Source organism: Parafrankia colletiae (assembly GCF_001854655.1).
Taxonomy (GTDB): Bacteria; Actinomycetota; Actinomycetes; order Frankiales; family Frankiaceae; genus Parafrankia; species Parafrankia colletiae.
Window position 1 is genome coordinate 1 of sequence record NZ_MBLM01000110.1, and the last position, 57,671, is coordinate 57,671.

A 57,671-nucleotide genomic window follows, 5' to 3' on the forward strand; every position below is an offset into this window, starting at 1 on the left:
GGAACCAGGAAGATCCCCCAAGCGGAGCTGCGGGCCGTCGCCGGACAGGCAGCCGCGACCTTTCTCCGCGCCTTCGGCACCGAGCCCTAGCCAGCGCCGCCTCCGCGAAGGTCTGCCCCGAGTTGTGAGTGGCGCGGTTGGCGGCCTGATGATCCGGGCTGTGGCGGAACGGGTACGGGTCCGGTAGATCGATCCGGACGAGGGGCAGAACCTGTTGCGGATCGTGCGCCGTTCCAGCGGGTCGGTGGTGACCTGGCGCCGGGCGCAGATGGTCCTGTTCTCGGCGCAGGGCATGACCCCAGCGAAGATCGCCGAGGTGACGTTCACGTCCGAGGACCGGGTCCGCGATGTGATCCACAACTTCAACGGCGACGGGTTCGCCTCGCTGTACCCGAAGTACGCGGGTGGCCGGCCGGTGAAGTTCAGCCTGCCGGAACGCCGGGAGATCAAGAAGATCGCGAAGTCGCGGCCGTCGGAGCATCAGCTCCCGTTCTCGACCTGGAGCCTGTCGAAGCTGGCGGAGTTCCTGGTCGCGGAGGGGGTGGTCGACGACATCAGCCACGAGGGCCTGCGCACGCTGCTCCGCGAGGAAGGCGTCACCTTTCAACGCCTGAAGACCTGGAAGGCCAGCACGGATCCGGAGTACGAACCGAAGAAGGCCCGCGTCGAACATCTCTACGCGATCGCCGACGGGCAGGTCAGCGCCGAGGCGGGCGAGCCGACGGTGGTGTTCTGCCTGGACGAGTTCGGCCCGCTCAACCTCCAACCCCGCCCCGGACGGATGTGGGCCGGTGTCAGTGGCAAGCACGCTGACCCGAAACGCGGTCCGCGGCGCCGGATGCGGGCCGCCTACCGCCGCACCCAGGGGGTGCGGCACCTGCTCGCCGCCTATGACCTGGCCCGGGACCGGCTCTACGGGCATGTGAAACCGGTGAAGGGCCGGACCCAGTTCCTGGCGTTCTGCCGCTACCTGCGTTCGCTCTACCCACCCGACGTACGGATCGCGATCATCTGCGACAACTTCTCCCCGCACCTGTCCACCAAGACTGATAGCCGGGTCGGGGACTGGGCGGCCGGGGCCAACGTCGAGATCGCCTACACCCCGACCTACTCCACTGGCTGAACAGGATCGAGGCCCAGTTCACCGCCCTGCGCTACTTCGCCCTCGACGGGACCGACCACCGCAACAACCGCGCCCAGGCCAGCATGATCCGCCGGTACATCATCTGGCGGAACAACCACGCCCAAGATCAGCAACTCAAGCGGGTCGTTGACCGGGCCAACGTTGCCTGACGCGGCACTAGCAATCAGCCCACCCGGCGGACGAGGCCTCCGAGGACTACACCACCCCGGCAGAAATTATAACAGAAAGACGCTGCCCGATTACACTCCCCCTCGGGAGCCGTCCCCCACGAGCTCCTGGCCGCGCTCACTGAGGAACTCGCCGCAGCCGACGGATAGATCTCGTCGGCGACTCCCGTCACAGCCGGCCCTGAGCCTCCGACCTCTACGCCGCAATCCATCCGAAACCATCGCCACCCCTACGCAGTTCAACTTCTCACCCTCTCAAGCAAATGCAATCACACTGCAGACACGACAGAGCATGTGATCACCACCTGCCACTATCCTCTCCCACTCGGTGGCGGGAATATCTCAAATCGGCCCGGGGATGGTCGGCTGGACACTCGGACAACTTGGGCAAGCGCTTTCCCGATGCGCTAGAGTCGTGGGTCACGAGCAGTCGTCCGGGCCAGGCAGCGGTCATGACCGCTGCTACCGACGTGTGGGAGAAATACGTGCAGGATGACGATGCAGCACGGCAGCCCTCCGATACCACGACCCCGGATCATGGAGCGCGAAACCCGATAAGCCGACGAATGATTCTTGCAGGGGCTGGAATCGGCTCGGCTGCCACGGCCGCTGGATTCCTCATCCCACACGCAGGCGGGGATTCCGCCTCCGAAGAGGTCACGGCGACGGTCACCTCGGCGGGCGCGGGCGTATCCGGCCTGCCGGATTCTCTCCGACGGGTTGTCGAGGCCTGGAAGTCGTCCCCGTCGTCCCATCCGCTCCTCGGCGACTGGCGTCGGGTGGGATACCGGCGCGGCACGCGGGAGCCGCGACTGCCCAATCATGTGGTCACGGCGAGGGCTCTCGGTGTCCGCCCCGGCGAACCTCAGGATGTGAGCGCAGCTCTGCAGAAGGCGCTCGATGACCTGGGAGCCAGGGGTGGAGGCGTCCTGAAGCTCGACCCCGGGCGATACGTCCTCGACAACCCGCTGTTCATCCACGGCTCGAGCGTCGTGCTGGCAGGAGCGGGCAAGAAAAAGACAACCCTCTTCTTCAACCGGCCGCTACGTGACAGCATTCGTGCCACCTTCGGCTGGTCGTGGACGGGCGGGCAGATCTATTTCATCCCGAAGGAACGCCTCGTCAGCGCTGGTGCTCCCGGCCAGCCGGCCGGCGGTGGAGAGACGTGGCTGCCCGGACCGCAGCTCGCCACCGTCGCGCCCGCGGTCCGCGGAACCCACGTACTCGAGGTGGACAAGACCACTGACATCACCCCCGGGGCAATGGTGCTCCTCCAGGTCGAGGACCCGCCAGGCAACCGACTTCTCCGCGAGATCGCGGGCGACATCCCCGGCGCGGCCAGCTACGACTGGCCGCGCCGCGCGCCCGTGCTGAACGAAACCACCTGGACCTGGCCGGTCGTCGTCACGGACGTGCTCTCACCGCGAACGCTGCGGATCGARCAGCCGCTACGCATCTCGATCCACCCGGAAACACCGGCCAGGATCACCGCGATCGGACCGACCGTGCACGACAGCGGTGTTGAGGGTCTGACCATCGAGAACAAGCTCCTGCCACAGACGACGCACAACCAGAACCCCGGCTCGAACGGCGTCTGTTTCCAGGCAGTGTATGACTGCTGGGCCCGGGACATCCATGTTCTGAATGCTGACGTTGCGTACGGCATGACCGGGGCAAAATCGTGCACCTTGTCCGGTTTCTCCGCTGGAGGCCGATCGCTGCACCATTTCACGATCTCCCGCGCGGGGTCGCACGACAATCTCATGCAGGACTTCGAGCTGGAGGATTTCACGGTACCTGCCGCAGCCGGATCGTACCTTCACGGCCTAAGCTGCGAGGCGCTGTCCAGCGGCAACGTCTGGCGCCGAGGAACAATGCACACCGGAACGTTCGACTCGCACCGGGCGATGTCGTTCGAGAACCTCCGAACCGATATCCTGATCACCAACAAGGACGCGGTGCCGGGCGGCGCCTTCAACGCCGGCCCCTACTTCGGTGCTCGCATGGTGCACTGGGGAGTCAGCGTCACCAACAACGAGAATCTCTGCATGGACATCACCGACCAGGCCCCACGGGCGCTCACTGCCGGGATTACCGGCCTGACGCAGCCCGGGTCACGGCTCAACGGCGCCGGCATCGACTTCGAGGGCGACCTTCAGTCGGAGCGCCTGGAGTTCGGCACCGACCTCGGTGCCGGCCGCGACCTGCTCGACATCCAGCGAAAGGCACTCCCGTACTAGGTTGACTTCGACGCGTCTCGGTCGCCGGGGTGAGAGGTGAGAGGGAGACTGTGCTGGAGTCCCTGAACGTCCAGGCCACTCATCCATACGAAGATCGCGGCTACGAGTGGGTGATCGCCTCCGCCCTGTTCGCCGTCGACCCCGGCGCCCGCGGCAACGACCGCATCGTCGACCTGAACCGGGCGCCACGGGACACCGACGGCAGGGTCCGGTTCGAAGCCGACGTCTRCCTCCTGCGGCCGGCTGCCGGTGGCAACGGACGCGCCCTGCTCGTCGTACCCAACCGGGGAATGCTGCCCGGCGTCCCGCTGAGCGAGTCGATGACCGCTCCGACCGGGACGAAGGTCGCCCCACCCAGCGGCGACGGTTTCCTGCTCGACCGCGGCTGGACGATCGCCTGGTGCGGCTGGCAGTGGGACATCCCCCGCGACCAGGGGTGCTTCGGCCTCGAAGCGCCCGTCGCGGACGTCGAGCCGGGATGGATGCGGCTGGAGTTCCGGCCCGACGTGCCTGCGCCCGATCGCGCACTGAACGACTCGACACTGCTGCTGACCTGTCGGGACTACCCAACCGCGGATGTTCACGACCCCGACGCCACGCTCACCGTGCGTACCTCGCCACTGGGCCCGAAGCAGACCGTCCCCCGCTCCCACTGGCAGTTCACCAGTCCGACACGGTTCACCGTCGACGGCGGTTTCCAACCGTTCCACTACTACGAACTGGTGTACCGCTCGGCGACCGCGCCCGTCGTCGGTGCCGGCCTGCTCGCGGTGCGCGATGTCGGCTCGCACCTGAAGGAGCGGTACGACCATGTGTTCGCCGCCGGCTCCTCTCAGTGCGGTCGCCTACTTCGCCACTTCCTGTTCGAGGGCCTGAACGTCGACGAGGGCGGTAGGCAGGTGTTCGACGGCATGTTCGCCGAGGTCGCCAGTGCCCGGCGCGGCGAGTTCAACCAGCGTTACGGGCGGCCTGGCCTGCTCCACCCCCTGACCCCCGCCTACGGTGCTCCTCACGACACCGCGTCGCTGCTCACCCGCCAGCGGGCTCTCGGCGGGACACCGAAGATTATTTTCACCAACAGTTCGTGGGAGTACTGGCGTGGGGACGGTGCCCTCATCCACCAGGATGCGCACACCGGTGAGGATCTCCCCGAGGATCCTGACGCTCGCGTCCACCTGATATCGGGCACCGACCATCTGGGCGCGGCCCGGGGCTACAAGGAACTGATGCCGGCAGCCAACCCGGTGCACTCGTTGGACGCCTCTCTCATCCGGCGGGCGCTCTTCGTCCAGTTGGAGCAATGGGTGTGCGAGGGAGTCGAACCCTCGTCCAGCCGCGTCCCCCGCCAGGCAGACGGCACCGCCACGACGCGCGAGAAGGTGYTCGCCGGGTTCTCCGACGCCGCCGTGCCGGATGTCGAGCACCTGCCGTGGACTCCGGAGATCGATCCCGACAGCACCACGTGGCCGCTCGAACTCGGCCGGCCGCTGGTGGCACTGGTCTCGACGGTGGATGCCAGCGGCAACGAGGTGGCCGGCATCCGGCTGCCCGCGGTGGCCACGGCGGTGGCCGCCTACACCGGGTGGAATCCCCGTCTCCACGTGGACGGACTACCCGACGTGCTGTACGAGCTGATAGGTAGCCGCCTGCCCGCCCGGACACCGACAACGCCGCCCGACGACCAGTCGCTCCGCGCCGCCGCCGAGGCACTGGTCGCCGGCCGGTTCCTCCTGCTCGAAGACCTCGAACTCGCCGTCGCGCAGGCGCAGGATCAGCTGGGAGGCGGGGCCTGAGCAGAGCCTGACGCCCTCCGCAGGCTGGGTCCGATCCTGGAGACGACAAGCCCCCGAACAGGTTGCCGAGCGCAGGCCTTCTCTGTCTGCGATCTCCTTCGGTCAGGAAAGCCGGTTGCCACGTGCGATTTCGCCGAGCCAGCGGGCGGACGGCTTCACGGTGCGGGCGAAGGTGGTCCGGTCGACGGCGATCAACCCGAACGTCATAGCGTAACCAGACGTCCACTCGAAGTTGTCGAGCAAGGACCAGTGCAGATAGCCGCGCACATCGACGCCGTCTGCGACGCACTCGGCCAGCCCCTCGAGGGCGGCGGCGGTGTAGGCGACGCGCGCCTCGTCGTCGGCAGTGGCGACACCGTTCTCGGTGACGATGATGGGCACCCGGGCGTGCTCAGCCGCCAGCCGCACCGTGTGCCCGAGGGCCTGCGGGTAGACCTCCCAGCCGGTCTGCATCGTCGGGGCGCCGTCCGGTACCGGCAGGATGCCGTCGGGTCCGATGCGTTCCCGGGTGTAGGTCTGGACGCCGGCGAAGTCGTCGTCGCGGGAGACGTCGAGCCAGTCGAGCTCGGCGGCCTGGCGCACCGCTGCCCAGCGCTGTTCGCCGCCGTCGGCGGGCTGGAGGTCGATGAGGGCCAGGGTCCAGCCGACCGCGGGGTCACCGGGCCCGGACTTGATCGCCTCGACGGCCTTGCGGTGCGCTGCCGCCATCACCTCGATGTTCGCAGCGGGCCAGCTCCCACCCGATCCTGACTGGCCCTCCGACCGAGCCGGCTGACCGTCGGTGTCGTCGGACAGCCCGAGCCCGTCTTCGCGCGCGGCGGCGGGTGCCAGTCGGAGGTGGACCAACATGGAGATCACGTTCGGCTCGTTGAAGGTGCAGACCCAGGGCACCAGGTCCCCGATGTGCTCGGTGACGCGGGCGGCATAGCGGGCGAACCGGTCGACGGCGGCGGGACTGTTCCAGCCACCGGCCGCGGCGAACCAGCGGGGCGTCGTGAAGTGGCTGTAGGTCACGACCGGCGTCACGCCGTTGTCCAGACAGGTGCCGACCACTCGCCGGTAGTGGTCGAGCGCGGCCCGGGAGAAGAAGCCCTCCTCGGGTTCGATCCGCGCCCATTCGACCCCGAACCGGTAGGCGTTCAGCCCGAGCCCGGCGAGCAGGCCGATGTCCTCGGGATAGCGGTGGTAGTGGTCGCAGGCGTCACCGGACGGCTCGGCGAACCGCGATCCGGGCGCCCACTCACCGACCCACAGGTCGGCGTTGATGTTGCCGCCCTCGACCTGGTGGGCGGCGGTCGCGGCACCCCACAGAAAACCGTCAGGAAACTGGCTCATGAGCGGTGAACCTCTCGATGTCATGGGGAAGTCGGGGATGACGGCTGTGGGTCCGAGGTGGCCTGGCTGGTCAGAACGCGCAGGCCCCCGGGCGTGATCGGTCGTGTCAGCCGGGAGTGACGAAGAAACCCTTCTTGGCCGGATTCCACGTGAAGATGCGCGGTGGGATGTTGCCGCTCGGCGTCTCGCGGCTGTATGTCGCGGCGTCGGTCAGGAGCGGGACCTGGAAGGTGCCCAGGGAGAAGGCGGCGTCCTGGAAGGACTTGTAGGTGAGGTCCTTGCCCGCCTTCTCAGCGATGGCCTGGAACAGGGTCAGGTAGCGGCAGCCGACCGACTCGGACACGCCCCACGCCGGTTCGCCGGAAGGCACGAGCGCCGGATCGATGATCTTTCCTGCGGTCTCGGGTATCGCGGCCTCGATGGTGGGCAGGCACGTGTTGACGGTCGGGTCGGTGTAGTTCATGGCCTGCCCGAGCGTCAGCGCGCCCTCGAGCACGCTCAGATCGCCCTTGCTGACGGTCCTGACGTAGGCAGAGGCGGTGTTGTTGCTCGCGAACAGCAGTCGGGGGCGGTAGTCGGTCTTCTGGAGTTCGGCGGGGAAGTTGGACTGGGAGCCGCCGACGAGGAGGACGGTGTCGACGCCCGCGGACTGGAACTTCTGGATGAAGACGTTCAGCTGCGACGACACCGCGGCCGGGTCGGTGATGTCGGCGTCGAGGACTCCCGTCTCGGTGACGGGGATGTTCTTGGCGCGCAGGGCGGGCAGCACCGTCCTGTCCAGAGTCGGCTGGTCGTCGCGGTAGGCGACCACCGCGAGCTTCTTGCCGGTCAGCTCGCCCGCGTCGATGTACAGCTGCAGGCCCTCACCGAGCTCGTCGCCGCCACGCAGGTCGGAGAACCAGGGTGCCTGGGCCTTGGCGTAGCGGGCGGCGGTGAGGTCGCCGCCGACGACCAGTGTCTTGTGGGTCTGCACGTAGCAGTTCGCGTCTTCGGCGTTGAGGCTGCCGATGACGGCGAAGACCTTCTCGTCCTCGGTCACCTTCACGCAGGTCTCCGTCGCTCCTGCTGGGGACAGCACGTCGACCGCGCCGAACACCGGGACAATGGTTCGGCCGCCGATTCCGCCGTCCTTGTTGACCTTGTCCACCAGTGCTTGGAAGACGGCCTGGTAGTCGCCGTGGTCAACGCTGACGAACTGCTTGACCTTGGACAGGTCCGGGTAGACGAAGCCGATCTTGATGCTGTCGGCGGTCACTCCCCGGGAGGTGGCCGGCGCCGGCGGGGCCGGGAAGGTCGCGGCGGTCGGGGCTCCGGCCGGTGTGTCGTCGTTGTCCTTCGACTCGACGCTGCAGGCGGTGGCGGCGAGCGCAACGGCTCCCGCGACGAGTAATGCGCGGTATTTGCCAGTCCTACGAGGGTGGCGGGGTGAGGTCATCTGACAGAGCTCCCGAAGGTGGCACGGCGAATGGGCGGCGGTAGGTACGTGGGTGGGGAGGGCGGCGTCTGTGCGGTGCACCGCACAGGTGCACCGCGTTACGTGGTTGCGGCTGTGCCGGTGGCGACAGGGGCTGGAGTGTCCTCCGCCACGCTGGGCGCGTTGCCGCTGCGGCTGATGGCGCGTTCGTCGGTGCCGAGGTAGCTGGCGATGACCCTGGGGTCGTTGCGAACCATGCCGGGGGTGCCTTCGGCGATGACGCGGCCGGTTTCGAGGCAGTAGACCCGATCGCTGATACCCATGATCAGAGGCATGTCGTGCTCGATGACGAGCATGGCGGCGTCGAGCTCGCGGCGGATCTCCTGGATGAGGGGGCCGAATGCCTCGGTTTCGCGCTGGGCGACTCCTGCGGTCGGCTCGTCGAGACAGAGCAGCCGTGCGTCGAGGGCGAGCAGCCCGGCGAGCTCGACGATGCGGCGGGTGCCGGTGGACAGGTCGGCGATGAACGCGTCGGCATAGCGGCCGAGGCCGAGGAAACCGATCAGGTCGTCGGCAGCGGACCGCTGGACGCGTTCACGGGCGAAGGTGTGCGGCAGGTGCAGAGCGGTGGACAGCAGGCCGGTGCGGCCACGTGCCTCCAGGGCGATCTGCACCGTCTGGCGGACGGTGAGTTCGGGGAACAGGGTGGCGGTCTGGAAGGTACGTCCGAGTCCGGCCCTGGCCCGGGCGGTGGGCCCGGCGGACGTGACGTCCTGGCCGAGGAGTTCGACGGTGCCGGTGGCGGAGACGAAGCCGCCGACTGCGTGCATGAGGGTGGACTTCCCGGCGCCGTTGGTGCCGATCAGGCCGACGATCTCGCCTGGCGCGACGTGCAGGGACACCCCGTCGACGGCGGTGAGACCACCGAACTGGACCCGCACCTCGCTGGTGGCGAGGACCGGTCGCCCGGCGGGGAGCGGCTCGCGTGGGATGGTGCGGGTGAGCGCCTTCGTGGCGGTGGCCTTCGGTACGGCGGCGGGTGCGGGGCCGAGCCGCCTGTCGGCGAGGTGCAGGAGGGCATCGCGTGCGCTGTAGCCGATCTGGACCAGGCCGCCGGGGAAGTAGAGCAGCAGGACGAGCAGGCCGAGGCTCGAGGTGAGCAGCGGGACGATCTCGTTGTCGGGGAAGATCGACGGCAGGCCGATGACCCAGAGCGAGCCGAGTACCGGGCCGTACACCGAGCCGAGACCGCCGATGACGACGATGGACACGACCAGGAGCGAGTCGGTGCTCAGGAAGTACCGGTCGGCGTAGGGGACGTTCTGGACAGCGCCGGCGAGCAGGCCTCCCCCGAGGCCGGCGATCCCGCCGGCCAGCGCGAACGCGCGCAGTTTCACCCGGGTCGTACCGACGGTGTAGGCGGCGGCGGTCGTCGGGTTGTCCCGTACCGCGATGGTGGTGCGGCCGACCCCGGAGCGGCGCAGCCGGGCGACGACGGCCAGCACCACGGCCAGCACGATCAGGACGAGGTAGTAGTAGGCGCGCTGGCTGGTGACGTCGACGCCGAAGGCGGCGTCGCGGGGGAACGAGGCGGTGTGGGCGCCGGGATCCTGGAACAGGTCGCGGCGGTAGAGGTACTGCTCGGCGGCGATCCCGAACGCGAAGGTGCTGACTGCGAGCAGGAGCCCGCGTACCCGTAGCGCCCCCGCGCCGACCAGGGCCGCGAGTGCGGCGGTGGCGAGGCTCGCGATCAGGATGGCTACGGGGAACGGCAGCGCGTTCAGCGTGATGGTGCTGCCCGCGGCCGAGACCTGCAGGCCGCGGTTGAGTGCCGCGGCGGTGAGCGCGCCGAGGCCGGCGAAGGCCATCTGGCCGAGTGAGAGTTGCCCGGCCCAGCCGGTGAGCACGGTGACCGAGGCGGCGCAGATCGCGTAACTGAGAATGACTGTGTAGAGCAGCTGCCGCGACGGCTGGGCAATCACCAGCGGCAGGATGGTGGCGAGCACGCCGAGTACCAGCAGCGGGGCGCGTTCGAGGTGGCGGACCCACCACAGGTCACGCAGTCGTTCGGGGATCGGTGCGGCCTTGGGAGCGAACGAGAACGACGAGGTCTCCGTGTCGCGGCCGCGGCTGACCAGGAACACCGCGGCCAGGACCAGCAGGAGGATGACGAGGTCGGTCAGCCCGGGCTGGTCGAGCCAGTTGAACTGGATGAACGACTGTCCCAGCCCCAGCAGCACCCCGGCGAGCAGTGCGATCCGCAGCGACACCATCCGGGCGATCACCGCTGCGGCCAGCGCCCGCACCAGTGTGGTGGGGCCGAGGGTGGCGATCTGTGTGAGTGACTCGTTCTGCGCCGAGATCAGAATCAGGCAGAGCGTTCCGATCAGTCCGGCCAGCGCCCACATCGCGGTGGAGACGATCTTCGGGCTGATGCCCTGCAGCCGCGCCARCTCGGGATTGCTCGCTGCCGCCCGCACCGTGCGGCCGAGCACCGTGCGGCTCAGGAACAGGCCGAGCAGAACCGCGATGAGGGGGACCACGACGAGGACGCTGAGCTGCGCACCGGTGATCCGCAGGCCGTCGGCCGGCGACCAGGCCCCGTTCCAGGGGACCGGATACGACTCGTTCGAGTAGTCGTCGAGGTCGGGCAGACCCATGACGATGGTGAGGGCGAGCTGCGCGACGCCGATGGTGGCGACGAGCAGGATCACCCGCGGTGCCCGGAACAGCCGCCGGACCACGGCGAGGTCGACGAGGGCACCGAACGCCGTGCCGACCGCGAGYGCGATGACCAGGGCGATCCAGTACGGCACATTCCACCGCACCACGAGGAGCGCGAACAGGACGGAGCCGACGAGGCCCATGTTGGCGACGGCGAAGTTGATGACCCGGGTGGACCGGTGCACCAGCACGATGCCGATCGCGAGCAGGCCGATGACGAGGCCGGTGACGGCGCCGTCGAAGAGCAGTTGGGTGGTGGGCATCTGCATGACGGATCAACCGCCTTCCCGGCCGAGAAAGACCGCGCGGGCGAGATCGTCGCGTTCGGCGAGTTCGCGGGCCGGCCCGGTGAAGCGGACCTGTCCCTTCTCCAGGAACACGGCCCGGTCCGCGATGGCGAGGGCGATGTTCAGTGACTGTTCGACGACGACGATCGTCAGCCCGTCGGCCTTGAGCCGTGCCAGGATCACCAGCAGGTCCTGCACGACCGCCGGTGCGAGCCCGAGGGACAGCTCGTCGATGAGCAGGACCTCGGGGTCGTGCAGGAGGACCATCGCGAGCGCGAGCATCTGCTGCTGACCGCCGGACAACGAGCCGGCCAGCTGGGACTGGCGGCCGGCGAGGTCCGGGAACAGGCCGAGGACGTAGGCGAACCGACGGTCGCGGCCGGTGCGGTCGCGACGCATCCGGAACGCCGCCATCTCCAGGTTCTCCCGGATGGTCATGTCGGTGAACACGCCCTTGCCGCCCGGCAGCAGGTGCACCCCGTACGTCCCGCGCTGCTCCGGCGAGACGTAGGTGATCGTCCGACCGCCGAGCCGCACGACCCCGCGCGACGGCGTACCAAGCCCGCAGACGACCTTCAGGATCGTCGACTTGCCGGCCCCGTTCGTGCCCAGCAGCGCCAGCGTCTCGCCGCGGCGGACCTCGAACGCGACGTCGAACAGCACCTGCACGGGCCCGTAGGAGAAATCGATGTTGTTGACCTGCAGCACCGGGACACCGGTGGGGTCGGCCCGCTGCCGGTCACGTTCGGCGAGCTCCTCGCGCAGGTCCGCGACCACCAGCGACAGGTCGCTGCGCACGAACGACCCGCCGCGGATCATCATCAGCCCACCGACCAGAGTCGCGGGTATGCCGATCACCAGCACCGCGACCCGGGGGTTGTAGGCATTGCTGATCAGACCGGACAGCAGGGCACCGCCGGTGGCGCCGACGAAGAACATGTACACCGCCGCCAGCGCGATCCCCAGACCACGCAGCCGATAGGGCACCACCGACTGCACCACCGGGCCGACCATCGCGAACGCTACCGACGCGAAGACCGCACCCGGAATGCTGGCCAGCATGAAACCGACCCAGTGAGGCATGAACCACTGGATCGGCAGYAGCACCGCACCCGGCAGGACACACAGTCCCAGCAGCCGCACCGCGCGCTCGGGGTCACGGTGGTAGAGCCGGTCGTAACGGGGCGCGACAATCGGCAGCGCGACGACCAGGGCGGCACCGCCGAGCGACCCCATCAGACCTCGCTGGAAGGTCGACATCCCGTAGTGGTCCTCAGCCCACAGGTTGGCCAGCACGCTGGTGGTGAACAGGCTGAAACCGAGCGCCGAGAAGGCGATGATCGCCGTCTTCACGGTGCGGATGCGCATCAGCCGGGCGAACGCCGCCTCGATCGAGATCGGCATCGCCTCGCCGTCCTCAACCACCTCGCCGAGCACCGAGCGCATCTCGTGCTGGCCCCGCGGCGGCTCCGGCAGCCGGAACGCCACGATCGCGACGATCAGCGCGGGCAGCCCGAGGACGAAGAACGGCCAGCGCCAGCCGTTCTCCCCGCCGGCCAAGGTTGCGATCCCCGCCACCAGCAACGGGCTCAGCGCACCCGCGGCTCGCGCGGCCCCGTACACCGACGCCGAGAGCCGGCCACGCACCCCGATCGGATAGGCATCCGCGATCAGCGAGCCGTGCACCGTGTTGTTACTCGACTTCGCCACCCCGACCCCGAAGCGTGCCAGGAAGAAAAGGAACGCGTTCGCCGCCAGACCGGAGGCGAGCACCATCACCGAGAACACGACGCCGGCCCAGCCGATCACCCGGCTGCGCCTGCAGTGGTCCGCCAGCCAGCCCATCGRCAGCGCACCCAGCACCAGGAAGGCGCCGGCCGCGGCCGAGATGAACACGATCGCGCCGTCGGACAGCCCGAACGCGTCCCGGATGTCGGGCGCCAGCACCGACAGCGCCGCCGACTCCAGCTCATCCAGCGCGTTCAACAGCACCAGGACCAGGAAGGTCAACGACCCGCCCGCGGCCAGCCCCTGGCGTAACGATAACGGCTCTCCGCCGACACCCGGCAGCAACTCGTCCGCGAACAGCACCTCACGCCGTGCCTGTGCCTGACGCTCCTGACGCTCCGCCTCCGCGTCGATCAGTCCCGCGGCCAACACCGCCGCCGAGGACACGGTCTCTGGAACAGGACTCGCGGGGGCGCTCACGATCTTGGTCGATCGGTCCGGAGGAAACGGGCGACGTACGTCGGCATGGAACTCTCCGCGAAGAAGCTCAGTCTGGTGGTTGGCCATTCCACGGCACGGCCGGCAGGTGACAGGCGTTGGCGACCGGATCATTGGGCTCCGACCTTGCCGCGCGCGGCAACCAGTTGCCATCTGTTGCCGGCCTGCGACGCGCTATCGGACGGGCAGCAGAGTGCGCTGAAGATCGAGCAGATCCCGAGCGGGCCCGAGATCCGTCCCGAACTCCAGGCGTTCTGACTCCAGGTCGCCTGGAAAATCGATACCGGCACCGTTGAGGCGAGAACCGCTTTCGGTGAGCCCGACGATCCCCGCCGTGAGCGACCGTGGAGCCTGGTCCGTAATATCCATGCAGAGGCGCTGGTCGTTGGTGACCGTGATACCCCAGTGCACTGTCCGCGCGCCGAAGTAGGGCCCGGCGTCGGGCGCACCGCCCGGAACAGCATCCTTGTTGGTGATGACGATGTCGGTGCGGAGGTTCTCGAACGGCATGGCCCGGTGGGAGTCAAAGGTGCCGGTACTCATGACTCCGCGTCGCCACACGTTCCCACTCGACAGCTGTTCGGCGTTAATACCGTGCAGGTACGATCCCGGGACCGCCGGGACTGTGAAATCCTCGAGTGCSAAGTCCTCGACCAGGTTGTCGTGCGACTGCGCCCGGCAGACCGTAAAGTGGTGCAGCGACCGGCCACCGGCCGAGATACCGGACAGGGTGCACGACTTGGCGGTGGTCATTCCGAAGGCAACATCGGCATTGAGCACGTGAATGTCCCTGGCCCAGCAGTCGTGCACGGCGTGGAAACACACGCCGTTGGAACCGGGGTGCTCGAGGTGCACGGTCTGGGGCAACAGCGCGTTCTCGATGGTCAGGCCCTCGACGCCGCTGTCGTGCACGGTGGGGCCGAGGGCCACCAGCCGGGCCGGTGCCCCGCGGTGCAGGGAGATTCTCAGGGGCTGCTCGATGCGGACCACGCGCGACGAGAGCACCTCGCTGACCACGACTGGCCAGGTCCATGTCCGGTGCATCCGATCGGCACGGGTGGCCCACTCGTAGGTCGCGGCGCCGGGGACGTCGCCGGCGATCTCGCGCAACAGCCGGTTGTCCGGTGGATCATCAGCCTCCAACAGGACGATCTGGCCGGCTGAGACCGCGCGTGTGTCGTTGACCAGCAGCGTGTGGGCGCCGCGAGGTGCCGGCGCGACGGCGGTGAGGACCGGGCCGGTCACCCACCCCTCGATGCCCCAGCATTCGGGTCTCCAGTTCCTGTCGTCGATGGAGCTCAGGGTGGCCAGTCGCTCACGCGAGACGAAGAAGATCTGTCCGCCGCTCCATGACCAGGCGGGCGTGTCGTGAAGGCTGTCCCGCAGCGGTCGGGTGAAGTACAGCGTCGTCTGTTCCTTGCCCGCGCCGGCGAGCACGACGTTCGAGCCGTGAACAAACAGTGGACTGTCGAGCACATACCGACCGGGGTCAAGGCGAAGCACTCCTCCGCCCCGGACTCCCAGATCGTCGAGCGCCGCCTGCAGGATCCTGCTCACGTCCTCGCTGCTCCCCGCGCGCAGGCCGAGATCGTCGGCCGTCAGCACGCGGCCCGGCAGGCGAGGCTCAGCTGCGCCGCGCCGGTACCCGGCCCGCCGCCAGTCACCGAGCAGCGGATGCGACGCCGGCGCACTCGCCCACCCGCGCAGYAGACCTGCGAGGGAGGACGACAGGCCGGACAGCATGCTCTCACCCGTTCCCGGCTCACTCTTCGGCATGATCTCGATTCCAATGCGTCAGGTGACAGTGATCGACACGAACGCGGTCGGCGGGGACGCGATCGACGTGGGGGTGATCCGCGTGGAGCGTTCTGACCGACGTATTCAGGCGCGCCCCTTGACGGCGGTACCGGCGGCGTGGCGCGATGTCGGCCACTGTAGACCGGTAAGCGCTTTCCCGAAAGTGTTGACCACGAGAATCGCGCTGGCTAGCGTGGCACCCACCCTCGCTGCCGGAGCCCAGGGAGCACCATGCCCGACGCGTTGTTCGCGCTCGCACCCCGGTTTCTGTCGGGACTGTTCCCGCCGCCGGTCCTACGTCAGCTCCAGGAGGCCGTGCACGTCGACCCTGCGCTGGCGACCGTGAACCTCGCCGATCCGGCGCTGGCACCCCTCCTGGCGCAGGCCGAGGTCCTGGTCACCGGCTGGGGATGCCCGAGGCTCGACGAGGCGGTACTCGCGAGGGCCCCACGGCTGCGCGCGGTGTTGCATACGGCCGGGAGCGTGCGCGGTCTGGTGAGTGACGCCTGTTGGGATCGCGGCGTGGCGGTGTCGAGCGCGGCGGCGGCCAACGCCCTGCCGGTCGCGGAGTACACCCTGGCGGCCATCCTGCTCAGCGGCAAGAACGCGTTCGCGCTGCGCGACGGCTACCGCGAGGGCGGCCCGCTGTCTCCGCTGCTGACCGCCGACCCGGCCGGTGTGGGCAACCACGGACGCCGCGTCGGCATCATCGGAGCCTCGCACGTCGGCCGTCGGGTGCTCGACCTGCTGCGCCGGTTCGACCTGACCGTGCTGCTCCACGACCCCTACGTCACGCCGGCCGGGGCGGCGGAGCTCAACGCCGAGCTGCTGCCCCTGGACGACCTGCTGCGGAGCAGCGACGTGGTCAGCGTGCACGCCCCCGACCTCCCGGAGACCTACCGGATGTTGGACAGGCGCCGGTTGGCCCTGATCCGTGACGGCGGCGTGGTCATCAACACCGCGCGCGGCGCGTTGATCGACCCGGAGGCGCTGGCCGACGAGCTGACCAGCGGCCGGCTGTGCGCAGTACTGGACGTCACGGAGCCGGAGCCGCTGCCCGCCGAGTCGCCGCTGCACCGACTGCCCAACGTCTTCCTCACCCCGCACATCTCGGGCTCGGCCGGCAACGAACTCGCGCGGCTCGGTCACACCGTGGCCCAGGAGGCCGCGCGATTCACCGCAGGCCTCCCACTCGCGCATCCGGTGCGCCGGGACGATCTCGCGCGAATAGCCTGACGTAGGCTGCGGCCGGGCGTCCGATGAGGACGCCGTACCCAGGATGAGGCCCCTGAACGGAGAGCGTGCGGGCGTGGTCACACTTGCCGATGTCGCTGCCGAGGCAGGCGTGTCGCTGGCGACCGCCTCGCGCGCGCTGAACGGCAGCAGTCGGCGGGTGGGTGAGGACCTGCGGCTGCGGGTCGCCGAGGTGGCGCGGAGGCTGAACTACGCTCCCAACGCGCAGGCGCAGGCAATGGCGCGCGGGCGCAGCGACGTGGTGGGTCTGCTGGTGCACGACATCGCCGATCCGTACTTCTCGTCGATCGCCGCCGGGGTGATGCAGGCAGCCGAGGAACACCGGCTGCTCGTCACTCTGGTGAGCACGCAGCGCCGCTACGGCACTGAGGCCGAGCACATCGCCATGCTGCGCGGGCAGCGCGGCCGGGCGATGATCCTCGTCGGCAGCCGCACCCGCGACCGGGATGCCACGGAGCTGCTACGGCAGGAGATCGGGACTTTCACCGAGGCCGGCGGGCATGTGGTCGCGGTGAGCCAGCGGTCGTTCCCCGTCGACACTATCGTCGTGGAGAACCGCGCCGGTGCGCGGCTGCTCGGCCACGAGCTCACCACGCTGGGGTACGAGCGGTTCGCCGTGCTGGCCGGGCCGCCGGAGCTGCTCACCGCCCGCGACCGCCTCCAGGGTTTCCGGGATGGCATCGCCCGTGCCGGGGGCGGCCTCCTCCCGGCCGCGGTGGTGACCGGGCCCTTCACCCGCGACGGCGGGTACGCGGCGATGACCGAGTTGATCGCCCGGGACCTCCAACCGCAGTGCGTTTTCGCGGTCAACGATGTCATGGCGGTGGGAGCGATGGCGGCCTGCCGTGACCACGGCATCGAGCTTCCCCGCGACCTGGCGGTCGCCGGGTTCGACGACATCAGCACCCTGCGCGACATCACGCCGGGACTCACGACCGTCCGCCTGCCGTTGGAGCAGATGGGCGCGCTCGCGATGGACCTGGTGGTCACCGCCGAGCCCGGCGGGTCCCCGCGTGTCCGACGGGTCCGCGGCGAGGTGGTGGTGCGCGCCAGTACCCCCGCCCGCTGAGAGCCCCCGGCCACCGAGAGCCCCCGGCAGGGGCAGGGGCGGCGTCAGGACAGCCAGGTGCGCAGCGTGCGGGCCTCGCCAACCAGTAGGGCGGGGTCGTCGTCAGGCACGAACTCCAGGAGCAGGTCGACCGGCCCGACCAACGCCAGTGCCTCCCGCCACAGCGACTCCCGTCCGGTCAGCGGCAGGCGGTGCCAGCCAGGCCACCAGGAGAACATGTGCACTGCGCTGACGCGATCACGGACAGTGCGCAGTCCTGCTAGCGCGACCGCGTCGGGCTCGTTGACGGGTGGCTGCCAGTAGGTCGACAGAGCGTCGTGGCCGACCTCGTCGAGCAGGCGGACAGTCGAGTCGGCCGTGTCCGCGAGGGTGCCCGGGTGGAATTCCAGAGCGACCTGCAGGCCATGCCCGGCGGCGAACTGGGCCGCCTCGCGCAACGCCGCGACGACGGACGGCCGGTCCTGGGCGCCGGCCGAGCCCTCGGTACCCGCCCACACCCGGATCCTTCGCGCGTCCAGCGCGGTGGCGGCGGCCGCCGTCTCGGCGAACGCCGACAGGTCGTCGCGGCCGGCGCACCAGTAGGAGCCGTAGGAGCAGGTGGACAGCCCACCGGCCGCAGTCGTCGCACGCACCTCACCCAGCGCGGACGTGTCTCCGGGCGGGGCGTGGACGTCCGCCCCCCACTCCACCACGCCAAGACCTGCCCGGGCCGCGAGCTCCACGACCCGCCCCACCGACAGCGCACGGTACGTCACCGAGCACAGGCCCGTTCCGGCAACGGACGACCTCACAGGCGCACCTCCTCGGCAAGCGCTTTCCCCAGAGCCTAGCCGCACCCGGAACCCCTGCCAACCAGTCGACCCTGGACGCCTCGGAACACATTGCCTCCTCGCCCGCGAACGTCTACTTTTTGGAAAGCGCTTTCCCTGGAGGGGTGGATGTCCACACAGCGTATGGGTGTCGTGATGAACGGTGTGACCGGCAGGATGGGCTACCGGCAGCACCTGCTGCGGTCGGTCCTGGCGATCCGCGACCAGGGTGGCGTCGAGCTGCCGGGCGGCGGCCGGGTGCAGCTGGACCCGATCCTGGTCGGACGCGACGGTGCCAGGCTCGCCGCGATCGCCGAACGGCACGGGCTCCCCCGCTGGACGACCGACCTCGACGCCGCGCTCGCCGACCAGAGCTACCCGGTCTACTTCGACGCGCAGCTGACCTCCGTGCGCGAGGCGTCGATCGCGAAGGCCGTCGACGCCGGCAAGCATGTCTACACCGAGAAGCCGCTGGCCCCGACCGTGAAGGGCGCGCTGGCCCTCGCCCGGCGCGCGCAGGACGCCGGCGTGCGCAACGGCGTCGTCCACGACAAGCTCTACCTGCCCGGCCTGCGCAAGCTGCGCAGACTCGTGGACAGTGGCTTCTTCGGCCGCGTCCTGTCCGTGCGCGGCGAGTTCGGCTACTGGGTGTTCGAAGGCGACTGGCAGCCCGCCCAACGGCCCAGCTGGAACTACCGCGCCGAGGACGGTGGCGGCATCACCGTCGACATGTTCTGCCACTGGAACTACGTGCTGGAGAACCTTTTCGGAGCGGTCGAGGCCGTCACTGCCAGAGCGGTGACACACCTGCCTGAACGGGTCGACGAGCACGGGGCCGCCTACCAGGCGACCGCTGACGACGCCGCGTACGGCATCTTCGAGCTGACCGGCGGGGTCATCGCCACGATCAACTCATCCTGGTGCGTCCGGGTACACCGCGACGAGCTCGTCGAGTTCCAGGTCGACGGCACCCACGGCAGCGCCGTCGCCGGGCTGCACCGGTGCGCGATCCAGCCGCGCGTGRCCACCCCCCGCCCGGTCTGGAACCCGGACGTGCCGGAGGCCCAGGCCTTCCGCGCGCAGTGGCAGGAGGTACCCGACAACAACGTCTTCGACAACGGTTTCAAGGCACAGTGGGAACAGTTCGTCCGCCACGTCGTTGCGGACGAGCCCCACCCCTATGACTTCCTCGCCGGTGCCCGCGGCATCCGGCTGGCCGAGGCCGGTCTGGAGTCCTCGTCGACCGGGCGGCGGGTCGTTCTCGGGGAGCTGTCGGCATGACGAGCGTGCTCCTGCCAGCCGCCGACGGATCGCTGTACCGGCACACGCTGCGCGAGCCCGCCCGGTGGGAGCGGCCCGAGGGGCCGATCCGGTCGCGTGTCGCCTTCGCCGCCGCCCATGTCGTCGCCGACCCCCTCCGGGACAACGCCCCCGGCGCTCCCGCCGCCGTGGACTGGGACGCCACGCTGGCGTTCCGCGCGTACCTGTGGTCCTGCGGCCTCGGTGTCGCGGAGGCGATGGACACCGCGCAGCGCGGCATGGGCCTGGACTGGCCGGCGACCCGGGAGCTGATCAGCCGCAGCGCCGCGAACGCCACGGGCCGGCTCGCCGCCGGCGTCGGCACCGACCATGTCCCTGAGGCGTCCTCGCTCGACGAGGTGTACGGCGCGTACGCCGAACAGCTGGAGTTCGTCCAGTCAGCCGGCGCCCAGCCGATCATGATGGCCAGTCGGCAGCTGGCCCGCCTGTCGACCTCGCCGGCTGACTACCGCCACGTCTACGACCGACTGCTCGCGCAGGTCGAGACGCGGGTGATTCTGCACTGGCTCGGCCCGATGTTCGACCCGGCGCTCGCCGGCTACTGGGGCTCACCGGACCGGGGCAGTGCCAGCGCCACCTTCCTCGACCTGGTCCGTGACCATGCGACGCGCGTCGACGGGGTGAAGGTCTCGCTGCTCGATGCCGACCACGAGAAGCGGCTGCGCGCCGAGCTGCCCGACGGGGTTCGCCTCTACACCGGCGACGACTTCCACTACCCCGACCTCATCAGAGGCGACGGAGCCCGGCACAGCGACGCCCTGCTCGGCATCTTCGCCGCGATCGCCCCCGCGGCCTCGCACGCGCTGCAGGCGCTCGACCGGGGCGACGAGACCGGGTATGACGAGGCCCTGGCGCCCACCGTGCCGCTGGCGCACCACCTGTTCGCGCCGCCGACGTACTACTACAAGACCGGCATCGCGTTCCTCTCCTGGATCTGTGGTCACCAGCCGGGATTCACCATGGTCGGCGGCCTGCAGAGTGCGCGCGGCCTGCCGCATCTCGTCGAGGCGTTCGTCCTGGCGGACCGCGCCGGTCTCCTGCCCTACCCGGACCTCGCCGCGCACCGCGTTCGCGTCCTGCTCGCCACCCACGGAATCGACCGATGATCCGGCTCTCGCTCAATCAGAAGACGGTCAACCGCTGGTCGCTGGCCGAGGCCGTGGAGGGCTGCGCGCGCGCCGGTATCGAGTCGATCGGGATCTGGCGCGAACCGCTGGCCGCCGTCGGCACCGCGCGGGGCGCGAAGCTGGTGCGGGACGCCGGGCTGCGGGTCTCGTCGGTGTGCCGCGGTGGCTTCTTCACGATGCCGGAAGGCCTGGCCCGCACTGCGGCGATCGACGACAACCGACGGGCGATCGACGACGCGGCCCTGCTGGAAGCGGCCTGCCTGGTGCTCGTGGTCGGCGGCCTGCCCGCGGGTTCCACGGATCTGCCGTCGGCCCGCCGGCGGGTGGCCGACGCCCTGCAGGAGCTGGCCCCCTACGCCCGCGAGCGTCGGGTCCGGCTGGCGCTGGAGCCGATGCACCCGGTCTACTGCGCGGACCGCGGCGTGCTGTCCACCCTGGCCCAGGCGCTCGACCTGGCCGAGCAGTTCGACCCGGACGTGGTCGGCGTAGCCGTGGACACCTTCCACGTGTGGTGGGACCCGGACCTCGACGCGGCGCTGCAGCGCGCGGCCGGTCGGATCGCCTGCTTCCAGCTGGCCGACTGGATCACCCCGCTCCCGGCGGACACCCTGCACGCCCGCGGCATGCCGGGTGACGGCCACATCGACTTCCGGCGCATCCGCTCCCTGGTCGACGCCACCGGATACACCGGCGACATCGAGGTGGAGATCTTCAACCTCGGCCTGTGGGCGAGGCCAGGCGACGAGACGGTGGACCTGGTGGCCCGGCGCTTCGCCGAGCATGTCGCCTAGCGTGGACACCTCACCAGCGCGTTCACGACGCCGGTGACATGCGGCCGGCGAGCATCGAGCGTGCCTGGGCTCGGACAGCGCCAACCAGCTCGGTGTCATCCGGAAGGGCCGGGTCAAGCGTCGCGAGCAGCCTCGGCACCGCGTCGCCGAGGCTGCCGGCCGCCAGCGCCACGAGCTGGGCGGCGCGGACGTCCGTCACCGGCGGGCCGGATCCCCGCAGGTGTGCCAGCCAGGCGCCGAGCGCGGTGACGGCGGCGGCGGGCAGCCGGGCGTGCTCGCGTTCGCGTCGTAGCACCGGCAGGATCCGGGCGGGCAGCTTCTGGGAGCCGTCGGTGGCGATCTGCGCCAGCTCGTGGCGGATCCGCGGGTTGGCGAACCGATCGAGGAGCGCCTCCCGGTAGGCCGCCACGGCCGGCGCCGGCAGCGCCAGGTGACGCTCGCAGGTGTCCCACCACTCCCCCAGCCACTCACGGCAGACCGGGTCGGCCACGGCTTCGGCGACAGTGGTGTGTCTCCGGGGCGGCGCCGCGTAGGCCAGCAGTGAGTGGGCTCCGTTGAGCAGCCAGAGCTTGCGGTTCTCGAACGGGGTGACGTCGTCGGTGAACACCGCTCCGGCGCTTTCCCAGGCAGGCCGCCCGCCGGGGAAGTCCCCGGCCAGCACCCACTCGGTGAACGGCTCTGTGGCCACGGGCGCATGGTCGTCGATCCCGGTGGCAGCGAGCACCGCGCGCCGGTCGGCGTCGGTCGGCCGGGGGGTGATCCGGTCGACCACCGTCTCCGCCACGTCGATCCGTCCGTCCATCCAGTCGGGCAGGTCGGGGTTGACGGTGGCCGCCAGTTCCCACAGCACGGCGGCCAGTACGGAACCGGCACGTGGCAGGTTGTCACAGGGCACGAGGGTCAGCGGCCCGGCGTCCTGGGACCGCCGCGCCAGCAGGCCGGCCACGAGCCGGGCGGGCGCCGAGACGACCGGGGCTCGGGGGTCGGCGCGCAGCGCCGCGATGTCGGCGGTGAGACGCGGGTTGGTGGCGTCGAGTCCGCCGCCCGCGCCGCGCAGGTAGCCGGCCTCGGTGATCGTCAGCGTGACGACCCGTACATCCGGCGAGCCGAGGTGGCCGAGCCAGGCGTCGTGGTCGGTGCTGGGGTGGGCCCGCGAGACCGAACGGACGACGGCGACGTCGTCGACGTCAGCACCGCGGGTGACCAGGGTGTAGAGGCCGTCCTGGGCCGCGAGCGCCGCGGCGACGCCTGGGCGTCGGCCGGTGAACGCGGCGATGCCCCAGCCGGCCGTGTCGCTCGCCCGGTCGGTGTACCAGGCCTGGTGCGCGCGGAAGAAGCTGCCGAGCCCGAGGTGCACGAGCCGGACCGGCGCGGCCGGACCCTGTCTGCGCAGCCGCCCAGCCGCCTTCACAGGTTGAACACCTCGCGTGGCTGTCTGGTCACCAGATCAGCCGCGATCTCACGTGCCTCGTCCTCGTCGAGCCGGTGCTCGGCCACGAGTCGGCCCAGAAAGCCGCTGTCGAGGCGCCGGGACATGTCGTGGCGGGCCGGTATCGAGCAGAAGCCGCGGGCATCGTCGATGAACCCCGCGGTCCGGGTGAAGCCCGCGGTCTCGGTGACCGCGGCGCGAAACCGCAGGACGGCGTCGGGGGCGTCCAGGAACCACCAGGGGGCGCCGAGGTAGACCGACGGGTAGAAGCCGGCCAGCGGGGCCAGCTCCCGGGAGTACGTCGTCTCGTCGAGGGTGAAGAGGACCAGGCGCAGGTTCGGGTGGGTACCGAACCGTTCCAGGAGTGGCCGCAGCGCGTCGGTGAACTCGACCCGGATCGGGATGTCGTGACCGGTGTCCGGGCCGTGGGTGGCGAGGGTCGGCCCGTGGTGGCCGCGGCGCACCGCCGGGTGCAGCATCATGACCAGCCCGTCGTCGCACGACATGCGCGCCATTTCCAGCAGCATGTGCCGGCGCAGGGCCGCGCACTCCGCCGGCGTGGCGTCGCCGGTCAGCGCGGCCCGGTAAACCCGTTCGGCCTCGGCCTGCGCCAGCGGCTCGGTGCCGACGTCATCGTGGCTGTGGTCGGCCGATGTCGCCCCGTGCTCGACGAAGTGGGCTCGCCGCCGCTCCATGGCCCGTACCCAGCCGCCGTAACCGCCGGTGTCCGTGTCGGCCACCTCGCCGAGGTGGGCCACGGCTGCCGCCCAGCCGGGTCGCGCCGCTTCGAGGTAGCGGTCGGGGCGGAACGCGGGCAGGACCCGGCCCGTGAAGGTCGGGTCGGCGGTGAGCCGCGCGTGTGCGGCCAGGTCGTCGCACGGGTCGTCGGTCGTGGCGAGCACCTCGATGCCGAACCGGTCGAACAGGGCGCGCGGTCGGTGCGTGTCCCTGGCCAGGCACGCGGCGATCTGGTCGTAGATCGCATCCGCGTTCCCAGCCGACGGCCGTTCCTCAACGCCGAAGATCTCTCCGAGCTCCATCTCAAGCCAGTACCGCACCGGCGTGCCCCGGAAGACCTGCCAGTGCGCGCAGACGCGGCGCCAGACCGTTCGGGCCACCTCCTCCGGCAGGGGGCCACGCCCGACACCGAGAGCGCCCAGCGTCACGCCACTGGCGTGCAGCAGACGCGTGACGTAGTGATCGGGTGTGACCAGCAGGGCGGCGGGGTCCGGGAACGGCTCGTCGTCGGCCAGCAGGCGGGCCGCGACGTGACCGTGCGGCGACACGATCGGCAGGTCGCGGACGGAGTCGTACAGCCGCCGGGCTATGGCACGGACACCCGGCTCGGCCGGCAGCAGTCGGTCGGGGTGCCGAGCGAGGGCTGCGGAGGCGGACATAGYGGCCATCGTTGGTGCGCGCCGACGTGGGCGGCAATCGATTGCCGTCTGTTGCCTCCGGTGTGCGCCGGTCCGGTGTTGCCATCTCTTGCCTCCAGGCCCTTGCCCAGAGCCGGGGCCGGGCGCACGGTACGAGGCATGGCCAGGACCACTGTCCCCGGCGCGGATCCCGAGTCCGGTCACGTCGCCGGTCCCCCTACCGACGCGGCGGGCCAGGCGGCGGTCATCGGCGGTCCCGCCGCGCTGCTCACCGAGGACCGCGTCACCGCGTTCGTCCACGAGCAGCTCGCCGGGCACGACCTCGACGGCCGAAGTGTCTGTGTCATCGTCCCGGACGGAACCCGCAGCTGCCCATTGCCGCTCCTGCTCTCAGCCGTGCACGCGGCGCTGGCCGGCCGGGCGAGCCGGCTCACCACACTCGTCGCCCTCGGCACCCACGCCGCGATGAGCCAGGCCCAGCTCGCCAGGCACCTCGGCCACCCCGCCGGAGACCCGGCCGCCCGCTATCCGGGCATGGAGATCCGCAACCACGAGTGGTGGGATCCCCGGACGTTCGTCTCGCTCGGCACGATCCCCGCCCGGCGGGTGGYCGAGCTCTCCGAGGGCCGGCTGCTTGAGAGCGTGGCGGTCCGGCTCAACCGTGCCGTCGTGGAGCACGATGTCGCCCTCGTGGTCGGCCCGGTGTTCCCGCACGAGGTCGTGGGCTTCTCCGGCGGCAACAAGTACTTCTTCCCCGGGGTCGCCGGCCCGGAGATGATCGACCTCTCGCACTGGCTGGGCGCCCTGATCACCAGCGCCGACATCATCGGCAGGCCGGGCACGACACCGGTCCGGGCGCTCATCGACGAGGCCGTGGCGCTGATCCCGACGACCACTCTGGCGCTGTGCGTCGTGGCGCGGTCCGGCAGCGGCGCGCTGCACGCGGCGGCGTTCGGCGAGCCGAGGGCTGCGTGGGCGGCGGCCGCGGAGGTCTCCGCCGAGACCCACGTCCGGTACCTGGACACCCCGGTCAGGCGGGTGCTGTCCGTCATGCCCGAGAAGTACGAGGACATCTGGACCGCGGCCAAGGGCTTCTACAAGCTCGAACCCGTGGTCGCCGACGGCGGCGAGGTCATCCTCTACGCCCCGCACATCACGCAGGTCGCCGGTACCCACCCGGAGATCCTGGAGATCGGCTACCACTGCCGCGACTTCTTCGTGAGGCAGTGGGACCGCTACCGGCATGTGCCTCGCAGCGTGCTCGCTCATTCCACCCATCTGCGGGGCGCGGGTACCTACGACGAGCGCGTCGGCGAACGATGCCGGGTGCGGGTCACCCTGGCTACCGGCATTCCCGAGGACGTGGTCCGCGCGGTGAACCTCGACTACCTGGAGCCGGCCAAGGTGGACGTCGCCGCCTGTCTGGCGGACCCCGGGACATTCGTCGTCCCCGACGCGGGCGAGATCCTCTTCCGGCTTCGCTAGGGCGATGACGTGGTCACGCCTCGTCCAGGACGAGGCGGGTCGAGGCTCCGGTGAGGCGCGGCGGTCGAGCCGCGTACCACCAGCCGCACCGGCAGCACCGCCGGCTGGCCGGTCCGATCACGGCCGCCCTCGATCATCGTCAGAACGTGCCTGGTCGCCGTGATCCCCTGGGCGTACAGGGGGGCGGCGACAGTTGTCAGCCCAGGAGTGACCAGGTCGGCGGCGGCGATGTTGTCGAAGCCCACCACGCTCACATTGCGCGGCACTCCAATCCCCCGCGTGATCAGGCTACGGACGAGGCCGATGGCCAGTTGGTCGTTGTAGGCGACCACCGCGGATGTCGGCTGCGCGACGAACTGCTCGGCAGCCTGGACGCCGCCTCGGACGTCGGGAGCGAACGGACCGAGCCGGCGGAGGCGCACGGACAGCTTCGCGGCCGACTCCCGTAATGACGACCACCGCATCCCATCCGCCCAGGACGCCTCCGGGCCGGCGATGTAGGTGACGTGCTCGTGCCCGAGCCCGCTCAGGTGCTCCAGCGCGAGGCGCGCTCCGCGTGCGTTGTCCGTCACCACGCAGGGGACGTCGACAACCCCTCGGTTCAGCACCACCACCGGCTTCTGTTTGGAGATCATCCGAATGGCCAGGTCGGACATCCGAGAGCTGGCGAGGACGATTCCGTCGACCGCGGTCACGGCACGTTCCAGCGTGGAGCGCTCGAGCCAGTCGGACTCCTGTGCGTCGGCCAGGACGACCGTGTAGCCCGCCGCGGCGGCCGCCGCCTGCGCTCCCCGCACGATCTCGGCATAGAACGGGTTGGCGATGTCCAGGATGACCACGGCGATCATGTTCGTACGGGCGGTGGACAACGCCCGGGCCACCGGATTCGCACGGTAGCCGACCTCGGCGGCGACCCGCCGTACGCGCGCGGCCGTCACGGCGTTGACCCGGCCCGGCCGGGAGAACGTCCGTGAGACAGTGGAGGGAGCGACACCGGCCCGCCGGGCCACGTCGTAGATCGTCACCGTGTGTGGCTTCGGCGGTACGTCCCGCTCGGTCATCGCTCTGCTCCTCGGCCAAGTATCCGCAGCGCCCCCGGCACGGGAGGCCTCCCGTGGCCTGCGGCCAGGCTCCGGGCGGCAACGGTAGGCATCCACCGGCGTCCCGGGCAAGCGCTTCCCAGCAGCCGGCCTGAGACCACGCACCTCCCGGACCGCAAGGGCAACTGACGGCAACCCATTGCGGGGGCCCACGGACGTATGACCTACTGCGCAGATGCCGTGACCGGGATCCGGCCGAGGCTGGTCGTGTCAGCCTCGATGCCGACCCCGCACTCGCAGCGCTCCCGCGTCTCTTTCCGGAAGGACACCGATGCTGCGTCCCCAGGACAGTGCCACCCGTGAGCGCCGCCGAGTCGAGGGACTCTGGCTGTTCCGCCTCGACCCGCAGACCCGCGGCCACGAGGACGGCTGGTGGCGCGGGCGGCTGACCGAAGCACGGGAGGTCCCGGTACCCGCCAGCTACAACGATGTGTTCGCCGACACCGCGACGCACGACCACGTCGGGGACGCCTGGTATCAAACGACGGTGCGGGTGCCCCGTGRCTGGGCGGGGCAACGCGTGGTGCTGCGGTTCGACGCGGCCACCCACCGTGCCGTCGTCTGGGTCGACGACGTCGAGGTCGCCCGGCACGAGGGTGGTTACACCCCTTTCGAGGCCGACATCACCGAACTGGCGCAGCCGGGTCAGGAGATCCRGGTGACCGTGGTGGTCGGCAACGAGCTGACCTGGCAGTCGGTTCCGCCCGGCGTCATCCAGGACACCCCCGCGGGCAGACAGCAGATCTACTTCCACGACTTCTTCAACTACGCCGGCCTCCACCGGCCCGTCTGGCTGTACAGCACCCCACGGGCGCACATCAGCGACGTCACCGTCGTGACCGGCCTCGCGGGAACCGCCGGCACCGTCGACTACCGGGTCGACGTGGCCGACGGCGACGGCGACGGCGACGGGCTGACCGTCCGGGCCGTCCTGACAGACGCCGAGGGAACCGAGGTGGCCAGGGCCGCCGGGACAGCCGGCGTCCTCACAGTGGCCGACGTACACGCGTGGCGGCCCGGCGAAGGTTACCTGTACAACCTGCTGCTGGAGATCGTCGACAGCACCGAGGTGATCGACTCCTATGCGCTCCCCGTCGGCATCCGCACCGTGGAAGTCCGGGGAACGTCGTTCCTGATCAACGGTGAGCCGTTCTACTTCACCGGGTTCGGCCGGCACGAGGACCTGCCCGTCCGCGGCAAGGGCCACGACGACGTCTTCATGGTCCACGACTTCGCGCTTATGGAATGGACCGGTGCGAACTCCTTCCGCACCTCGCACTACCCCTACGCCGAGGAGGTTCTGGACTACGCCGACCGGCACGGTTTCGTCGTCATCGACGAGGCCGCCGCCGTCGGCCAGAACGCCTCCATCGCCGGCGGCATCGTGGGCAGCGGACGCTCATTCCCAACCTTCTCGCCCGAGACCATCAACGATGCCAGCCGCGAGGTCCACGCCCAGGCGATCCGCGAGCTCGTGGCACGGGACAAGAACCATCCCAGCGTCGTCCTGTGGTGCGTCGCGAACGAGCCGGAGTCAACCACACAGGCCTCGGTGGAATACTTCGAGCCATTGTTCGCCCTGACTCGCAAACTCGACCCCACCCGGCCGGTCGGCTATGTGAACATGCTGCTCGCGACACCGGACAAGGACCTGCTCAGGCCCTTGTCCGACGTCATCATGCTCAACCGCTACTGGGGCTGGTACCTCAACACCGGCGACCTGGCCGGCGCTGAGACCAACTGGCAGGCGGAGCTCGAGGCGTGGGCAGCCCACGGCAAGCCCATCATCGTCACCGAATAYGGCGCCGACACCGTCTCCGGGCTGCACACCATGCCCGCGGCACCGTGGAGCGAGGAATACCAGGTCGAGTACCTGGAGATGAACCACCGTGTCTTCGATCGGATCGACGCCGTCGTCGGTGAGCACGTGTGGAACTTTGCCGACTTCGCCACCAAGCCCGGCATCATGCGGGTCGACGGCAACAAGAAGGGCGTCTTCACTCGCGACCRCCGACCCAAGGCCGCCGCCTTCGCTCTGCGCCGCCGCTGGCACCTGGCTCCCTAATAAGACCAGCTGGTCCCGGATTCACCGGCGTGCGCGAGCGCAGCGACGGCTTCGTCCAGGAAATTGAGAGATCGAGTTACCCGTCGGAAGCGGTCCAGGTCGAGAGCGATGCTCAGGCAGGCCAGGACGGCGAGCGCGCGTATGGACAGTGCCAGAGTGACGGGCCGAGAGATCACGGCCAAATTGATCTCAACGGAGAGGTAAAAGGACCGGTCAGAGGTGATGGACAGGGGTGGGGTCGAACCGCCGACCTTCCGCTTTTCAGGTCAAAACGCCTAAATGCTGTGCTGACCTGCTTTTTCCCACGACCTCGACGAGCGTAACCGCGACAGGCGGATTGTCTTCAATCCTACGGTGGCAGACGGTCCGCTGCCCCGCCGGCGGGCAGGTCCGAGTTGCCGGGCCGTCCGCAGCGGCGGCTTCGGACAGACCAGGGTACGTCCACGACCGACGCATCGACTACGACTGCCGGATGGCCCGTAGGGCCGGGGTGGCGGGCACGGCCCCGGGCACACGACCCGGCGGTACCGGGCGTCCCACGCTTGGCCGAGCTCAGGCGGAGCCTCCGCCGTGGGCTGTGCCGTCGCTGTCGTCGTGGAGCGAATCGACGATCTCTTCGAGGAGGAACTGGACCTTTGCATCGATCGGGTGCCCGCGGTAGACGGACTGGACGAGGTCGAGGCCTTCGCTGACGGTGGCGTAGCCGAGCTTGCGATAAAGGAACGCGATGTCCTCGGCGTCGGCTTCGACGCGGGCTGCGAACAACTTCATCGCGAGCAGGTACTCGGCGGAGGCAACGTCAACGATGAGTTCGCTTAACCGTTCAAAGCCCTACCTGTGAACGAAACCGGGACAGCTTGCGACAGCGGCCGACAGGTCAGCGCGAAGGCATCACGCCAGTTGCGCTGCGGGTCAGGCCGCCATCCAGGGCACGCACCATGAACTCACAGTTGCGTTGGCGAAGTCCACCGTCTCGGCAACCGATCAGTCATGATCGATTTATGCGCCGACGTCGTGTCCGTCCACCGGTTCCGACGTCGGAGTTCGCCGGGTTCCGGTTCCCTCCTGAGGTGACCGTGCTGGCGGTGCGGTGGTACCTGCGGTTCGCGCTGTCGTACCGGGACGTCAAGGAACTTCTGGCCGAACGCGACATCGATGTTGATCATGTGACCGTCTACCGGTTGGTGCATCGCTTCACTCCCCTGCTCGCCGAGGCGGTCCGACCATGCCGGCACCGGCCCGGGGACAGGTGGTGCGTCGACGAAACGTACGTGAAGCTCGCCGGCCGGTGGACCTACCTGTACCGGGCTGTCGACCAGCACGGCCAGATCATCGACGTCCTCGCCAGCGCCCGCCGCGACCAGGCAGCCGCCCGCCGATTCTCCGCCCAGGCGCTGTCCCATGGGTGCTGGCCGGTCGAGGTCACCACCGACAAGGCACCCGTCTACCTGCGGCTCCTCTACGGGCTGCTCCCCGAGACCTGCCACATCGACGCCGTCCGGGAGAACAACCGAATCGAGGCCGATCACGGCCGGTTGAAAGCCCGGCTCCGGCCGATGCGCGGGATGAAACGCTACAGTCCGTCCAGGCAATCGGCTCAGGGCACGCTCTGGTCCAGAACATCCGCCGCGGCCACTACGAACTCGCCGTCGATGTAGACCCCCGCCTTCGGCTGGCCACCGCGTTCACCGAGCTCGCCGCGGCCATCTGAACCAGCGCACTCCGGTGCCCCTGGCATGCACTACCTTCCCGCAACGCAACAGCGCCGGTAGGCGTGGTCCGCCGTGTTCCCTCAGCCTCGACACGCACAACACAGGCAGGTTCTGCTGCCACACTTGCCGGACCGGACCGCGGTCCAGGAAAGGCTTGCGACAAAGGCTGTTCGCCGTGATCCGCGATGCTCTGGGTCGTCATCCAGGAGTCCGCGCCGCTCGATACCGATGTGGACGTTCCACACCAAAGGGGGTCGACAAGATTTTTTCGATGAACGCAGAGGCGTACCCGTGGTGTACCAGTCGCGAAGATCGGCCGCCAGTAGTCCGCTGGCCATCGATGTCGCCGCGCCGGTCGAATCGGGCGGTATGGGTCTTCCGCCCGCACGATGCGGAGTGAAACGGGTGCCCACCACTGCGACGCCTGCGGACACGGGGCGGTTCGCTGCGCTGGTGCGGGCCTGTCATCCGGAGCCGACCGCGGCGGTGACACTCTTCGCCACCGCACTGGCGATCTCCAGCGGGCGCTCCGCCTCGGGTATCGCCGCCGTGGCGGCCGCGGTCTTCACGGGGCAGTTGTCGATTGGCTGGAGTAACGACGTCATCGATCAGGAGCGCGACGCGGCGGGCGGCCGAACGGAGAAGCCGATCGCCGCCGGCGGAGTAGCGCCGGGGCCGGTCACCCTCGCCTGCATGGTCGCGCTGGTCGCGTGCGTTCCGCTCTCCTTCGCCTCGGGTGGCCCGGCGGGCTGGACCCATCTCTGCGCAGTCGCTAGTGCATGGGTCTACAACCTGGGACTCAAGGGGACCAGACTGTCCGTCCTCCCGTACGCTCTCTCGTTCGCTCTGCTGCCGGCGTTCGTCGCACTGGGGCTTCCTGATCATCCAGCACCGCCCTGGTGGCTGCCGCTGGCGGGCGCTCTGCTCGGCTCGGGCGCGCACTTCGCGAACGCCCTTCCCGACCTCGCCACCGACGCCCGGACCGGGGTGCGTGGCCTGCCGCAGCACCTCGGGGCGGCCGGGTCGCGGCGGTCCGCTGCCCTCCTGCTCGCAACGGGTTCCGCTGTCGCCGTGCTGGGACCGGCGGACCTCAGCCCGTGGCGCGTCGCCGTCCTCGTCGCCGTGACGGCGCTGACGGTGCTGGGTCTCCGGCTCGGCGACCGCCATGCCTTCCGGATCGCGATGGCAGTCGCCGCGCTCGACGTTGCGCTCGTTGTCGCCGCCGGCACGTACCTGACCTGACCTGATGACAGATGATCGACGAAAGGTCCACGGCCGGACGAGAAAGTTTCCGACATGTGATTATTGTACCGATTTCATTGAAACAGGCCGACCCTACAGATCCGCATCATCTCAGGAATACCTCATTAGATTCTGCCACTATTCCTTCGGGGAGCCACGTGAACAGGTCGACGCACCGGCCGGAATCGATGTTTCACCCATATCGAACCGTTCCGGAATTGTGCGATCAAAGGCCCGCGGCGACGAGCCCGAACGGACGACGGCGGTTGCCGCGCCGGCGCCGCAACGATCCCGCGCAGTACGACGACCTCGCCGACCAGTGGTGGCCCACTCACGGACGGTTCGCGGCGTTGCACTGGCTCGCCGAGGCGCGCGCCCGCCTCATCCCGGCCCCACCTCACACCGGCGCCCCGCTGCTCGACCTTGCCTGCGGTGGCGGCCTGCTCGCGCGGGTGCTGACTGGCAAGCTCGCGGGATGGCGGCACATCGGTGTCGATCTATCCTCGCTGGCACTCCGCCAGGCCAGTGACCACGGCGTCAAGGCAGTCCAAGCCGACGTGACGCGCCTGCCATTCCCCGACGACAAGTTCTCCTGCGTCGTCGCTGGCGAGATGTTCGAGCATCTCGAGGATCTCGACGCGGCCTGCACGGCGATCGGGCGGGTCCTCGCTCCGGGCGGAACGTTGGTGATCGACACGCTCGYGGACACGCTGTTCTGCCGGATCGGTCTGGWGCGCCTCGCCGAGCGCCTGCCAGGTGGCCCGCCGCCTCGAATACACGATCCGCGCCTGCTGGTGTCGCCCGACCGGTTGGGCGCGGCGCTGGATCGGTGCGGCATCGAGATGACTGTCGTTGGTGGCCTTCGCCCCTCGCTTCCTGACTACGTCCGTTGGCTCGTCCGTCAGGCCGACTCGGTGCGAATGGTGCCGACCGACTCCACCGCGGGTGTCTACCAGGCCGTCGGGACAAGAAGGGAACTTCGATGAGCGTTGAACGGTCCGCTGATGCTCAGGGTCCGGGCCCGTCAGCCGGTCCGGACCTCCCGGAGCCGGACCTCCCGGAGCCGGGCGTGCGGGAGCTGAGCGTGCGGAGACCGGGCGGACACGACGCGGTACCAGCGCAATCGCGGGCACCGCGCGCCGACGGGGCGGAACTCGCCCACAGCGTCGTCGCAGCGATCGCCGGGCGCGCCGGCTACGCAGATCGTTGCGGGGAGCTGCCCGCGGCCGATCTCGACGATCTGCGCCAGGCGGGTCTGTTGGGGCTGCTCGTACCCCGGCGGTTCGGTGGTCACGGCGGCGGTTTCGCGCAGTGGGCCAATGCCGCGCGGGTACTCGCCGAAGCCAGCGGCTCGACCGCCCTGGCCCTGAACATGCATACCTCGGTCCTGGGCGCGCTGGTCGGGACTCCGGACGAGCTCGCCCGCGCGATGGGGGCGCCGGAGTCCTATTTCTCCGCGCGCGACCGGATGTTGACTCAGGCCGCCGGCGGCTCGTTCATCGCCGTTGCCATGAGCGAACGGGGCGCCGGCTCGCGCCTGTCCGCGCTGCGGACCTCCTACCGCCGTGAGGGCGACGGCTACCGGATCACCGGCCTCAAGTCCTTCTGCTCGGGTGCGTCGCACGCGGACGTCTACTTCGTCGCCGCGCGCGCAGCCGAAGATCATTCCGAAGGCGAACAGCCGGACGAAGACCACCTGGCGGCTGCGGCGGGCTCAGCGACGAGAGTCAGCCACTTTCTTGTTCCAGCCGGGAACGGGGTGACCGTCGAGCCCAACTGGGACACCCTCGGCATGCGGGGTACCGGCAGCCACGACCTGCGCCTGGACGTGTGGGTTCCGGCGGACGCGCTGGTCGGCGGGCTGGAGGGGCTGAGCCTGCTGATCGCGCAGATCATGCCGCAGTGGTTGGTGGCCTCCTACGCCGCCGTCTACGCCGGGGTCGGCCGAGCCACCTTCAACGCGGGAATCGAACACGCGCGAGGCCAGACGGCGGCGGGGATACCGAAGGGCCTGGTCGGCCTTCCCGCCGTTCGGGCCCGTTTCGGTCACGCGGACGTCGCCCTCGCAGCGCTCGACGTCGTGATCGACGAGTGCGCCCGGCGGGTGGAGGCCGATCCCGGATCAGCGGCGACGAACCGGTGGGTATGGCGAGCGAAACTGCTCGCTGGGCAGACCGCGCAGGATGTGGCGGCCTCCGTCATCGAGGCGTGCGGGACCACGGTCACCCGCCGCGGCCACCCACTGGAACGGCTGTACCGGGACGCTCGGTGCGGATCTCTCCAACCCGCGACCACGGACGTGTGCGCGGACTGGTTGGGCCTCGCGGCGCTGGGAGGCGACCCGGACGCGGACGCAGACGTGGCCCGGTGGTGAGGGGGGCACAGACTCCCGACACGAGCAGGGATCCCGCGAGGAGCGCCGGGGCAGAGCCGGGCACGACAGCCGTGATCACCGGGATCGGGACAGCGTTTCCTGGGGTTTTCGACCAGCAGAGCCTGTGGGACGAGGTCTTCGACCGACGGTACCGAGGCGACCGGATGGCTCGCCGGATCTTCATGGGCTGCGGAGTCCGGACCCGGCACGGGGTGGTGGATCCGCGACGCGAGGACATCAGCGGCTGGTCGACAGCCACCCGGATGCTGCGATACGTCGAGGATGCGCACCCCCTTGGACTACAGGCCGCCAGAGCCGCCCTGACGGACGCCGGACTGAACGCCGCCGACGTCGGGCTGTTCGTCGTCGTGTCGTGCACCGGTTACAGCACACCGGGTCTGGACATCCAGCTCGCCCGTGAGCTCGGTATGTCAGCGCAGGTACGGCGGCTGCTGATCGGGCACATGGGCTGCTACGCGGCGATCCCGGGGATGGGAACCGCCGCTGACTTCGTCCGGGCCCGCCGGCAACCCGCCCTCGTACTCTGCGTGGAACTCACCTCCCTGCACATCCAGCCGGACACTCCTGAACGAGACCTGGAACAGGTGGTCGCGCACGCCCTGTTCGGCGACGCCGCCGCGGCGATCGTGCTCCAGCCCGACGCCGAGCATGGTCTCGACGTAATCGACACCACGGCCGTGACCGCTCCAGCCAGCGAAGAACTGATGACCTGGCACGTCACCGACCATGGGTTCCGGATGGGGCTGTCTGCCAAGGTCCCCGTCGTCCTGGCGAACCACGTCGAAGAGGCGACCGCGGCACTGCTCGACCCCTTCGAACTCAAGCGGGCCGACATCCAGGGATGGGCCGTGCACCCCGGCGGGCCACGCATCGTCGACGTCGTGGAGGAGCGACTGGGTCTGGACAGGGCGCAGACCGCGGCGACCCGCCAGATCCTCAGCTCCCGAGGTAACTGTTCGTCGGCGACCGTGCTGCTCGTCGTCGAACAACTGCGCGACGGACTCGACATCGGCGGCACAGCAATCGCGATGGCGTTCGGTCCAGGTCTGACGCTCTGCATGGCCCTACTGCGGCGCAGATAACCCTCGTTCGCAACATCCGCCGCGGACACTACGAACTCGGCATCGACTCCGACCCGCTGCCGCGGGTATCAGAGGCCTTCACCTCCGAGGCGGTGAATCCCGTCCGCAGCGGAGGTACTGACATCCGGATCATGCGGACCGCGCAGGCGCCGCTCACTGACATGTAGACGCAGAGCAGAGCGCCGCACATGGTCGTCCCGTCACTCCGGGGCTCTACGTGTAACTCCAAGCGGGTGGTCGGCCGACAGCATCCGCGCGGTCTAATACCGATGCAACCTGACCGCCCGCCGCCGCAGCGGGCGGTCGCCTGCCACGATACTGGTCATCAGCCCAGGTCAGAGGCGTGCCCGGGCTCCGCTACCGCAAGTCCGCACCCCGCTGAGCGTGCACTGTAGCAACGGCCCGAAATATCACGGCGGATAGTCAGGTTTAAGGTGCTCAACGGAGAGAAAAAACCTGGTCAGAGGCGGTGGGCATGGGCGGGGTCGAACCGCCGACCTCCCGCTTCTCAGGTCAAAACGCCTAAACGTTATGCTSACCCGCATTTTCCCACCATCTCGTCGAGCGTAACCGCGACAGGCGGATTTTCCTCGACACCCACGCTACCAGGAGGGCCAACCGGGTAGCGTGGGTGTCTTCGCGGCTGCCAGATTTCCGGGGCGACGACGGACCTTCCCCACAACGTCACAAGTGGCCGCCGCTCTTCCCTCAGATCGTCGGTGCTCGAAGCAGGACCAGGGTCTGATCCAGTTCCGCGCGCAGGACGTCGCTGGCCCTTTCGCCGTCCCCGGCGGCTACGGCGTCGACGAGGGCGGCGTGTGCGGCGTCGCCGTGGTTGACCTCGGTGGCGCGCAGTCCGAGCAGGTCGACCAGCTCCGTGAGCCCTCGACTCAGCGTGGGCAGGAACTCGGCGAACAGCCCGTCGAGCACCGGGTTGTGTGCCGCGGCGACGACAGCCGTGTGCAGGGCGATGTCAGCGTCGACGAAGGCCCGGTCGTCTCCTCCCACCGCCGCGTTGCGCCTGCCTTCCAGCGCTCCACGTAGGGCGGCGACGTCCGCGTCGGTCCGCCRCTGCGCGGCCAGCCGTGCTGCCTGCACCTCCACGAGCATCCGGACCTCGTAGACGTCACTGACCTCGGCGCGGCGCAGCATGTCCTGCCAGTCCTGCGCCGGCTGCGTGGCGATGACGAACACGCCAGCCCCCTGCCGGGATCGCACCAGCCCCGCGCCTGCCAGCGCGCGCAGCGCCTCGCGCACAGTGGAGCGGCCCACCCCGAGAGTCGCCGCGAGTGTGGCCTCCCCCGGCAAGCGGGTGCCGACCGGCCACTCGCCGCTGATGATCTGTTCGCGCAGGCGCTGGATCGCCTGGTCGATGAGAGACGTCGAACGCAAGGCGTCGAGCGGCATCCTGACCTCTCAGGTTGTCTGACAAGCGGAGATGTGAGTATGGTACGCCGGTGACGCTGAGCATGCGGCTGCTTCTTCTCTGCCGCGACGGGGCCTGACACGACCGGCACCCCGCCGCGGCGAGGGAGCCATGTCGCCGGTTGACCATGCACGACCGAGCCTTGGAAGGTCATCACCTCATGACCGATCACCTGGCCATGCCTCACCCAACGGCGACTCACCCCGCTGCAGCGCCCGTCCACGATTCGCCCGTCCGTACGAATCCGACCGCCGTGGTCGGCTTCCCCAGCGTGATCCGCCCCCGCGGGCCGTTRCCGACACAGGCCCCCGGCTGGAATCCGCAACGCCCCAGCTCCATGCCACACCAGCGGTACCAGCCCATCCACGAACGGGTCGAGCTGGCAGGGGTCGATCCGTCCAGTCGAGGCTGGCCGACCCGGCGGATCGAGTCCGCGCCCCTGTGGGTATCTGTGGACCTGCGGGACGGCAATCAGGCCCTGCGCGAGCCCATGGACACGCCACGCAAGCGAACCATGTTCGATCTGCTTGTAGCGATGGGTTTCAAGGAGATCGAGATCGGCTACCCGTCGGCGAGCCAGACCGACTTCGACTTCGTCCGGCACCTGGTCGAGGACGACGCCGTCCCACCGGACGTGACGGTGGTGGTGTTCACCCCGGCACGGCGTGATCTCATCGAACGGACCTTCGAGTCGATCGAGGGGATGCCGAGGGCCGATGGGATCGCTCGGGCTGTCGTGCACCTCTACGTCGCCACGGCCCCGGTCTGGCGGCAGGTCGTCCTCGGCCGCGACCGCGCGGACCTGCTCGCACTGGTAAGCGACACCGCGGGGCACATGGCCCGGCTCGCCGACTCCCCGCGCTTCCCCGACGTCCGCTTCCAGTTCTCCCCCGAGGTCTTCAACGCGACCGAGCCCGACTTCGCGTTGGAAATCTGCAACGGCCTCACCGCTCTGTGGGACGCCTGTCCGCAACGGCCAGTGATCCACAACCTGCCGGCGACGGTCGAGATCGCCACCCCGAACGTGTACGCCGACCAGATCGAGTACATGCACCGCAGTCTGGACCGGCGGGAGGYCGTGATCCTCTCCGTCCACCCGCACAACGACCGCGGCACCGGGGTGGCATGCGCGGAGCTGGCGCTACTCGCCGGCGCACAGCGAGTCGAAGGTTGCCTGTTCGGCAACGGCGAGCGCACCGGCAACGTCGACCTGGTCACCCTCGCGCTTAACCTCTATTCCCAGGGCGTCAACCCGATGATCGATTTTTCGGACATCGACGTCGTCCGCGACACGGTCGAGCATTGCAACCGGATGCCGGTCCATCCTCGGCACCCCTACGGAGGCGAGCTGGCTTACACCGCCTTCTCCGGCACCCACCAGGACGCGATCAGCAAAGGGCTCGCGCACCACGCGACGCACGCGGCCGAACAGGAATTGCAGGTGGGCCAGGCACCATGGGCCGTACCGTATCTGCCGATTGATCCTGCAGACGTCGGGCGCAGCTACGAAGCGTTGATTCGATTTAACAGCCAGTCAGGAAAGGGCGGCATCGCGCACCTGCTGAACCTGCACTACGGGCTCGCCCTACCGAAAGGCCTGCAGTCCGACTTCTCCCGAGCCGCGCAGGTCGCCGCGGACCGCGACGGCCGGGAACTCACACCCAAGGAGCTGTGGGAGATGTTCAGGGCCCGCTACCTGGCGCCGACGCACGACGGCCCGATCACCCTTTCCACCTGGCAGACCACCGAAACGGCCGTGGGCGAGCACGAGTTCATCGCCGGGCTGTCCATCGCGGGCCGAGACCTGGAGGCACGGGGGATCGGCAACGGCCCGCTGGCCGCCCTGACAGCGACGCTCGTGGCGATCGGCATCGAGGTGGAGATCCTCCAATACAGCGAACATGCAATGGGCCTCGGTGGCACCAGCCCCGCGACGGCCTACGTCCAGATCAGTCACGAGGGCACAGACTGCTGGGGCGCCGGCCRGGACACATCCGTGCTCACCGCATCGGTCCACGCCGTCCTCGCCGCGGTCAACCGCCTGCTGCAATAGCCGCCGGCCGCCGGCCCCGGGCAGGCGGGGCCAGCGGCGCAACGCCAACCGTCGGCTCATCGCGGGAATCAACCGCACCAGCACGTGACTCAGGCCGATGCCCTCAGCCGCGACCCGCGGCACGGCCGCACCGGCCAGACCCACGGCAGACCGGACCTCGACCACAAGGGATACGGGGGCCTCAGAAAAGTGCACCGGAAGTTATGCTCCGGATACTTCAGAAAGGTCTGCCGAGTCCGATCAAAGCCCGGGGAAGCCAGTCCACAGATCCTCGATCAGTACACGCTACAGGCAGAAAAAGTTTAATTCTGTCCGCGCACTGTGCATCCGGCAGCCCAGGTCATCGACGGCGCGAACCCGCAGGTAGGACAGGGGAAAGTGGGCAGAGGCCGGGTCGAACCGCCGACCTTCCGCTTTTCAGGCCGGTCCATACCGTCCAGGAACGTCCGCACACGTACCCTGACGTCCTCTTTTGGCTGTTGGAGTACCCCTCTGCCGGCCCGCGTTGCCACACGCACTGCCACACATCGCTCGGCCCCGAGAGGACCAGCAACGCGGCCGAGCCTTCGCTGCACCGCTGTGTGGCAACCGGTGTGGCAGCAGCCCCGCCCAAGAGGTCCGCCGGCACCTGGCAACCCACGACGGCTGCGTGGGGTACCCGATGAACGCCGAAGCGGCAGCAGCCGCGGCTTCAACGCCGGCCTCATCCCAGGGTGCAGGATCATCCCCGCCGCTGCGAAGATCGTCGCTGCGGTGATCGTGACCGTCGTCGGGTTGACGTTCCTGTTCAGCTTCGGCAGCATCCTCGCGCTCGGGCTTCGGCTCGGCGTCTCCCTCTGGGTCGCTCCCCTCGTCGCACCCGCCGTCGACCTCTCCGTCGTCGGGCTCCTCATCGGCATCCGTCACCTCGCCCTTCACGGCGGACCCGCCGACCTACAGCGCTCCGCGCGGCGCCTCCTCATCTTTGCCAGCATCGTCACTCTCGCGCTGAACGTCTCCGAGCCGCTGATCACCGGCCACTACGGCAAGGCCGCCTTCGACGCAGTCGGCCCACTCCTGCTCATAGGATGGGCGGAAGTCGGACCGCGGCTCATTCAAGCAATGCAGACGACAGAAACATTTCCGGTCGATACGTTTCCTTTTCCACCCGCCACGCAGACAGCACCCATCATTGATCTACCTGTCCAGTCAGCATCACAATCACAGCCTCCGGGGCAACGTAAATCGGTCGAGCCACGGCCTTCCAGCCACCATGAGCGCGCATCGGACCAAGACCTCATACACCGGGCCCGCGCCGAAGACACCCTGCACTGGAAGCAACATCACCGGCCGATCTCAGCCGAAACCCTCCGCAAGCGCCTCCACGCCGGGGCGCCCACCGCACGTCACCTCGTCACGCAGCTACGGACCGCAACCCACGCCCGACTCGACACCAAAATCGATGACGATCTTTCCTCCGGTCAAGACGATGGGCCATCGGAACCGTAACGTTTATTGTCGGTGGATGGATGCCACGGTCCATCCACCGACGCCTTCGTTTGTCTGCCGCCGAACAATCTCAGGAATGTTCAGAACGGCGCGAAATCCGTTTCTGGCATTCGATGACCGCGCCCGTCGGCAGCAGGCCGGGGCGGGAGTGTCCGATCAACGTGGTGACGGAGTGTGGTCCCCGGTGAGGCTTGCCGGTGGAATGCGGTCTATCGTCCGGTGTCGAGACGCGGGTCTGCCGCTTCCGGAAGCGGCACCAGACCACGTGCCCGGCCAGGCACATCGACGGAGCTGCCCACCTGCTCACCGGGGCGACGCAGCCGAGGCAGGCCGCCACGCGGCGGGACTTCTGGGCTGCGCGTGCTGCCCGCCCTGGGGCGCCTCAGGTGTCCTGATTGACGGTTCGGCTGGGCTGGGGCTGCAGCAGTCTGATGATCATTTCGACGGTGCGCTCGATGGGGCGATGTCGTGCTGTGATCCTGGCCAGCAGGGTCCGGGTGAGGATGGCGCCGAGGAGCATGTCGAAGACATCGTCCGGGTCGATGTTCAGGTCGATCGTGCCGGGTGGTGCGGCGCGGAGGATGTCCTGGAATTGTGGTCGCGCGGAGACCCGTAGGTAGAGGTCCGGCGGTCGGGGGCGGCTGGAGGCCTGGTGGTACGCGAGGAGGCCGGCCGCGGCCGCGCGGGACGCGGGGGCGTCGAAGGCCGCGAGGTAGGCGCGGATGAACCGTCGGAGGTCGCGGTGCAGGTTTCCGGTCGGCTGGACGCTGGGAGGGCTGAGCCCGGGGAACGTGGCTTCCTCGATCAGCTCGATGCGTGACCCCCAGCGACGGTAGATGGCCGACGCGTGCACGCCGGAGTGCGCCGCGACGGCCTGGATCGTGGTGGCATCGAAGCCGCGCTCCACGAGGAGCTCACGGGTGGCCGCCAGCGCGCGCTCGTCGATGCTCGTGTCGCGGGGGCGTCCTGGGCGGCGCGCTGGCTCTGCCATGCCACCGATCGTATGGTCCGAGCGTTCGGACGTGCCCCACTCCCCCGCGACTTCCAGGACACCGTCTCCCGGATATTTTTAGGACTGGGTCTTCTGTAACTGGCTTCGGTGCGGCTACAGTGCCGTGACGGGAACAGGCTGGGCGCGAGCGTGGGGAGAGCTGATGAGAGCCGCTGTGCTGCGCGAGGGGGTTGTCGAGGCGCGCGTCATCGACGACCCGGTACCGGGTCCGGGCCAGCTGCTGGTCCGGTCGCTCGCGTGTGGGATCTGCGCGTCGGACATCCACTTCATGGACCACCTGGAAGCGGGCGTCGACGATGACAGCGGCATGTCGACCTACGACCGTGACGTCGACATCGTGATGGGCCACGAGTACTGCGCCGAGGTCGTCGACTACGGCCCCGGCACCGAACGCCGGATCGCCGTCGGTACTCGGGTGAGCTCGCTGCCGGTGCTGTCCACGAGCACCGGGCGCAGGATCGTCGGGCAGAATCCGGAGTCGCCCGGCGGGTTCGGTGAATACCTCCTGCTCGACGAGGCGATCACCCGCGTCGCGGCCTCCGAGCTGCCGAGTGAGATCGTGTGCATCGCCGACGCGATCTCGGTCGGCTGGTCGGCCGCCTCCCGGGCACAGGTGACGGCGAGGGAAGTGCCGCTGGTCATCGGCTGCGGCGCGATCGCGCTGTCCGCGATCGCGCAGCTGAAGCGGCTGGGGGTCGGCCCGATCCTGGCGGTGGACTTCGTCGCCTCGCGCCGGCAGACCGCGTTGGCGATGGGAGCGGATGTGGTCATCGATCCTGCCGAGGTCTCGCCGTACCAGGCCTGGCGTGATGTGGCCTACGGGCCGCCCGAGGCGATGCGGCAGCTGATGGCGGTGGCCGGGCTGCCGGGATGCGTCGTGTTCGAGTGCGTGGGCATTCCGGGAGTCCTCGACTCGATCATCAAGGGTTGCGAGCGCGGCACCAGGATCTTCTCGGTCGGTGGTCCGCCGGAGGGCGACCACCTCCACACCCTCACCGCGAAGCGGAAGGGCATCAACATCCAGTTCGGTGGCGGCCCGTCGATGCAGCACTGGGACGAGGCCTTCGAGGCGGTCTGCTCGGGCAGCCTCGATGTCACACCGATGCTCGGCCGGACCGTCGGGCTCGACGGTGTCGCCGAGGCGCTGGACGCCGCCCGCGACGCCAACGGGCCGGTCCGCATCGTCGTCGTGCCCTAGTGTCGCGACCGCCCCGCCCGGCGCAATCAGCGCGACCGGCGCGACCGGCGAGGTCCGGGCCGCGCATCTGCAGAAGGGCTGTCATCCATGAGTGAGATCGAGGACCTGCGGGCCACAGTCGAGACGCTGGCAACGAGGATCGCGCGGCTCGAGGACCAGGTTGAGATCATGCAGCTCGTCGCTCAGTACGGACCCGCCGTCGACAGCGGGTCGGCTGACGCCGCGGCGGAGCTGTGGACCGAGGACGGCACCTTCGACGCTGTTCCCCAGCTGCGCATGCGGGGCCGCGACGACATCGTCGCCATGGTCAACGGTGGTCACCAGCGCCTGATCCAGGGCGGCTGCGGGCACGTCCTGACCGTGCCGCACATCGTGGTCGACGGGGACGAGGCGACGGGGCGCAGCTACGCGCTGAACATCCGTTGGGATACCGACGCCGACCGGTTCTGGGTGGCCCGGGTGTCGGCGAACACCTGGCGCTGGACGCGCACCCCGCAGGGCTGGCGGATCAGCGAGCGGGTGAACGCCAACCTCGACGGCACCCCCGAACACCGCGCCATGCTCGCCCCACCCCGGCGTGCCGCCGACGGCACGCCGGTGCAGTGACGGGCGGCGGCCCCGTCGAGACCGCACGCCGTCTGGAGGATCAGTGAAGATCGGGTTCATCGGACCGGGCCGGATGGGCCGGCCGATCCTCGACCGGCTGAGGGCCGCCGGCCACGACGTCACGGTGCTCGTACGTCGCCCGGAGGCCAGAGCGGCGGCGGAGGCCGATGGCCTGCGCTGGGCGGCCACGACAGCGGAGACCGTCCGGGATGCCGACGCGGTGTTCGTCGTGGTGCTCAGGGACGAGCAGGTCCGGCAGGTCTGCCTCGGCCCCGACGGCGCCCTCGCCGCCATGCGGCCCGGTGCGACGCTCGTCCAGCACACCACCTCGGATCCCGCGACCGCGAGCCTGCTCGCCGAACAGGGGCGGCCCGACACATACGGGTCCTCGACGCGGCGCTCTCCGGTGGCCCGCACGACATCGCCGCCGGCCGCCTCACCCTGTGGGTCGGCGGCGACGAAGCCCTGGTGGACGAGATGCGGCCGGTTCTCGGGGCGTACGCGTCACCGATCATGTTCGTGGGGCGACTGGGCGACGGCCAGCGGGTCAAGCTCGTGAACAACGCGCTGTTCGTCGCGCAGGTCGGTCTCGCGATCGACGCGGTGCGCCTGGCGGGTTCGCTCGGCATCGAGGAGAAGGCGATCCTGGCCGCCGTCCAGCACGGCAGCGGCGCGAGCCGCGCCCTCGCGGTCGTCTCCAGCGGCGCGTCGGTCGACACGATTCCCGGCCGCATCGGCGACCTCATGCTCAAGGACGTCACGGTGGTCCGCGAGGTCGCCCGCAGTACGGGCGCGGACCTGGGAATCATCGGGACGGTGCTGGCCTCCGACGCGGTCGAGACGAAGGTGCTCCGCCAGACGAGCGGTGTGTCCGCCCGGACACCATGACCACCGGTACCGCGGGCGGGGCAGGGCGAGCCGGCCGACCGGTCCCGGACCACGCGCTTCGCGCCTTCGGGCGGCCCTCGGCCGCAGGCCGCGGAAAGCCGGGCACCACCACAGGGAGGACACCGTGAAGGTTGGATTCATCGGACTCGGCAGCATGGGACTGCCGATGGCCCAGCGCCTGGCAGCGCAGGGCCACGACCTGACTGTCTACGCCCGCCGGGCGGCCTCGCTCGAACCATTCGCGGGCACCAGCGTGACCACCGCGGCCACCCCGGCGGAGATGGGCGCGTCGGTCGACGCAGTCGGTATCTGCGTCTTCGACGCGGCAGGGGTGGAAGAAGTCCTGTTCGGGCCGGACGGCCTCGCCAGCACCCTCAGGCCCGGCGCGGTCGTGCTCGTCCACAGCACGGTGGCCCCCACGCAGATCCGGACGATCGCCGAGCGGGCGGCGACGCACGGTCTGCGTGTCCTCGACGCACCGGTGAGCGGAGGGGAACCACGGGCTCTGAACGGCGAGCTGACAATCATGATCGGTGGGGACGCCGAGACGCTCGCTGACGTCACCGAGTTCCTCACAGCGCTGTCCAACCATGTCGTGCACCTCGGCGAGGTCGGGGCGGGATCATACGCGAAGCTCATCAACAACACGATGTTCGCCGCGCAGATCGCGCTCGCGGACGACGCGATGAAGGCTGGTGAGTCGCTCGGCGTCGACCCCGGCGGCCTCGCGGCGGTCCTCACGACCAGCAGCTCGGTCTGCATAGCCTCCAGGGTGCGGTTGCGTGCCCTTTCCTTCGCCGGCCTCGCCGACTCACCGGCGAATCTGACGCTCACCAAGGATGTCACGCTGATGACCGACGTTCTCGGCGATGCCCCCGGGCGCGAACTGGTCGCCGTGGCGCAACGTTTCGTCGCCGGCATGCGGTCAGACTGAATGCCGACGCACACCACGGTGCCGATCGCAGCGGGACGGCTCGCCCTTGAGCACCAGACTGTTCTCGGGCTGCCRCCGGTGGAGTTCGTGCACCTCGCCGCGGACCTCGGCTGCCGGTACATAGCAGCCGTGCTTGTCGGCAACCCGGTGAACCCACACGGCTACGAGCCGTTCTCGCTGCGCGACGACGCCGCGCTGCGCCACCGGACGATCGCCGCGATGCGCGAACGGGAAGTGTCGATCTCCCTTGCCGAAGGGTTCGTCGTTCGTCCAGGCGGCGACGTGCGCGGGTATGCCGCCGATCTGGACGTGATGGCCGGACTCGGTGCCGCGGTCATCAACACCGTCACCATGGACCCGGACCTCGGCCGCAGCCACGACGAGTTCGGGACGCTCGCCGAGATGGCGGGCGAACGTGGGATGCAGACGACGATCGAGTTCGCGCCCTCGTTGACCATCGGGGATCTCGACTCGGCGCTGGCGGCGGTCCGTCATGTCGCCCGCCCCGACTTCCGGCTGCTCATCGACACCATGCACCTGGTGCGGTCCGGCCACACCCCGGCGGACCTGGCCGCGGTCGATCCCACCCTGATCGCCTACGCACAGCTCAGCGACAACACGATCCGGCAGCGCGGCACGGTCTACCGCGAGGACTCGATCGACCGGATGGTGCCAGGTGAGGGGGAGCTCCCGCTGCGGGACATTCTCGCCGTACTCCCTCCGGACATCGTGATCGGCCTCGAAGTTCCCATGCTCTCCGCGGCACAGGCCGGCGAACCGACCGAAGAACGAGCCCGCCGCTGCGTGCAGGCGGCGCGCGACCTCCTGACCGCCACGGGCGCCGTCGACCAGGCGCCCAGAACCGAGAGGTGACGACAGCTGTGACAGGACAATACGGACCGTGGGGCATTGTCGCCGGCGGGTCCGACGGAGTCGGCGCCGCATTCGCGCACGAAATGGCAGCTCGGAACCTCAACGTCGTCCTGGTCGCCCGGCGGGTCACAGTCCTGGAAGCCTTCGCCGAGGAGATACGAGCCGAGTACGGCGTCGAGGTCCGTACGGTCGCGCTCGACCTCAGCACACCGGACGCTCTCGCAAGGCTCGCGGACGCGACCTCCGACCTCGAAATCGGACTCTTCGTCTACAACGCCGGCGGTGACGACTACAGCACCCCCTTTCTCGACAAGGACCTCGACACCCACCTGAAGCTGATTCACCGCAACTGCGACAGCGTCGTCGAAGCCGCCTACCGCTTCGGCGCCCCGATGGTCGCCCGACAGCGCGGCGGCGTCATACTGGTCACCTCCGGCGCGGCTTGGGCCGGCGGCGCGACCCTCGCCACCTACGGCGCCACCAAAGCCTTCGATCTCCTGCTCGCCGAAGCACTCTGGGCCGAATGGCGCACGAGCGGAGTCGACGTCCTCGCTCTCGTGCTCGGCAAGACCGACACCCCGTCCATGCGCCGCGTGTTCGACGCGAAAGGCGAACCCTACGGCGACGCCGCTGACCCAGCCGACGTCGCGAAACAGGCACTCGACCATCTCGCCGACGGGCCCACCTGGATCTTCGGCAGCCAGAACCCCACCGGCGGCTCACCCTTCGGCGCCACCAGCCGCCGCGACGCCGTACTCGCGATGAGCCGACACTCACACACGAGCCGCGCCAGCACCGGGTCGTGACCGGCCGGTTGCGTCCGTGCGACGCCGCGGTCCGGCCAGCTTGGCGCGCATCACTCCCGCCTGGTCAGCCTGCCGTCGAACCCGAATCCGAATCCGGACCAGCTCGTCGGCGAGATTGACCATAGTGCGTGTCGCGTGCGCCACGACGGTGGAGGGCTACCTCGACGTCCGCCGCCCGGAATTCCTCGATCCGACGTCACGCCGCCAGTGAGGTAGGAGCCAGCCGCTGCATCGCCCGCCAGGAACGCTCACGGCCCACTGTCCCGAGAAAGGCAGAAAGACAGCCATGTCCGACATCCGAGAGGACCGCGAACGGATCTGCGATGTAGTGCTCCGCTACGCCACAGGAATCGACCAACGAGACTGGAATCTCTTACGAACCTGCTGGACGCCCGAGGTCGAGGCCGACTATGGCGCTTTCGGACAGTTCACCAGCGCAGACGCGCTCACCGAAACCATGGCACGGACCCACGAGAACATGGGCCCGACCTTCCACCGCATCTCAAACATCGTCATCGAGATCGACGGAGACCAGGCGTCCGTCCGCTCTTACGTCCACGGCGTTCTGATGGTGACTCCCGACGATCCGGGCAATTGGGTCGATGTGATCGGCAGCTACGAGGACGTCCTCATCCGAACCACGGAGGGCTGGCGCATCAGCCGCCGTATCGCCCGCACCGCCCGGACGCTGACCGCCAGCACCGCGCTCCGCACCGGCAGCGGACTTGATGGAAGCCGAAGGGCAGCGCCATGAGCCTGTGCGGGGGAGTGTCCGCTCAACGGCCACTGCCTGTTGGCGTGATCGTCGGCGGCGTCCGCGAGTCTCCTACGCCCGCCTTCGACAGCGTCTCCCCGCGCTGACCGAGCTTCCTGATTCGCCTCCTCGATGCGGCCGAGCAGTGCGCCGCCAGCGGCAGGACCATGCACGGCTGACGACCAGATCCACGGCTGACCGCAGGAACCACTGAGCATCGTCRGCGGGATTCGTCCGGTGGCCGAGCAGCCGCTGCCGGAGGATGCAAGTGGAAGCACGACGACCAGTCGAGAGGCCCGRCCAAGCCGGTGGCGTCACGCTGCGGGACGTCACCTCGGGTCGGCACGAGCCCTTCTATTAGGACGTGACCTTCTATAAATCCCCACGCGTCGCTACAGCCCCGTGACAGGGATGTGGCCTGCGTCCACCACGTGAGCTCTYCATTGAGGCACGACGAGGAGGTTTCGCATGACCGCCACGGACATCCAGCCGTCGGTCCATGTACCAGCGCGTGACATCCCGGTTCCTGGGTCAGTGAGCGCTGAGGCTCAGGCGGTACTGGCGATGGCCCCGATAGAACTACCGGACTACCCTCCACTGGACGACATTGCGGCGTGGCGAACCATGATCGCAGCGAGGGACGCGGCGATCCGGCCACGCCTGGTCGACCGGGCCTCCCGCATCGCCGCCGACGTGGAGGAGATCGACCTCGGCGGCGTCGGTACCTTCGTCATCACACCGCGCGGCGCTCCGGACAACGAGCGCGTCTTTCTCGATATCCACGGCGGTGGTCTGATCATGGGTGGCGGCGACCTCTGCCGGGCCATGGGCGTCTCCACGGCCSCCCGCGTCCACGCGCGAACCTGGGCTATCGATTACCGGATGCCGCCGGACCATCCCTACCCGACGCCCCTCGACGACTGCCTCGCCGCCTACCGCGCCCTGCTACGGGATCACCGCCCCGAGAGCATCGTCGTGGGCGGAGGTTCCGCTGGAGGCAACCTGGCGGCTGCACTTGTCCTGCGAGCGCGTGACGAAGGCCTCCCTATGCCCGCCGCCGTCGTCCTACTCACCCCGGAACTCGATCTCACCGAGTCAGGCGACTCCTTCCAGACCAACCTCGGCGTTGACACTGTCCAGACAGATAGTCTGATGCCCGCCAACCTGCTCTACGCTGCCGGTCACGATCTTTCGGACCCGTACCTGTCCCCGTTGTTCGGCGACTTCTCAGCAGGCTTCCCACCCACGTTGCTCGCGACCGGTACGCGGGACATCTTCCTGTCCAACACCGTTCGCATGCATCGGGCGCTGCGAGCGGTTGGGGGCTCTGCTGAGTTGCACGTCCTGGAAGCGGCGCCGCACGGCGGGTTCTTCGGAAGCGCCCCCGAGGATCGTGAACTCGAACGTGAGGTCCGCCGGTTTATCCACACACAGTGGGCGCTGAGCCTGTAAGCCTTGGGGTTCATGCTCCTACTGCCAGCGATCGCTCCGGTGGGAAGGACGCAGGCGCGTCCAATGGTGTCGAGTTCTGTCAGCGACGTGGTGGTGTGCCAAGGGACATGCCACCGTCGACGGTGAGGACCAGGCCGGTGACGTGGGCGGCGCGGTCGCTGGCGAGGTACAGCGCGGCCTCGGCGATGTCGCGGGTTCTGCCCTGGTGCGGCAGCGGCTGCAGGCGGGTGACGGTGGTTTTGTCGAAGGCGGCGTTGATGTCTGTGGAAATGTTGGCGGGGGCGATGCAGTTGGCCCTGATGCCGTGCTCGCCCACCTCCACCGCGAGGCAGCGGGTGAACTGGACGACGCCGGCCTTCGCCGCCCGGTAGGGCAGCATCCCGATTCCGGGGGTGACCCCGGCACCTGAGGCGATGTTGACGATGGCACCGCCACCGTGATCGACCATGTGCCGGGCGGCGCTGCGGCTGCAGGCCATGACCCCGTAGAGGTCGACGGCCACTACACGTTCGAAGTCGCGCAGGTCGTCGTCGAGGAAGCGCCGTAGTCCACCGGACACACCGGCGTTGTTGCACAGTACGTGCAGTCCGCCGAAGTGCTCGATGGTGAAGTCGACGAGTGCGTGCGCCTGGGCGGGGTCGGAGACGTCAGTCGTGAAGAAGGCGGCGCGCCCGCCAAGCTTCGCGGCGACGCCCTGACCGCCGGTGTCGATGTCGGCGACGACGACCTTGGCGCCTTCGGCGACGAACCGCGTGGCGATCGCGCGGCCGATCCCGTTGGCGGCACCGGTCACGATCGCGACCTTGCCTTCGAGGTCTCCGGTGGCCGTCATACTGGCGTGAACTCGATGTGCAGCTTCCGCAGGCCGCGCAGGATGTAGGTCGGGTGGTAACGGAAGCGCCGCGCTCCTGGGGGGCCGTGCTCGGCCTCGGAGATCCGGATGTCGGTCGTGCGGTCCAGGAGGCGTTCGAGGGTGATCCGGCCCTCGGCGCGGGCCAGCGGCGCGCCGGGGCAGTAGTGGGCCCCGTGGCCGAAGGCGAGGTGCTCGCGGGCGTTGTCCCGTTCTGGGAGCAGTTCGTTGGGATGATCGAACTTGCGCGGGTCGCGGTTCGCGGCGCCGTTGAGGACCATCAGCGTGGTGCCGGCTGGTAGGTCCACGCCGCCCACGGTGACGGGCACCTTGGTGAGCCGGAAGTCGCCTTTGATCGGGCTTTCGAACCGCAGGATCTCGTCGATGAACCCGGGGATCAGGTTTCGCTGGTGCCGCAGCCGTTGCTGGAGCTCGGCGTCCTCGGCCAGGACCTGCACGGCGGYGGCCAGCATGCGCACCGTCGTCTCCTGGCCTGCCGCGAACAGGTTGGCGGCCAGGCGCACCACGTCGATGACCTCGGGTGTCGTGCCGTCCCGGTAGGTGGCCTGCGCCAGCCGGGTCAGGACGTCGTCACGCGGAGACCGGCGACGATCCTCGACGTAGGCGGTGAACGCCTCGTACAGGAACTCCAGGGGCGTGTCGGCCAGCTGCTCACCGTCGGTGCTGCCGAACCCGCCCTTGGCCTGGCCCGTACCGCGTCGGAACAGGTCATGGTCCTCCTCGGGCACGCCGAGCAGGTCGGCGATGACCACCATGGAGAAGGGCCCGGCGAAGTCGGCGATGAACTCGCACCGGGCGTCGCCGAGAAACTCCTCGAGGTACCGGTCGGCCAGCCGCCACATGGCCTCCTCGTTCTGCTTCAACCGTCCGGGAGACAGCAGGCGCATGAGCAGGGCGCGGTGCTGGGTGTGCTTGGGCGGGTCGAAGGTCGGCAGCTGGTCGCTGTAGGGAAGTTCGTCCCGGTGCGCCTCGATGAGTTCGGAGATGTCGTCACCGTCGAGCGGAACCGGGAAGCCGGGGAACGGGCCCGTCACCGCCGTGCACGAGGAGAACCGGTCGCTGTCGTGGTAGATCGCGAGCGCCTCGTCGAAGCCGGTGACCATCACCACGCCCTGGTGCGGCTCCCGTGACACGGGACACCGCGCCCGCAGCGCGTCGTAGTAGGGGTAGGGGTCTGCCACCAGCTCTTTACTGGTAAAGAAGTCCACTCCATCGATGTCGACCACACGCATCTCCGATTCAACAAGCTTCCTTCAGCGGCGAGGCGCGTCGGCCCCGGCCTGTCGACCTGAATGTTGGTCTACTTCGCCCCGAAGGTGGGGATGATCGGCGGCAGGTCGAAGATCGTGCGGATGCCGGGTTCGGCCTCGACGAGGTACGGGATCGTGTTCACGGCCGGGGTCGCGGTGTAGCCGGCCAGGTGCTCGGAATACCCCTCGTCGGTCGTCCCGTAGGTGACCCGGACCTGCATCGGCGCGTCGCCCCTGGTGGTGAACAGCCAGCCCTCGCCGCCCATGTTCCAGTCCTGGTCGAGATGCTGGGTGCAGAACCAGTGTGCCCGGAAGATCATGAACGGTCTGCCGTTGCGCAGGCCCGCGACGGTGATTCGCTGGGCGGCCATGGTGCCCTTCTCGATGACGTAGCCGTCCGAGAGCGTGTGGGGCTCGGTGGCGCGGGCGGCCTCCGCACGCACCTCCCAGCCGTCGAGCGGGAGTCCGATCGCGTCCGCGAGAGCGGCGAGCGACTGCTGGTAGCCCACGAAGGCGGTTCCTATCCGCGCGGCGGGCAACTCGCTGGTGGCGACCGGCGTGCCGAAGCCCATCAGTTTGATCATGTCGGGCCCCACTGAGGCCGGGATGTCGGCGTACTCGTCGATGGTCAGCTCGTCGAAGCGCCGCATGGGGTAGATGAGCGTCAGTGGCATCGTGGTGGTGCTGTAGCCCGGGCTGCTGCCCGTGGCGTGGATCGATGTTCCGCCCTGCTGGCACGCCTCCTCGATGCGGGCCCGGATGGTCGTGTCCATCGTCGAGGCGTAGAAGAACTCGCTACGCGTCGTGATGACGTTGATGCCGGAGCTGAGTAGCCGCGTCAGGTCGTCGAGGTCGAAGCCCTCCTGCATGTACAGCACGCAGTCGGGCTGGAGCGCCACAACGTCGTCGATCTTCTGAGTGGCGAGGATGCCGACCGGGTCGATCCCCGCCAGGACGCCGGCGTCCTGACCCACCTTGCTGTCCGAGTAGACGTAGAGCCCCACCAGCTCTAAGAACGGGTGCTCGACGACGCCTCGGATGRCCTTCTTCCCCATCCGCCCCGCCGCCCACTGGACGACGCGGTACGTCTTGTCCGACTGCCCCTTGGTCATCAAGGTCCTCTCGCCTGGCCCGGTTGCCCGGTCGCCACTCCGCGACCGAACCCGCGGGCCCGTTGATGTTGAAAATGACAGTAGCAGACAAAAAACTTCCACGTCCAGGGACGGCAGATCGGTGCACCTGAGACGCCAAGAACGCCCAGTGACATGGGAGATCCCCGCTCACGCGCGGGCCGCATCATGGCTGCCAGGACAGTTCCGCAGTGTCATAGGATGATGTTCCAGGGTCGAAGGGGAGAAAGGGCATCCGGTGGAGGGCGAAACCCACGTAGAGGCTGGCGGGCGCAAGAGCGAGATGACCCGTCAGCGACTGCTCGTCGCCGCGCACCACCGGTTCCGCACCCACGGCTACGTCGCGACCACCGCCGCGGCGATCGCCGAGGACGCCGGCGTGACCGAGCGCACATTTTTTCGTTACTTCCCCGCCAAATCCGACGTGCTCGTCGACGATTGGCGGGTCCGGCGCAAGCTGCTGAAAGACGTGCTCGCCACCTCGGACGCGCCCGAGCTGCTCGAGGTGGCACGCGCGGCCATGCGCGCGTTCACCGACCACCTGCGCGCAAGCATCGAGGCCGGGCGCGACAGCGTGCTCCGTGTCCTCAATGAGCGGGAGGCCTCGTCCGCAGTGCTGGAGGTGCTTCTGGCGGTGGAGCACGACCTGACCAAGGAGCTCGCCCGGCGCGCCGGCCGGTCCTCCGAGGACTTCGAGGTGCGGCTGGCGGCGTACGCGACGGTCGGGGTGTTCCGGGCGGCGCTCCGTGCGGTGGTCGCACTGGGCATGGCCAGCTACATCACCGCGCTCGTCGACGACGGGATGGACCGACTGAGGCCGCTCTACGCGGGCCTCGACCGGGGCCCGTCTCGTCCAGGTGACCGGCTGGACACACCATGACGGTCGGATCTCAAGCTCGGAGACCTTGACAGCCACTGACATTTCCTTCAGTCTTCGTCGTCATCCACCGCATGCGCGGAACTCCCGAGGGGATGCGACGTGACCCTGACCAACGACGCCTATGTCGACCAACTCAAGATCTGCGACGTTGATGCCCACGTACTCGAGCCACCGGACCTCTGGACGTCCCGGATGTCGAAGAAGTGGGGCGACCAGGTGCCGCACATCGTGCGGATCAACAACAGGGACACCTGGTACATCGGCGACACCCGCGTAGGCACCGCGGTCGGTGGCCAGGCGCAGGCGGGGTGGAAGGCGCCCTACCCCAACACACCTCTCTACTACGAGGACGCGCATCCCGGCGCGTGGAAGGCCGACGAGCGCCTCGCCTGGATGGATGAGAACGGCATCCACTCACAGGTGCTGTACCCGAACATGATCTCCTTCCACACCGCCCGACTGCTGACGTTGGACCCACAACTCCGCCTCGAGATCGTCCAGGCGTACAACGACTTCCTGAGCGACTTCTGCTCGGCAGCTCCGGATCGGCTCATCGCGCTCACCAACCTTCCATGGTGGGATCTCGAGCAGAGCCTCGCCGAGCTCGAGCGTTGCTACGCCCTCGGGCACAGGGGCCTCAACTTCGGCTGGCAGTTCGAGCGGGCCGGCCTGCCGCCACTGCGCTCAGATCACTGGGAGCCGCTGCTGAAGATGTGCCAGGAGATGAACGTGCCCGTGAACTTCCACACGGCCTTCAACGAGTCTTTCGAAGAGGACCAGGGCCTCGTGGCCAACGCGGAGTCGTTCAGCACGCTGGACCTGGCCAAGATCTCCGCTCAGTCCATGCTCGCGAACGCCAACTGCATCTCAGAACTGATCCTTGGCCGCCTTTGTGAGCGTTACCCGACACTGAAGTTCGTCTCGGTGGAGAGCGGAATCGGCTACATCCCGTTCCTGCTCGATTCGCTCGACTGGCAGTGGAGCACCCTTTCCACCCACCTCGACTACCCGGACATGCTGCTGCCGTCGGAGTACTTCCGGCGACAGATCTACGCCACGTTCTGGTTCGACCCTCATGTGGGTGCGCCGGCGGCGCTGTACCCGGACAACTTCATGTTCGAGACCGACTTCCCGCACTCCACCTGCCTCGCGCCGGCGCCGAACTCCAGTGCGACCGGACCGCGAGAGACGATCAGCAAGAATCTGGGCGATCTGCCCGCGGATCTCGTGCGGAAGGTGCTGCACGAGAATGCCGCCCACGTCTACAACCTGTGATTCGAGGATCCACGTGCGACTACTTATCACTGGAGTAAGCGACGACGGCAGCTCCTGCGTGGTCGAGAACCGAACTCCGAGCGAGGTGCCCTTCGAGGAGGGCGGGATCATCGTCGTGCAGGCGGCCAGGACCACGTCGTCTCCGCCTCCCCCGCGTCCGCCGGGGCAGGGCCACCTGGTCAAGGTCGAGGCCACACCCGGCACCGCTGGCTGGAATTTCATCAAGTTTCCTCCGCGGACCACGACCGGGCTTCACCACACCGACAGCCTCGACTTCAACGTGATCCTCGAGGGCAGCGTCGACCTGATCCTGGGCGACGGGCCGCACCGGCTCGGTCCCGGTGACGCGGTGGTGCTCAACGGTGTCGACCACGGGTGGCAGACCGAGGAGTCCGCCTGTCGCATGAGCGTGGTCGTCATTGCCACGCCTCCGCTCGACTAACATCGTTTTCTGTCCGTCATTGTGGGAATTCCGTCGGCAGCGCCCGCCACACGCAGCCGTTGTGCGTCACGTAAAGAATCTCGTCCGCCCTGTCCCGCCGAGGGCGCTTCTCCGGCCTGACGTCCTTTTTCGCCACCGGCCAGCAACCGGTCCACTACCGCCCACTCGGCATCGGACAGGCCGGACAGATACCGGCGGACTCGTGACAGGCTGCGACAATCCCGACCCCTACGCCACCGGTCACGTCATCACACCGACTGGCCGGGCGCGAATTCTACCCCCCGCTCACGAGAATCGTGATTTCCGACAGGCGCTCCACGGAGGACTGATGGACTGAAAGGCGCACCTTCGGTGCGGGAGGCGACCGAGGCGTCCGCGTCGGGCGGGAGCCAAGCGCCGCGCCCCAGGTCGGCTTCACCCCGCCTGCCGACTCATAGGCTCCCTGCGCTTCGAACCGGCGATCAAGGTCCGGTCACCACCTGCTGGTGACCGGGCCTTCCCTTATCGATCGGAACCTTCCCGGCGACGCGCACCGCGGTAACACCCTCCGCGCCACCGGACCCGCTACTCTGCGCTCGTCCGGTGCTGGGTCCGATGTAGCCCCACCCGCTGGTCCCCCGAGCGGGTGGGGCTACATCGCAGTCATCACAGGGCCGGCGGTCTCCCGGCTCGCCTGGTCGATACTCCGGGCAGCAGATGATCTGCCAGGCCCGGATCTCATCCCGCGCCACCGAAGCACGCCGCCCCGAAGGCCCGGCCGAACATTGAAACCCACGGGGAGCAGCGAACCAAAGCCGTACTTAACGATGCCGCCCACGTTGGGGCTCGAGATGGTGCTGGGTGCCGCCCGCACGGCGAAGATCGCCGGGATGACCTCCGTCAAGCGTTCCTGCACGGTCGCATAGGCGTCCTTGATTTCCGCTTCCGACCTGACCTAGCCGCCGCACAAGCGGACGGTCTACCAGACTCGATCTTGCGCACCGTCGCAGGTCATGGCGCCGACGCGACCGGGCCAGACGAGCTTCGTTGCCATACAAGACCCATAGCTTGTGGCAACGTCCGTGGACACAGGCCTCGTGACCTCCCACCCGGAAAGCGGACGGTCAACTCCGCCGTCTCTGCAGGTCAACCAGGGTCTGAGACAGACTGTCACCGGGATCGCGCGACTCTGTTGCCATACCCGTTGCCATAAAACGATCAACCGGTGATCGACAAATCCCGTTATTTCCGCAGGTCAAAAGGGTGGGTAGGGGCGGGGTCGAACCTCCGACCTTCCGCTTTTCAGGCCGAACTGACCGTCATTTCAACGTCCGCCGACGTACGTTTTCGGCCGTGGAAGGCCGCCGGCGTACGCGCCGGTTCGCCCACGTTGCTACACCCGTTGCTACACCTCGACGAGGCCGTGAACGGGCCGTTCCCAGCAGCCAGGCAGCGCTTTCGCGCACCCCAGCCCTCCGGGCGAGAGAGCACGGTGGCGCCCAGCCCACCGACTTTGAAGAGCCTTCCGCACCCCACGCCCGAGGTCGGGTTGGCGTGGCTCACTTTTACGACTGCCGGCTGGGGGTGGTGACGCGTGAGGTCCACCACGACGAAACCCGCAGACCCGAACACCGACGCTGCTACCCCTGTCACGGCAGCGGTCGTCAAGCTCGTCACCGCGACGATGRCCGCCGTCGTCGGTCTGACGTTCCTGTTCGGATTCGGTAATGTCCTCGCGCTGGGGCTACGCCTCGGCGTCCCGATCTGGGTCGCGCCACTGGTCGCCCCCGCCGTGGATCTCTCCGTCCTTGGAACCGTTGACCGGACTACCGGGCTGACGATCAGCGTGTCGTAGGCGGCGGGTGGTGTCCCGTCGGTAACTGTCACGCAGTTCCGAGTGAGAGGACTGCGTGTGGATGTCCGATAATTGTGATCGTGTGATTGATCTGATCGATCTGCCGGAGTGGGGTCGGGTTGTCCCGCTGGCTGGTGTCGAGCCGTTCTGTGTGGTGGACGAGGCGGATCGGCCGGTCGAGCCGGTCCGACGATTCCTGCGTGACCTGGTAGCGCAGGGATGTTCGGCCGCGACGATTCGCAGCTATGCGTTTGCGTTGCTGCGTTGGTGGCGGTTTCTGCGGGCGGTGGAGGTGGAATGGTCGAAGGCGTGTCCGGCGGAGGCGCGGGATTTCGTGCTGTGGTTGCAGCGGACCAGCAAGCGGCGTCGGTTGCCGCGAACCGATTCCGCGATGACGGCAGGAACGGTGAACCCGATCACCCGCAAGCGGTTCCAGGACGACAGCTATATCGTGGCCACGATTCGGCACTCGAACGCGGTCGTGCGGTCGTTTTATGCGTTCTGGATCGAGCGGGGCGAAGGGCCGCTGGTCAATCCGGTGGTCCTGGCTCGTAGGGCAGCGGCCGGACTGCTGGCCCTGGAGGTTCCTGCACTGATTGGGTCGGATCACGGTGATCCCCGCGGCATGTCCACTCGGTCCGGGGTCGCCCCGATCCTACGATGCCGCCTCGATCGCGAAGTCCCAGTTGCTCGGTGCCGGGCTACGCCAATTGGCCGAGCGTCAGGGCGCCGTCTTCGTCGATGCCGCCAAGGTCGCGGTGGTCGGGAGCGACGGGGTTCACCTGAGCCTCGACTCGCACCGACCCCTGGCCGAATTGCTGGCGATGGCCATCCGCGCGCTGCCCCGCCCCGGCCAGTCTGAGGAAGAGGCCCTCGCCGCGAAAGTACAGTAGAGGCACGACCGCTCAGGCATCGGCCGCCCGACCGTCGTTCCAACGGTCCTTCAGCTCGTTCAGGTAGTTCAGGCCCGCCAGTACCGTGTCGGTGTCGGGAATGAAGTCGATGAGGCAGGCAACCTCGTCCACCCCGAGGGCGGCCAGCCGGCGCAGCGTGGCCATCCCGTCGGCCACCGTGCCGAACAGTCCATCCGCTTCGAAATGCCGCTCGAAAGCCCTC

General features: G+C 68.9%; 42 protein-coding genes and 4 pseudogenes (1 of these 46 running past the window's edge). 30 read left to right on the plus strand and 16 right to left on the minus strand.

From position 1 onward, the window contains the following. Positions 1–187: 187 nt before the first annotated feature. The 3 genes and pseudogenes from CC117_RS13765 to CC117_RS13775 all read left to right on the plus strand — a co-directional run bounded on the left by CC117_RS13765 (position 188) and on the right by CC117_RS13775 (position 5,344). A pseudogene (locus CC117_RS13765) lies at positions 188–1,293 on the plus strand (IS630 family transposase). Between the two features lie 401 nt (positions 1,294–1,694). Continuing rightward, positions 1,695–3,551, plus strand: a complete 1,857-nt coding sequence (locus tag CC117_RS13770) for a pectate lyase family protein (protein ID WP_131803064.1) — start codon at positions 1,695–1,697, stop codon at positions 3,549–3,551. 50 nt (positions 3,552–3,601) lie between these two features. Further along, complete coding sequence (locus tag CC117_RS13775) at positions 3,602–5,344, plus strand: alpha/beta hydrolase domain-containing protein (protein ID WP_071084205.1); 1,743 nt, start codon at positions 3,602–3,604, stop codon at positions 5,342–5,344. 102 nt (positions 5,345–5,446) lie between these two features. Here the strand turns inward: CC117_RS13775 and CC117_RS13780 are convergent, their stop codons facing one another. The 5 genes from CC117_RS13780 to CC117_RS13800 all read right to left on the minus strand — a co-directional run bounded on the left by CC117_RS13780 (position 5,447) and on the right by CC117_RS13800 (position 15,106). Further along, on the minus strand, positions 5,447–6,679 hold the full coding sequence (locus CC117_RS13780; protein ID WP_071084206.1) for a glycoside hydrolase family 1 protein: 1,233 nt from the start codon (positions 6,677–6,679) through the stop codon (positions 5,447–5,449). 106 nt (positions 6,680–6,785) lie between these two features. Then, a complete protein-coding gene (locus tag CC117_RS13785) occupies positions 6,786–8,114 on the minus strand; it encodes an ABC transporter substrate-binding protein (RefSeq protein ID WP_071084207.1) in 1,329 nt (442 codons plus the stop codon). Between the two features lie 98 nt (positions 8,115–8,212). Further along, positions 8,213–11,086, minus strand: coding sequence for a branched-chain amino acid ABC transporter permease/ATP-binding protein (locus CC117_RS13790; protein WP_071084208.1), 2,874 nt, complete (start codon positions 11,084–11,086; stop codon positions 8,213–8,215). 6 nt (positions 11,087–11,092) lie between these two features. After that, entirely contained in the window at positions 11,093–13,312 is a 2,220-nt protein-coding gene (locus tag CC117_RS13795; RefSeq protein WP_084132091.1) for an ATP-binding protein, read from the minus strand. A gap of 192 nt (positions 13,313–13,504) precedes the next feature. After that, positions 13,505–15,106: a glycoside hydrolase family protein gene (locus CC117_RS13800; protein ID WP_131803065.1), complete on the minus strand. Its 1,602-nt coding sequence runs from the start codon at positions 15,104–15,106 to the stop codon at positions 13,505–13,507. 252 nt (positions 15,107–15,358) lie between these two features. Between CC117_RS13800 and CC117_RS13805 the strand changes: the two genes are divergently transcribed. Both CC117_RS13805 and CC117_RS13810 read left to right on the plus strand, forming a co-directional pair. Next, the gene (locus CC117_RS13805; protein WP_071084210.1) at positions 15,359–16,363 is read left to right on the plus strand and encodes a hydroxyacid dehydrogenase; all 1,005 of its coding nucleotides are present in this window, start codon (positions 15,359–15,361) and stop codon (positions 16,361–16,363) included. Between the two features lie 43 nt (positions 16,364–16,406). Further along, positions 16,407–17,450, plus strand: coding sequence for a LacI family DNA-binding transcriptional regulator (locus CC117_RS13810; protein WP_071084211.1), 1,044 nt, complete (start codon positions 16,407–16,409; stop codon positions 17,448–17,450). A gap of 44 nt (positions 17,451–17,494) precedes the next feature. Here the strand turns inward: CC117_RS13810 and CC117_RS13815 are convergent, their stop codons facing one another. After that, positions 17,495–18,241: a sugar phosphate isomerase/epimerase family protein gene (locus CC117_RS13815; protein WP_116287786.1), complete on the minus strand. Its 747-nt coding sequence runs from the start codon at positions 18,239–18,241 to the stop codon at positions 17,495–17,497. A 147-nt stretch (positions 18,242–18,388) separates the two neighbouring features. Between CC117_RS13815 and CC117_RS13820 the strand changes: the two genes are divergently transcribed. From CC117_RS13820 to CC117_RS13830, 3 genes are read left to right on the plus strand one after another with little or no spacing between them, the layout of a single operon-like run. Next, the gene (locus CC117_RS13820) at positions 18,389–19,540 is read left to right on the plus strand and encodes a Gfo/Idh/MocA family protein (protein WP_071084213.1); all 1,152 of its coding nucleotides are present in this window, start codon (positions 18,389–18,391) and stop codon (positions 19,538–19,540) included. Next, positions 19,537–20,685 (plus strand): dihydrodipicolinate synthase family protein, encoded by a 1,149-nt coding sequence (locus CC117_RS13825; RefSeq protein ID WP_071084214.1) that lies wholly within the window; start codon positions 19,537–19,539, stop codon positions 20,683–20,685. Before CC117_RS13820 ends, CC117_RS13825 begins: the two co-directional genes overlap by 4 nt. Continuing rightward, positions 20,682–21,497, plus strand: a complete 816-nt coding sequence (locus CC117_RS13830; RefSeq protein ID WP_071084215.1) for a sugar phosphate isomerase/epimerase family protein — start codon at positions 20,682–20,684, stop codon at positions 21,495–21,497. Before CC117_RS13825 ends, CC117_RS13830 begins: the two co-directional genes overlap by 4 nt. Positions 21,498–21,519: 22 nt before the next feature. Here the strand turns inward: CC117_RS13830 and CC117_RS13835 are convergent, their stop codons facing one another. Together CC117_RS13835 and uxaC are read right to left on the minus strand one after the other, a co-directional pair. Next, positions 21,520–22,908 (minus strand): mannitol dehydrogenase family protein, encoded by a 1,389-nt coding sequence (locus tag CC117_RS13835; RefSeq protein WP_071084216.1) that lies wholly within the window; start codon positions 22,906–22,908, stop codon positions 21,520–21,522. After that, on the minus strand, positions 22,905–24,323 hold the full coding sequence (gene uxaC / locus CC117_RS13840; RefSeq protein WP_241830087.1) for a glucuronate isomerase: 1,419 nt from the start codon (positions 24,321–24,323) through the stop codon (positions 22,905–22,907). The genes CC117_RS13835 and uxaC overlap by 4 nt, the downstream gene beginning before the upstream one ends. Before the next feature lie 138 nt (positions 24,324–24,461). Between uxaC and CC117_RS13845 the strand changes: the two genes are divergently transcribed. Further along, positions 24,462–25,787 (plus strand): lactate racemase domain-containing protein, encoded by a 1,326-nt coding sequence (locus CC117_RS13845; RefSeq protein ID WP_084132057.1) that lies wholly within the window; start codon positions 24,462–24,464, stop codon positions 25,785–25,787. Here the strand turns inward: CC117_RS13845 and CC117_RS13850 are convergent. Next, positions 25,784–26,848, minus strand: a complete 1,065-nt coding sequence (locus CC117_RS13850) for a LacI family DNA-binding transcriptional regulator (RefSeq protein ID WP_071084218.1) — start codon at positions 26,846–26,848, stop codon at positions 25,784–25,786. The two genes, CC117_RS13845 and CC117_RS13850, sit on opposite strands and share 4 nt — an antisense overlap. Positions 26,849–27,158: 310 nt before the next feature. On the opposite strand from CC117_RS13850, the gene uidA reads away from it, so the two are divergent. Then, the gene (gene uidA / locus CC117_RS13855; RefSeq protein ID WP_071084219.1) at positions 27,159–28,952 is read left to right on the plus strand and encodes a beta-glucuronidase; all 1,794 of its coding nucleotides are present in this window, start codon (positions 27,159–27,161) and stop codon (positions 28,950–28,952) included. A 552-nt stretch (positions 28,953–29,504) separates the two neighbouring features. On the opposite strand, the gene CC117_RS13860 is transcribed toward uidA, so the two are convergent. Then, on the minus strand, positions 29,505–29,723 hold the full coding sequence (locus CC117_RS13860; RefSeq protein WP_241830088.1) for a hypothetical protein: 219 nt from the start codon (positions 29,721–29,723) through the stop codon (positions 29,505–29,507). Between the two features lie 230 nt (positions 29,724–29,953). Here CC117_RS13860 and CC117_RS13865 point away from each other — a divergent pair. The 5 genes and pseudogenes from CC117_RS13865 to CC117_RS13885 all read left to right on the plus strand — a co-directional run bounded on the left by CC117_RS13865 (position 29,954) and on the right by CC117_RS13885 (position 35,383). After that, positions 29,954–30,663 (plus strand): annotated as a pseudogene (locus CC117_RS13865) (IS6 family transposase). A gap of 370 nt (positions 30,664–31,033) precedes the next feature. Continuing rightward, entirely contained in the window at positions 31,034–31,906 is an 873-nt protein-coding gene (locus tag CC117_RS13870; RefSeq protein WP_071084345.1) for a UbiA family prenyltransferase, read from the plus strand. Between the two features lie 11 nt (positions 31,907–31,917). Further along, positions 31,918–32,892: a class I SAM-dependent methyltransferase gene (locus CC117_RS13875; RefSeq protein WP_241830089.1), complete on the plus strand. Its 975-nt coding sequence runs from the start codon at positions 31,918–31,920 to the stop codon at positions 32,890–32,892. Between the two features lie 83 nt (positions 32,893–32,975). Next, positions 32,976–34,280: an acyl-CoA dehydrogenase family protein gene (locus CC117_RS13880; RefSeq protein ID WP_407673521.1), complete on the plus strand. Its 1,305-nt coding sequence runs from the start codon at positions 32,976–32,978 to the stop codon at positions 34,278–34,280. Between the two features lie 71 nt (positions 34,281–34,351). Beyond that, positions 34,352–35,383 carry a type III polyketide synthase gene (locus tag CC117_RS13885; protein ID WP_071084221.1) on the plus strand — a complete coding sequence of 344 codons (1,032 nt, stop codon included), beginning with the start codon at positions 34,352–34,354 and terminating at the stop codon, positions 35,381–35,383. Positions 35,384–36,091: 708 nt separating this feature from the next. On the opposite strand, the gene CC117_RS13890 is transcribed toward CC117_RS13885, so the two are convergent. Beyond that, entirely contained in the window at positions 36,092–36,790 is a 699-nt protein-coding gene (locus tag CC117_RS13890) for a FadR/GntR family transcriptional regulator (RefSeq protein ID WP_071084222.1), read from the minus strand. Positions 36,791–37,146: 356 nt separating this feature from the next. On the opposite strand from CC117_RS13890, the gene CC117_RS13895 reads away from it, so the two are divergent. Together CC117_RS13895 and CC117_RS13900 are read left to right on the plus strand one after the other, a co-directional pair. Continuing rightward, positions 37,147–38,862 (plus strand): 2-isopropylmalate synthase, encoded by a 1,716-nt coding sequence (locus tag CC117_RS13895; protein ID WP_071084223.1) that lies wholly within the window; start codon positions 37,147–37,149, stop codon positions 38,860–38,862. A gap of 705 nt (positions 38,863–39,567) precedes the next feature. Continuing rightward, positions 39,568–40,350, plus strand: a complete 783-nt coding sequence (locus CC117_RS13900) for a hypothetical protein (RefSeq protein ID WP_071084349.1) — start codon at positions 39,568–39,570, stop codon at positions 40,348–40,350. A 382-nt stretch (positions 40,351–40,732) separates the two neighbouring features. Here CC117_RS13900 and CC117_RS13905 read toward each other — a convergent pair whose 3' ends face one another. Next, positions 40,733–41,341, minus strand: coding sequence for a TetR/AcrR family transcriptional regulator (locus tag CC117_RS13905; RefSeq protein ID WP_071084224.1), 609 nt, complete (start codon positions 41,339–41,341; stop codon positions 40,733–40,735). A 163-nt stretch (positions 41,342–41,504) separates the two neighbouring features. Here CC117_RS13905 and CC117_RS13910 point away from each other — a divergent pair, with 163 nt between their 5' ends. From CC117_RS13910 to CC117_RS13945, 8 genes and pseudogenes are all read left to right on the plus strand, one after another. Continuing rightward, positions 41,505–42,560: a zinc-binding dehydrogenase gene (locus tag CC117_RS13910; protein WP_071084225.1), complete on the plus strand. Its 1,056-nt coding sequence runs from the start codon at positions 41,505–41,507 to the stop codon at positions 42,558–42,560. 87 nt (positions 42,561–42,647) lie between these two features. Next, positions 42,648–43,166 (plus strand): nuclear transport factor 2 family protein, encoded by a 519-nt coding sequence (locus CC117_RS13915; RefSeq protein ID WP_071084226.1) that lies wholly within the window; start codon positions 42,648–42,650, stop codon positions 43,164–43,166. 73 nt (positions 43,167–43,239) lie between these two features. Then, positions 43,240–44,054 (plus strand): annotated as a pseudogene (locus tag CC117_RS40515) (NAD(P)-dependent oxidoreductase). A 124-nt stretch (positions 44,055–44,178) separates the two neighbouring features. Then, positions 44,179–44,988 carry an NAD(P)-dependent oxidoreductase gene (locus tag CC117_RS13925; protein ID WP_071084227.1) on the plus strand — a complete coding sequence of 270 codons (810 nt, stop codon included), beginning with the start codon at positions 44,179–44,181 and terminating at the stop codon, positions 44,986–44,988. Further along, entirely contained in the window at positions 44,989–45,861 is an 873-nt protein-coding gene (locus CC117_RS13930; protein WP_071084228.1) for a sugar phosphate isomerase/epimerase family protein, read from the plus strand. Further along, entirely contained in the window at positions 45,858–46,667 is an 810-nt protein-coding gene (locus CC117_RS13935) for an SDR family NAD(P)-dependent oxidoreductase (protein WP_071084229.1), read from the plus strand. Before CC117_RS13930 ends, CC117_RS13935 begins: the two co-directional genes overlap by 4 nt. 286 nt (positions 46,668–46,953) lie before the next feature. Next, positions 46,954–47,421, plus strand: coding sequence for a nuclear transport factor 2 family protein (locus CC117_RS13940; RefSeq protein ID WP_071084230.1), 468 nt, complete (start codon positions 46,954–46,956; stop codon positions 47,419–47,421). 468 nt (positions 47,422–47,889) lie between these two features. Next, positions 47,890–48,873: an alpha/beta hydrolase gene (locus CC117_RS13945; RefSeq protein ID WP_071084231.1), complete on the plus strand. Its 984-nt coding sequence runs from the start codon at positions 47,890–47,892 to the stop codon at positions 48,871–48,873. Positions 48,874–48,952: 79 nt separating this feature from the next. Here CC117_RS13945 and CC117_RS13950 read toward each other — a convergent pair whose 3' ends face one another. From CC117_RS13950 to CC117_RS13960, 3 genes are all read right to left on the minus strand, one after another. After that, positions 48,953–49,705 (minus strand): SDR family NAD(P)-dependent oxidoreductase, encoded by a 753-nt coding sequence (locus CC117_RS13950; protein WP_071084232.1) that lies wholly within the window; start codon positions 49,703–49,705, stop codon positions 48,953–48,955. Continuing rightward, positions 49,702–50,976 (minus strand): cytochrome P450, encoded by a 1,275-nt coding sequence (locus CC117_RS13955; protein WP_071084233.1) that lies wholly within the window; start codon positions 50,974–50,976, stop codon positions 49,702–49,704. The genes CC117_RS13950 and CC117_RS13955 overlap by 4 nt, the downstream gene beginning before the upstream one ends. A 68-nt stretch (positions 50,977–51,044) precedes the next feature. Further along, a complete protein-coding gene (locus tag CC117_RS13960; protein WP_071084234.1) occupies positions 51,045–52,106 on the minus strand; it encodes an NAD(P)H-dependent amine dehydrogenase family protein in 1,062 nt (353 codons plus the stop codon). A gap of 301 nt (positions 52,107–52,407) precedes the next feature. Between CC117_RS13960 and CC117_RS13965 the strand changes: the two genes are divergently transcribed. The 5 genes and pseudogenes from CC117_RS13965 (at position 52,408) to CC117_RS13985 (ending at position 57,448) form a co-directional block, all read left to right on the plus strand. Then, positions 52,408–53,004, plus strand: a complete 597-nt coding sequence (locus tag CC117_RS13965) for a TetR family transcriptional regulator (RefSeq protein ID WP_131803066.1) — start codon at positions 52,408–52,410, stop codon at positions 53,002–53,004. 99 nt (positions 53,005–53,103) lie between these two features. Beyond that, complete coding sequence (locus tag CC117_RS13970) at positions 53,104–54,279, plus strand: amidohydrolase family protein (protein WP_071084236.1); 1,176 nt, start codon at positions 53,104–53,106, stop codon at positions 54,277–54,279. A gap of 13 nt (positions 54,280–54,292) precedes the next feature. Next, positions 54,293–54,721: a cupin domain-containing protein gene (locus CC117_RS13975; protein WP_071084237.1), complete on the plus strand. Its 429-nt coding sequence runs from the start codon at positions 54,293–54,295 to the stop codon at positions 54,719–54,721. 1,573 nt (positions 54,722–56,294) lie between these two features. Then, positions 56,295–56,543, plus strand: a pseudogene (locus CC117_RS13980) (hypothetical protein); the annotation flags it as partial. Between the two features lie 698 nt (positions 56,544–57,241). Beyond that, positions 57,242–57,448 (plus strand): SGNH/GDSL hydrolase family protein, encoded by a 207-nt coding sequence (locus CC117_RS13985; RefSeq protein ID WP_071084238.1) that lies wholly within the window; start codon positions 57,242–57,244, stop codon positions 57,446–57,448. A gap of 12 nt (positions 57,449–57,460) precedes the next feature. On the opposite strand, the gene CC117_RS13990 is transcribed toward CC117_RS13985, so the two are convergent. Further along, a protein-coding gene (locus CC117_RS13990) for a MupA/Atu3671 family FMN-dependent luciferase-like monooxygenase (RefSeq protein ID WP_071084239.1) crosses the window boundary here: on the minus strand, positions 57,461–57,671 show its 3' portion. 845 nt of this gene lie beyond the right edge of the window; 211 of the gene's 1,056 nt are visible here — the last part of the coding sequence; its start codon lies off the right edge, out of view — the gene reads right to left on this strand; it ends in the stop codon at positions 57,461–57,463.

Coding starts and splice junctions, on each gene's coding strand:
- CC117_RS13965 (WP_131803066.1), top strand. CDS start 52,408: ATGACCCGTCAGCGACTGCTCGTCGCCGCGCACCACCGGTTCCGCACC.
- CC117_RS13785 (WP_071084207.1), bottom strand. CDS start 8,114: ATGACCTCACCCCGCCACCCTCGTAGGACTGGCAAATACCGCGCATTA.
- CC117_RS13860 (WP_241830088.1), bottom strand. CDS start 29,723: ATGAAGTTGTTCGCAGCCCGCGTCGAAGCCGACGCCGAGGACATCGCG.
- CC117_RS13910 (WP_071084225.1), top strand. CDS start 41,505: ATGAGAGCCGCTGTGCTGCGCGAGGGGGTTGTCGAGGCGCGCGTCATC.
- CC117_RS13870 (WP_071084345.1), top strand. CDS start 31,034: ATGGGTCTTCCGCCCGCACGATGCGGAGTGAAACGGGTGCCCACCACT.
- CC117_RS13950 (WP_071084232.1), bottom strand. CDS start 49,705: ATGACGGCCACCGGAGACCTCGAAGGCAAGGTCGCGATCGTGACCGGT.
- CC117_RS13940 (WP_071084230.1), top strand. CDS start 46,954: ATGTCCGACATCCGAGAGGACCGCGAACGGATCTGCGATGTAGTGCTC.
- CC117_RS13805 (WP_071084210.1), top strand. CDS start 15,359: ATGCCCGACGCGTTGTTCGCGCTCGCACCCCGGTTTCTGTCGGGACTG.
- CC117_RS13830 (WP_071084215.1), top strand. CDS start 20,682: ATGATCCGGCTCTCGCTCAATCAGAAGACGGTCAACCGCTGGTCGCTG.
- CC117_RS13905 (WP_071084224.1), bottom strand. CDS start 41,341: ATGGCAGAGCCAGCGCGCCGCCCAGGACGCCCCCGCGACACGAGCATC.
- CC117_RS13850 (WP_071084218.1), bottom strand. CDS start 26,848: ATGACCGAGCGGGACGTACCGCCGAAGCCACACACGGTGACGATCTAC.
- CC117_RS13780 (WP_071084206.1), bottom strand. CDS start 6,679: ATGAGCCAGTTTCCTGACGGTTTTCTGTGGGGTGCCGCGACCGCCGCC.
- CC117_RS13810 (WP_071084211.1), top strand. CDS start 16,407: ATGAGGCCCCTGAACGGAGAGCGTGCGGGCGTGGTCACACTTGCCGAT.
- uxaC (WP_241830087.1), bottom strand. CDS start 24,323: ATGTCCGCCTCCGCAGCCCTCGCTCGGCACCCCGACCGACTGCTGCCG.
- CC117_RS13825 (WP_071084214.1), top strand. CDS start 19,537: ATGACGAGCGTGCTCCTGCCAGCCGCCGACGGATCGCTGTACCGGCAC.
- CC117_RS13915 (WP_071084226.1), top strand. CDS start 42,648: ATGAGTGAGATCGAGGACCTGCGGGCCACAGTCGAGACGCTGGCAACG.